The organism is Pectobacterium sp. IFB5596 (genome assembly GCF_021432585.1).
GTDB lineage: Bacteria > Pseudomonadota > Gammaproteobacteria > Enterobacterales > Enterobacteriaceae > Pectobacterium > Pectobacterium punjabense.
In genome coordinates, this window is the sequence record NZ_LXFY01000013.1 from 1 (window position 1) to 43761 (window position 43761).

General features: G+C 51.7%; 36 protein-coding genes and 1 riboswitch. Of the genes, 16 read left to right on the forward strand and 20 right to left on the reverse strand.

All coding sequences use genetic code 11. The features are described 5' to 3' along the window. Positions 1-17: 17 nt before the first annotated feature. Positions 18-671 carry a 3,4-dihydroxy-2-butanone-4-phosphate synthase gene (gene ribB, locus A6301_RS12370; protein ID WP_010284392.1) on the reverse strand — a complete coding sequence of 218 codons (654 nt, stop codon included), beginning with the start codon at positions 669-671 and terminating at the stop codon, positions 18-20. A gap of 127 nt (positions 672-798) precedes the next feature. Next, positions 799-975, reverse strand: a riboswitch (FMN riboswitch). A gap of 186 nt (positions 976-1161) precedes the next feature. Between ribB and ubiK the strand changes: the two genes are divergently transcribed. After that, positions 1162-1443, forward strand: coding sequence for a ubiquinone biosynthesis accessory factor UbiK (ubiK, locus tag A6301_RS12375; protein ID WP_107171061.1), 282 nt, complete (start codon positions 1162-1164; stop codon positions 1441-1443). Positions 1444-1507: 64 nt separating this feature from the next. On the opposite strand, the gene yjeH is transcribed toward ubiK, so the two are convergent. Both yjeH and zipA read right to left on the reverse strand, forming a co-directional pair. Next, positions 1508-2761: an L-methionine/branched-chain amino acid transporter gene (gene yjeH, locus A6301_RS12380; RefSeq protein WP_234257903.1), complete on the reverse strand. Its 1254-nt coding sequence runs from the start codon at positions 2759-2761 to the stop codon at positions 1508-1510. Positions 2762-2906: 145 nt separating this feature from the next. Further along, on the reverse strand, positions 2907-3926 hold the full coding sequence (gene zipA / locus A6301_RS12385; RefSeq protein WP_234257904.1) for a cell division protein ZipA: 1020 nt from the start codon (positions 3924-3926) through the stop codon (positions 2907-2909). 224 nt (positions 3927-4150) lie between these two features. Here zipA and cysZ point away from each other — a divergent pair, with 224 nt between their 5' ends. The 5 genes from cysZ (at position 4151) to crr (ending at position 9217) form a co-directional block, all read left to right on the forward strand. Then, positions 4151-4942 carry a sulfate transporter CysZ gene (cysZ, locus tag A6301_RS12390; protein ID WP_107171063.1) on the forward strand — a complete coding sequence of 264 codons (792 nt, stop codon included), beginning with the start codon at positions 4151-4153 and terminating at the stop codon, positions 4940-4942. A 162-nt stretch (positions 4943-5104) separates the two neighbouring features. After that, positions 5105-6073, forward strand: coding sequence for a cysteine synthase A (gene cysK, locus A6301_RS12395; protein ID WP_039348726.1), 969 nt, complete (start codon positions 5105-5107; stop codon positions 6071-6073). Positions 6074-6526: 453 nt separating this feature from the next. Continuing rightward, positions 6527-6784 (forward strand): phosphocarrier protein Hpr, encoded by a 258-nt coding sequence (gene ptsH, locus A6301_RS12400; protein ID WP_107171065.1) that lies wholly within the window; start codon positions 6527-6529, stop codon positions 6782-6784. A gap of 45 nt (positions 6785-6829) precedes the next feature. Further along, positions 6830-8557 (forward strand): phosphoenolpyruvate-protein phosphotransferase PtsI, encoded by a 1728-nt coding sequence (ptsI, locus tag A6301_RS12405; protein WP_107171066.1) that lies wholly within the window; start codon positions 6830-6832, stop codon positions 8555-8557. A 150-nt stretch (positions 8558-8707) separates the two neighbouring features. Continuing rightward, entirely contained in the window at positions 8708-9217 is a 510-nt protein-coding gene (gene crr / locus A6301_RS12410) for a PTS glucose transporter subunit IIA (RefSeq protein ID WP_010284368.1), read from the forward strand. Positions 9218-9283: 66 nt separating this feature from the next. On the opposite strand, the gene A6301_RS12415 is transcribed toward crr, so the two are convergent. Together A6301_RS12415 and A6301_RS12420 are read right to left on the reverse strand one after the other, a co-directional pair. Next, complete coding sequence (locus A6301_RS12415; protein WP_234257905.1) at positions 9284-10651, reverse strand: ATP-binding protein; 1368 nt, start codon at positions 10649-10651, stop codon at positions 9284-9286. Next, on the reverse strand, positions 10651-11331 hold the full coding sequence (locus A6301_RS12420; protein ID WP_107171068.1) for a response regulator transcription factor: 681 nt from the start codon (positions 11329-11331) through the stop codon (positions 10651-10653). Before A6301_RS12420 ends, A6301_RS12415 begins: the two co-directional genes overlap by 1 nt. A 375-nt stretch (positions 11332-11706) precedes the next feature. Here A6301_RS12420 and A6301_RS12425 point away from each other — a divergent pair, with 375 nt between their 5' ends. Both A6301_RS12425 and A6301_RS12430 read left to right on the forward strand, forming a co-directional pair. Further along, the gene (locus A6301_RS12425; RefSeq protein ID WP_107170326.1) at positions 11707-12903 is read left to right on the forward strand and encodes an efflux RND transporter periplasmic adaptor subunit; all 1197 of its coding nucleotides are present in this window, start codon (positions 11707-11709) and stop codon (positions 12901-12903) included. A gap of 3 nt (positions 12904-12906) precedes the next feature. Next, the gene (locus A6301_RS12430) at positions 12907-14856 is read left to right on the forward strand and encodes a MacB family efflux pump subunit (RefSeq protein ID WP_107170327.1); all 1950 of its coding nucleotides are present in this window, start codon (positions 12907-12909) and stop codon (positions 14854-14856) included. A gap of 3 nt (positions 14857-14859) precedes the next feature. Here A6301_RS12430 and cysM read toward each other — a convergent pair whose 3' ends face one another. The 11 genes from cysM to A6301_RS12485 form a co-directional block, all read right to left on the reverse strand. Continuing rightward, on the reverse strand, positions 14860-15741 hold the full coding sequence (gene cysM / locus A6301_RS12435) for a cysteine synthase CysM (protein WP_205541232.1): 882 nt from the start codon (positions 15739-15741) through the stop codon (positions 14860-14862). A 48-nt stretch (positions 15742-15789) separates the two neighbouring features. Further along, positions 15790-16656: a sulfate/thiosulfate ABC transporter permease CysW gene (gene cysW, locus A6301_RS12440; RefSeq protein ID WP_234257906.1), complete on the reverse strand. Its 867-nt coding sequence runs from the start codon at positions 16654-16656 to the stop codon at positions 15790-15792. Further along, complete coding sequence (gene cysT, locus A6301_RS12445; protein ID WP_205541230.1) at positions 16656-17489, reverse strand: sulfate/thiosulfate ABC transporter permease CysT; 834 nt, start codon at positions 17487-17489, stop codon at positions 16656-16658. Before cysT ends, cysW begins: the two co-directional genes overlap by 1 nt. Then, positions 17489-18517 carry a sulfate ABC transporter substrate-binding protein gene (locus tag A6301_RS12450; RefSeq protein WP_234257907.1) on the reverse strand — a complete coding sequence of 343 codons (1029 nt, stop codon included), beginning with the start codon at positions 18515-18517 and terminating at the stop codon, positions 17489-17491. Before A6301_RS12450 ends, cysT begins: the two co-directional genes overlap by 1 nt. Positions 18518-18989: 472 nt before the next feature. After that, the gene (locus tag A6301_RS12455) at positions 18990-19889 is read right to left on the reverse strand and encodes a Dyp-type peroxidase (RefSeq protein WP_107170332.1); all 900 of its coding nucleotides are present in this window, start codon (positions 19887-19889) and stop codon (positions 18990-18992) included. Positions 19890-20058: 169 nt separating this feature from the next. After that, on the reverse strand, positions 20059-20676 hold the full coding sequence (locus tag A6301_RS12460) for an RpoE-regulated lipoprotein (RefSeq protein ID WP_205541223.1): 618 nt from the start codon (positions 20674-20676) through the stop codon (positions 20059-20061). 188 nt (positions 20677-20864) lie between these two features. Beyond that, a complete protein-coding gene (locus tag A6301_RS12465) occupies positions 20865-22538 on the reverse strand; it encodes an ABC transporter ATP-binding protein/permease (RefSeq protein WP_234257909.1) in 1674 nt (557 codons plus the stop codon). Beyond that, on the reverse strand, positions 22535-25309 hold the full coding sequence (locus A6301_RS12470; protein WP_234257910.1) for a pitrilysin family protein: 2775 nt from the start codon (positions 25307-25309) through the stop codon (positions 22535-22537). Before A6301_RS12470 ends, A6301_RS12465 begins: the two co-directional genes overlap by 4 nt. A 122-nt stretch (positions 25310-25431) precedes the next feature. After that, positions 25432-28032 (reverse strand): TonB-dependent siderophore receptor, encoded by a 2601-nt coding sequence (locus tag A6301_RS12475; protein WP_234257912.1) that lies wholly within the window; start codon positions 28030-28032, stop codon positions 25432-25434. 76 nt (positions 28033-28108) lie between these two features. Continuing rightward, a complete protein-coding gene (locus A6301_RS12480) occupies positions 28109-29059 on the reverse strand; it encodes a TonB family protein (RefSeq protein WP_234257913.1) in 951 nt (316 codons plus the stop codon). Positions 29060-29386: 327 nt separating this feature from the next. Continuing rightward, complete coding sequence (locus A6301_RS12485; RefSeq protein ID WP_107170338.1) at positions 29387-29812, reverse strand: GNAT family acetyltransferase; 426 nt, start codon at positions 29810-29812, stop codon at positions 29387-29389. A 181-nt stretch (positions 29813-29993) separates the two neighbouring features. Here A6301_RS12485 and hemF point away from each other — a divergent pair, with 181 nt between their 5' ends. Then, positions 29994-30926 (forward strand): oxygen-dependent coproporphyrinogen oxidase, encoded by a 933-nt coding sequence (gene hemF / locus A6301_RS12490; protein WP_234257914.1) that lies wholly within the window; start codon positions 29994-29996, stop codon positions 30924-30926. A gap of 3 nt (positions 30927-30929) precedes the next feature. Continuing rightward, the gene (locus tag A6301_RS12495; protein WP_234257915.1) at positions 30930-31382 is read left to right on the forward strand and encodes a YaiI/YqxD family protein; all 453 of its coding nucleotides are present in this window, start codon (positions 30930-30932) and stop codon (positions 31380-31382) included. A 65-nt stretch (positions 31383-31447) separates the two neighbouring features. On the opposite strand, the gene mtr is transcribed toward A6301_RS12495, so the two are convergent. From mtr to A6301_RS12515, 4 genes are all read right to left on the reverse strand, one after another. Continuing rightward, positions 31448-32722, reverse strand: a complete 1275-nt coding sequence (gene mtr / locus A6301_RS12500) for a tryptophan permease (RefSeq protein ID WP_205541204.1) — start codon at positions 32720-32722, stop codon at positions 31448-31450. 434 nt (positions 32723-33156) lie between these two features. Next, positions 33157-35436, reverse strand: a complete 2280-nt coding sequence (gene maeB, locus A6301_RS12505) for an NADP-dependent oxaloacetate-decarboxylating malate dehydrogenase (RefSeq protein WP_234257916.1) — start codon at positions 35434-35436, stop codon at positions 33157-33159. Between the two features lie 343 nt (positions 35437-35779). After that, entirely contained in the window at positions 35780-36745 is a 966-nt protein-coding gene (locus tag A6301_RS12510; protein ID WP_014698819.1) for a sugar-binding transcriptional regulator, read from the reverse strand. 3 nt (positions 36746-36748) lie between these two features. Continuing rightward, the gene (locus A6301_RS12515) at positions 36749-37573 is read right to left on the reverse strand and encodes a triose-phosphate isomerase (protein ID WP_205541200.1); all 825 of its coding nucleotides are present in this window, start codon (positions 37571-37573) and stop codon (positions 36749-36751) included. Positions 37574-37818: 245 nt separating this feature from the next. Between A6301_RS12515 and pdxA the strand changes: the two genes are divergently transcribed. The 6 genes from pdxA to tal all read left to right on the forward strand — a co-directional run bounded on the left by pdxA (position 37819) and on the right by tal (position 43756). Continuing rightward, the gene (gene pdxA / locus A6301_RS12520; RefSeq protein ID WP_205541198.1) at positions 37819-38823 is read left to right on the forward strand and encodes a 4-hydroxythreonine-4-phosphate dehydrogenase PdxA; all 1005 of its coding nucleotides are present in this window, start codon (positions 37819-37821) and stop codon (positions 38821-38823) included. A gap of 33 nt (positions 38824-38856) precedes the next feature. Further along, positions 38857-40575 carry a four-carbon acid sugar kinase family protein gene (locus A6301_RS12525; protein WP_234257917.1) on the forward strand — a complete coding sequence of 573 codons (1719 nt, stop codon included), beginning with the start codon at positions 38857-38859 and terminating at the stop codon, positions 40573-40575. A 103-nt stretch (positions 40576-40678) separates the two neighbouring features. Further along, complete coding sequence (locus A6301_RS12530; RefSeq protein WP_234257918.1) at positions 40679-41704, forward strand: 2-keto-3-deoxygluconate permease; 1026 nt, start codon at positions 40679-40681, stop codon at positions 41702-41704. A gap of 10 nt (positions 41705-41714) precedes the next feature. Next, positions 41715-42083, forward strand: a complete 369-nt coding sequence (locus A6301_RS12535; RefSeq protein ID WP_234257919.1) for a PTS glucitol/sorbitol transporter subunit IIA — start codon at positions 41715-41717, stop codon at positions 42081-42083. A gap of 79 nt (positions 42084-42162) precedes the next feature. Next, positions 42163-42621, forward strand: coding sequence for an RpiB/LacA/LacB family sugar-phosphate isomerase (locus tag A6301_RS12540; protein WP_137742293.1), 459 nt, complete (start codon positions 42163-42165; stop codon positions 42619-42621). A 184-nt stretch (positions 42622-42805) separates the two neighbouring features. Beyond that, positions 42806-43756: a transaldolase gene (gene tal / locus A6301_RS12545; RefSeq protein WP_234257920.1), complete on the forward strand. Its 951-nt coding sequence runs from the start codon at positions 42806-42808 to the stop codon at positions 43754-43756. Positions 43757-43761: the final 5 nt, after the last annotated feature.

The following is a 43761-nucleotide window of genomic DNA, read 5'->3' on the forward strand; positions in this document are numbered from 1 at the left end:
TCTATGCGCTGCGTGAATCAGCTGGCTTTGCGCTCTGCCGCAATACGGTAAGCGACCAGATCTTCGATCGTCAGCACCGGCATGTCGTGCTGTTTGGCAAACGTGATCACTTCCGGCGCGTGCGCCATTGAACCATCATCGTTCGTCAGTTCGCACAGTACACCAGACGGCTTCAGGCCCGCCAACGTCATTAGATCAACCGTTGCTTCAGTGTGACCACCGCGTGTTAATACGCCACCCGGTTGGGCGCGTAGCGGAAATACGTGACCAGGACGATTCAGATCGCTCGGCTTGGCGTTATCCGCAATCGCGGCACGAATGGTGGTCAGGCGATCGGCAGCCGAAACCCCCGTCGTCACGCCTTCAGCAGCTTCGATCGTCACCGTGAACGCCGTTTGGTAATGGCTGGAGTTCTTCTCCACCATCATCGGCAATTCCAACTGCTGGCGACGCTCTTCCGTCAGGCACAGGCACACAATGCCACTGCCGTGACGAATCGTCAGCGCCATTTGTTCAACAGTCATATTTTCAGCGGAAAAGATCATGTCACCTTCGTTTTCACGATCTTCATCATCCAGCACCAGCACGCCGCGGCCATGACGCAATGCATCAAGGGCACGTTCTACGCGTTCGGTAGGATTGCCAAATTCAGAAAGTAATGTCTGATTCATGGTAAAAAACCTCAATGTTATTATGAATTACCAGAATCAGGGCGAGCTTGAGGAGTAACCACTACCACTGGTTGCATAGTAATGGCTAACAAAAATAACGCGAGCGGGCATATAGCCCGACAGATACCGTTACTCTCTCCCATCCGGACTCTAACCGTCGGCTCCGGAATTACACCGGATCTGCTGACCCCACGCTGCAAAATCGATAATTAAATCGGAGAAAACAGCGAGAGCGCTCGCGGGCTTCCAGTATGTGTACTGGTTTACCGCCGGTGGGGAATTACACCCCGCCCTGAGAATAAGCGGATTTACTATAACGCTAATACCTCGATAGGGCAATTGATCCGCCGCAGGAAATAGGGCAAAACGTATGCTGGATTACAGTAAAATTATGCTGAATATGTGCAAAGCAGATGTCAGATTTCGTTTATAGGCATTACACTTGCTCTTGCTATAGTACCTACTTACACAACCTAATCAGGAAAGCGACATGATTGACCCAAAGAAGATTGAGCAAATCGCCCGTCAAGTGCATGAATCCATGCCAAAAGGTATCCGGGAATTGGGTGATGATGTAGAGAAAAAGATTCGTCAGGTCTTGCAAGCACAGCTGACCCGGCTGGATTTGGTGAACCGTGAAGAGTTTGATATTCAGACCCAGGTTCTGCTCCGCACGCGCGAGAAGATTGCCCGCCTGGAACAGCGTCTGAGCGAGCTGGAAGCGAAATTGTCCGCGGAAGAAAAACCTGCCGCTGCACCGGAAAACGATTAATCGTCATCCCAACGCAGCGCCCTGTTCTTCAGGGTGCTGCTCAATTCCCAATACGGCAAACGGGTCAATGGGAAACGAGCTCGACCTGCCTGCGCGGTAAAAACAGCCACAGCACGGCCAGCATGATTAGCGCGTACAGCGATTTCCAGCCAATCATCAACAACAGTGCACAGCAGAGCATGCCTCCTATTGCCGCCATCACGCGCGCACGCCCTTTCAGCAAACGCCATCCTGCCAGCATACACAGCAGATAAATCAGCACGAAGATGCCATTCGCGTACACAATCAGCATATCCAGCGGCAACCTGAGCCAATAAATCACCAGGCAGCATACCAGACAGCAAGCAACAACAATCGACAACGCATTCACCGGTGCCTGTCCTGCGGACAGCTTCGCTAATGCACTCCCTTTCGGTGCCTGTGACCAAACTAACCGGGCAAACCCCTGCGTGTAGATATTCACGCTGGCAAAACAGGCCAGATAACCGACGAAGCAGGCAATCCACAGCGCGTGCTGACCAAACAACTGCACAACGATCCCCGGCAGCGACGCCGTTGCGGCAATCCCCTCTCCGTACGCCTTAAAATGCAGGACGGCTACCGTACATCCCCAATAAACTGCCCCCGCAACCAGCATACCGATAAGTAAAGCCCGGGGAAAATCCCGTTCCGGCACCCGAAATTCCGTCGCCATATGAGCAAAAGCCTCAAGGCCAACAAAGCACCAAAACATGACGGCTAATGCGCCGAAGGTGTTAGACCATGACAGCTCGTTCACCGACGGCCAAGGGATATGTGCAGGCGTGATGTCTCCCTGCCACCAGATCGCGGCAACCAGCCCTACCACGAGCAGCGCGATGACGATCTGAATGTTGGCACTCGAACCCGCACTACGCAGGCCAAGTAGCCAGATACCGCCCAACGTCAGCAACTGTACGCAGAGCAGCCCCAGATCGCTCCAGCCAAATGCTGCCTGCCAGAATCCGGCAGCAATCTGCAAGGCTGCTGGTAGGCCCAGCGGAATGACGGACAGAAATAGCCAGCCAGTTACGCGCGCCATACGCGGCCCAAAGGCTAAATTAACAAAGTGCGCGGCACCGCCCGCATTAGGAAAATGTTGCCCCAGCGCAGCAAAGCCAATGGCGATAGGAAAGACAAACAGGATCAAAATCGGCCATGCCCACAGGCTGTCTTGCTGCGCCAACTGTGCGACCAGAGCAGGAACTGCAAACACCCCAGTCCCCAATAGCGAGGTAGAAAGCAGTCCAACGCCTTGAATCAGGCCAAGCTCTTGTTTTAATCCTTTTGCTTCACTCACAACCTTTCCCCTTTTCTTACCTTTTTACATCACAGCCAGATCGAAGGATAAAAAAAAGCCTCCACTAACGGAGGCTTCTTTCTCACCCACTGCATTCGCACACGTTATGTTTTCACAGGCGCTTTTGATGCTTCCACGTATGCTATCAGGCGTTGGCTTTCAGCACATCGCGAATGCGGGCTTTGTAGGATTCGACCTTCTGCGGCGTCATCATACGACGTTCATCGTCCTGCACCACGCCGCCAACATCGTCAGCAATACGCTGTGCAGACTGTAACATCAGTTTAAAGTTTTGGCTGGCGTCACCATAAGACGGCACCATCATGAAAATAGATACGCCGGGCGTCGAGAATTCTGCCATTGCATCCACATTAAACGAGCCAGGTTTAACCATATTCGCCAGGCTGAACAGCACTGGTCCTGCGCCAGCAGGATTCACATGGCGATGGAAAATGTTCATTTCACCAAACTGGAAACCAGCCTGAAGCAGGCTTTGTAACAGCAGTTCACCGCCAATGACACCGCCTTGATGCGCCACTACGTGCAGCACCAGAACAGCTTCTTTCGCCGCTGCGGGTTCAACCGGTTCTGCGGGTTGCGGAGGCTGCGCGGGCGCGGGCTGAACTTTCTCATGCAGTGAATGCGTAACAGGCTGCTGTGGCGCTGCATCATACGCAAAGGGTTCACGCCGAGCACCACTGCTGGGCTCAGAAACAGAGGATTCTGTGGGAGAAACGATCTGCGGTGCCGTCTCACTACGCACCTGCGCACGCGGAGAATCCACTGGCGTCGCTTCATCCAGTAAAGGGTCATAAGATGAAGCGGGAGACAGATGTTCAAACGGCGATTTCGCCTCTGAGCGAACGTCTTCACGTGTATCGTAGTGATGAGACGACGCGTTGTCAGACACGTCGCGATCAAACGATGCGTTGCCAAATGAAGGCTCATTTTGCTGCGGGCGAGCGCCCTTTACGCGAACTTCGCCAACGCCTTCATCCAGATCGTCAAGCGGCGCTTCATCTCGCGCTTTTTTTGCTCGTTTAACCGGGCGGTCACGAAAAAGGGACGAGCGCTCTTTACGGCTAGTCCACAAGCCGTGAAGTAACAGCGCTATTATAGCGATCGCGCCAACAACGATTAATATCAGACGCAAGTCCTGCATCATTGCTATCCCAATTGTTCTAACAATACATTGCCACCACGGCAAATACTTATACTACTAACTCTATTTGCCTGAGTACACAAGTGCAAGCCTGCACGGTACTTTATGACAATAAAGATAGATACAACGCACTTTTTTGCTGTTTTTTCATCCAAATACGGGCTAGCCAGCATAAGATCATCCCGATATGATGCCTCAACAAACAAATGACTGAGTATATTGTCACAATGTCTTCCGAAAAACCGCCTTATGGCAATACAGCAGACCAAACTCGCAGCGGTATACACTATTTTCTTGCTGGATGGCGCTTAATCTCACTGCCAGGTATCCGACGTTTCGTCATTCTTCCTTTGCTCATGAACATTGTGCTAATGGGGGGGGCTTTTTGGTGGCTTTTCACCCGGCTTAATGACTGGATTCCCCATATAATGAGCTACATTCCGAGCTGGCTGCAATGGCTCAGCTACCTCATTTGGCCACTCGCCGTCCTCTCCATATTGCTGGTATTCAGCTACCTATTCAGCACGATCGCCAATTTTATTGCCGCCCCGTTTAACGGCTTATTGGCCGAGCAGTTGGAGGCAAAATTAACCGGCCAAACGCTGCCGGACAGCGGCATACTCAGTATTGCCAAAGACGTCCCGCGCATCATGACGCGTGAGGTTCAAAAGCTGGCGTATTACCTGCCCCGTGCGATTGTGCTGCTACTTCTCTATTTCATCCCAGGTATTGGGCAGACTGTCGCTCCGCTTCTGTGGTTCTTGTTCAGCGCGTGGATGCTGGCAATTCAGTACTGTGATTACCCTTTTGATAACCACAAAGTGGGGTTTTCCACGATGCGGCAGGCATTACGCCGCCACAAAGTCGCCAATATGCAGTTTGGTGCCTTGGTCAGCCTGTTTACGCTAGTGCCTTTTTTGAATCTGGTCATCATGCCCGTCGCGGTATGCGGCGCAACGCAACTGTGGGTGGATCGCTATCGGGCTCTGTCCGCGACGCTGCCGAAAAACGCGTCATAAAAAGACTGTGCGCACTGGCTCAGAACGGCCAGTGCTTTCTATTGTAATGAAAAGATATTTCTTAAGAACATAACGATATAGCAATTCTTTACTTCACTGAAAAGTGTGAACGAGTATTCTCTCTACGTTCGCAAAAATTTCATACAGTTATAAGGACAGGCTATGAGCAAGATCTACGAAGACAATTCTTTCACAATCGGCCATACGCCGCTGGTTCGTCTGAACCGTATCGGCAACGGACGCATTCTGGCTAAAGTGGAATCCCGCAACCCTAGCTTTAGCGTAAAGTGCCGTATCGGCTCCAACCTGATTTGGGATGCAGAAAAGCGTGGCGTTCTCAAACCGGGTATTGAACTGGTTGAACCTACCAGCGGAAACACAGGGATTGCCCTGGCTTACGTCGCAGCCGCTCGCGGTTACAAACTCACGCTCACCATGCCGGAAACCATGAGTATTGAGCGCCGTAAACTGCTGAAAGCGCTGGGTGCTAATCTGGTGCTGACCGAAGGCGCAAAAGGCATGAAAGGCGCTATCGCCAAAGCAGAAGAGATTGTCGCCAGCGATCCGAGCCGTTATCTGCTATTGCAACAGTTCAGCAACCCGGCTAACCCTGAGATCCACGAAAAAACCACCGGCCCTGAAATCTGGGAAGATACCGACGGTCAAGTTGATGTTTTCATTTCTGGTGTCGGCACAGGCGGTACGCTGACTGGTGTAAGCCGCTACATCAAGAACACCAAAGGCAAAGCTATCATCAGTGTGGCGGTTGAGCCTACCGACTCACCGGTAATCACTCAGGCGCTGGCTGGCGAAGAGCTGAAGCCAGGTCCGCACAAGATTCAGGGCATCGGTGCAGGCTTTATTCCTGGTAACCTCGACCTGAAACTGATTGATCGCGTCGAGAAAGTGACGAACGAAGAAGCAATCAGCACCGCACGCCGCTTGATGGAAGAAGAAGGCATTCTGGCTGGCATTTCTTCCGGTGCAGCCGTTGCCGCCGCGCTGAATTTGCTCAAAGAGAAAGAGTTTGAAGGAAAAACTATCGTCGTTATTCTGCCTTCTTCTGGTGAACGCTACCTCAGTACCGCACTCTTTGCCGACCTGTTCACCGAGCAGGAACTGCAACAATAGCCACCTTGGTCACCTCGTACAACAAGTGACCGATATGTTAAAAAAGCACCTATTTAGGTGCTTTTTTGTGGCACACTTCAAACTTTCCACTACATACAGATTGCTTTTCTGCATCAGGTTTAGTATTTAACCGAACAATTATTTTGATGCGTGAAATTAATATCCGGCAAAGACCACACCTTACCGCATTGTTTTTGTCCTGCGTACGATTGTTTTGTCCTGCGCACGATAGCCCACATCGCCGTTTTGCGACAGGGGTTAAGATAATGGGTGACGGAACCTGCGGTGTTTGATGGTATTTTATTCAGGAAATACGTTTGACGGTTTTCTTGTCGCATCGTGGCCCGCCCCTGTAACATAAATCAGGCGCTAACCAAACAGGCTAAAGTTCAGTGAATCAGCTAAACTTTAGTTCCACAACATTAATCTAATCCATAAGTTGGGGAAAAAAGCATGTTCCAGCAAGAAGTGACTATCACCGCACCGAATGGCCTGCACACTCGTCCCGCTGCTCAGTTTGTCAAAGAAGCCAAAGGCTTCGCTTCAGACATCACCGTGACGTCCAACGGCAAGAGCGCCAGCGCCAAGAGCCTATTCAAATTACAAACACTCGGCTTAACCCAAGGAACTGTGGTTACTATCGCTGCGGAAGGCGAAGACGAACAAAAAGCGGTTGAACACCTGGTCAAACTGATGGCTGAGCTCGAGTAATCGACGAGTTTTTTAGTGAACACCAGAATCGAGTAAGGTAGGGTTATGATTTCAGGCATATTAGTATCACCGGGTATTGCTTTTGGTAAGGCACTGCTACTGAAAGAAGATGAAATTCTCATCAACCGGAAAAAAATCTCTGCGGATCAGGTGGAACAGGAAACTGAACGTTTTCTGACTGGTCGTTCCAAAGCATCCGCACAGTTGGAAGCTATCAAGAAGAAAGCGGGCGAGACGCTGGGCGCAGAGAAAGAAGCCATCTTCGAAGGCCACATCATGTTGCTGGAAGATGAAGAGTTCGAGCAGGAAATCATAGCCCTGATTAAAGATGAGCATGCTTCCGCCGATGCCGCTGCGTTTTCCGTTATCGAAAACCAGGCCAAAGCGCTGGAAGAGCTTGATGATGAATATCTGAAAGAACGCGCTGCGGACATGCGTGATATCGGGAAGCGTTTGCTACGCAACATTCTCAATATGACCATCGTCGATCTGGGCGATATTCAGGATGAAGTCATTCTGGTTGCAACGGACCTGACACCGTCAGAAACCGCACAGTTGAATCTGGACAAAGTGTTGGGCTTCATTACCGATCTCGGTGGCCGCACGTCTCACACTTCCATTATGGCGCGTTCTTTGGAACTGCCTGCGATCGTCGGCACGACCAACGTGACCCAGCAGGTCAAAAACGGCGACTATCTGATTCTGGATGCGGTAAACAACCAGATCTATCAGAATCCGACTGCGGATAAAATTGAAGAATTAAAAGCCGTTCAGCAGCAATACCACGCTGAAAAGTATGAGCTGGCCAAGCTGAAAGATCTGCCAGCCATCACGCTGGACGGTCATCAGGTTGAAGTCTGTGCCAACATCGGCACCGTGCGTGATGTCGCGGGTGCAGAACGTAACGGCGCAGAAGGTGTCGGCCTGTATCGTACCGAATTCCTGTTCATGGATCGTGATTCACTGCCGACCGAAGAAGAACAATTCCAGGCGTATAAAGCCGTTGCTGAAGCCGTTGGCGCACAGGCGGTTATCGTCCGTACCATGGATATCGGTGGCGACAAAGATCTGCCTTACATGAACCTGCCGAAGGAAGAGAACCCGTTCCTTGGCTGGCGTGCTATCCGTATCTGTCTGGATCGCAAAGAAATTCTGCATGCTCAGTTGCGCGCCATTCTGCGTGCATCCAACTTTGGCAAACTACGTATCATGTTCCCGATGATTATCTCCGTGGAAGAAGTGCGTGAGTTGAAAGCTGAACTGGAAATGTTGAAGGCACAGCTGAGAGAAGAAGGTAAAGCCTTCGATGAAAGCATTGAAGTCGGCGTGATGGTTGAGACACCTGCTGCCGCGGCTATTGCTCCTCATTTAGCCAAAGAAGTCGACTTCTTTAGTATTGGGACAAATGACTTAACCCAGTATACTCTGGCAGTTGATCGCGGTAATGAGCTGATTTCTCATCTCTATAACCCGATGTCTCCCGCCGTCCTTACCCTGATTAAGCAGGTCATCGACGCGTCTCACGCCGAAGGCAAGTGGACAGGGATGTGCGGTGAGCTCGCCGGTGACGAACGTGCTACACTACTGTTATTGGGAATGGGTCTGGACGAATTCAGTATGAGTGCGATCTCTATCCCGAGCATCAAGAAAATCATCCGTAATGCGAATTACGAAGATGCGAAGGCGCTGGCGGAACAAGCATTAGCTCAACCGACAGCACAAGAGTTAAGCAATCTGGTGAGCCGCTTTATTAAAGAAAAAACGCTCTGCTGATTCTGCTTTACCTAATAGGTTTCAAGGTGGCAATCAGCACCCCCGACAGGCGATACTGCCGCAGTCGGGGTAGCGAAAAAACACCAATGCCACAACAACTTGAAAGATTAGGGTATACGCTGGCCCAATATTAATGCTTAGGAGAGAATCATGGGTTTGTTCGATAAATTGAAATCTCTGGTTTCTGACGATAAAAAAGACACTGGCAGCATCGAAATCATTGCCCCGCTGTCCGGTGAAATCGTCAATATTGAAGATGTTCCTGATGTCGTATTTGCAGAGAAAATCGTCGGCGACGGTATTGCCATCAAGCCAACTGGCAACAAGATTGTCGCACCGGTAGACGGCACCATCGGCAAAATTTTTGAAACCAACCATGCGTTTTCCATCGAGTCTGACAGCGGTATTGAGCTGTTTGTGCACTTTGGTATTGATACCGTTGAATTGAAAGGCGAAGGCTTCAAGCGCATCGCCGAAGAAGGCCAGCGCGTGAAGAAAGGCGATCTCGTTATCGAGTTCGACCTGGCTCTGCTGGAAGAAAAAGCGAAGTCTACTCTGACACCAGTGGTTATTTCCAACATGGATGAAATCAAGGAATTGACCAAACTGAGTGGTACGGTTGTTGTCGGTGAAACACCGGTTATCCGTATCAAAAAGTAAGCCTTTCCTCTACGGATGGTTTACTACGTTTGCACGAAACGGCACCCGGATGGTGCCGTTTTCGTTTCAGGCTTTCCAACGCGGCACGCACAGGCGAATCACTAACCCGCACTGCTCACCATTATCCGCCTCAATATGCCCGCCGTGCGCCAGCACAACCTTTCGGGCTATCGCCAGCCCCAATCCATAGCCCTTACCAGACAGTGGCGAATCAACACGAATGAAAGGATCGAAAATGCTGGAGAGCTTACTTTGCTCCACGCCAGGCCCCTGATCGACAACCTGAATCATCCACTCATGCTCATTACCAATAAGCGACACGACAACCTGCTGTGCGGGAGCAGAAAAACGTAACGCGTTACGCATGACATTATCGACCGCCCTGCGCATCAACTCCGCGTTGCCTTTGACCGTGTAGTCTTCGTCTTCATTCGCCGCAAGCAGGATTTCGACGCCGGTGACCTGCGCTTCATAGCGCGCATCATTGACCACGGCCGTCACCAGACCCAGTAAATCGAAATAGGCCTCCTCAATACCGGAATGCTCCGTGCGCGATAGCGTCAACAGTTCGCCAATCATCTTATCCATCAGCAACGCCTCACGTTCGATACGCTGCAAGGAGTTCTCCAGGTTATCTGGGTTCTGCCTCACCAGCCCGATGGCAAGCTGCAAACGCGCCAGTGGAGAACGCAGCTCATGCGAGACATCATGAAGCAGTTGTTCGCGCGCGCTGGCCAGGCTGTCCAGCCGCTCAACCATAGAATCGAAATCGCGTGCCACGTCGCTGATTTCATCATGACGTTTACGCATTACCGGCAGCAGGCGCACAGTCAGATCGCCCTGCGCCACCTGATCAAAACCGGCACGGATCTGGTTCAATGGGCGTGCCAGACTCCACGCCAGCACCGAGCTAAATAGCAACCCGCCAAGCCCTGCAATGATGACAAATGGCATCGGCACATTGAGAAATTCAACGGGACGAGGAGGTCGAAATTCGCTGCGCAGCAGCTCAGCATCATAACGTATCTGATACCACTTTCCCGCCGGGCCGCTGACCTGCTTGATAACGTAGGTGGCACGCTGCGCACCACGTTTATCCGGCGTAAACGCGTCATCGAGCAACGCGTTCTGCGGGGAAGAAACTAATTCCTGTTCCGACAGCGGCAGAGGCGATTCCGTGATGGAAATGTATTGCTGCTCTTTCTGCGGTAACAGCGACATCACAGCGTTGAGTTCGCCCAGACCACCATGTTGCAGCGCCGCGGCCACTATCTCGGTTTGCATCGTCGCAATGCGCGACACCACGATTTCTTCCAACGGCTTATGGCGATCTCCACTCAAGGAAAAAGCCAACCATAACAGTTGAGACATGACGAGAAACGTCAGCCAGAATCCCAGTAGTATCTTCCAGAAAAGCCTTCCACGAATCATCATCAGCGAACCCGATATCCGACGCTGCGCACCGTTTCAATCGTCATCGTGTTGCCCGATAATGCTCCAAGCTTCTGACGAATATTGCTGATGTGTACATCTACGCTGCGATCATAGGCCTCACGACGACGCCCCAGACATTTTTCAGACAACTCGTCTTTCGATACCACCCGCTCGGGGAAGCGCAATAGCAGCTCCAGCAAGTTAAACTCAGATGCCGTCAGATCAAACGGCTTCCCGCGCCATTCGCTAATGCGTGTTGCGGGGTTCAATACCAGATCGCCACTGGCCGCCACGCTGTCGTCACGCTTTGTACTCGGCTGTTCGTCATAGCGACGTAACACCGCACGCAGCCTTGCCACCAGTTCACGCGGGTAACAAGGTTTAGGCATATAGTCATCCGCCCCCATTTCCAGACCAATGACCCTGTCAATGTTGTCCCCTCTCGCCGTCAGCATAATAATGGGTAACTGCTGGGTTTTTCTGATTTGGCGCAGTACATCAATCCCACTCATATCCGGTAGCATGACATCCAGAATCATTGCGGTGTAATCCCCCGACATCGCGCCATCAACGCCCTCTTTGCCCGTCAGCACTCGCGAGGTTGAAAACCCTTCCGCATTCAGATACTCACAGAGCATATCGCCCAGCTCTACATCATCATCGACCAGTAAAATATTCATATCCTGTCCTCTTTAATCGGGTATACCCTACGTATTCGAGTTGCGGGAAGGAAACGCACATGCAGCTTGAAGTATGATGGGTATAGATGATGTATTCTCAGGCTTGGCGTGAATATTCGCAGCCAGATTTACTTAATCCTTACCATTTCTTTCAGCAAAGATTACCGCTACCTTTACGGACTCGGAGTAAATTACTCACCTGCGTTATTTATTCCCGTTGATACCCTAAATAATTCGAGTTTCAGGCAGGCGGCAAGAGAAGGCATCCCGATGAGCTTACTCAGGTAAGTGATTCGGGTTACTAAGCGCAGCCAACGCACATGCAACTTGAAGTATGACGGATACAGATGCATTCATTAAGGACGACTCCCCCTGATGCAATCACGATTTTTTACACGACGCCGTATCACGATCGCGCTTGGTATTATCGCCGCAGCCGTGCTTATTCATTTGTTTTTCAACAAACCAGCGCCAACGCCAAACGCGATCACTACCGCCGCAGAGATTGCCGATCTCGAACAGACGGTACTCGCCGATGGAAACATTGAGGCGCAGAAGCAAGTTAGCGTCGGCGCTCAAGCCTCAGGGCAAATCAAAGCACTGCACGTCGAACTCGGCGATAAGGTGAAAAAAGGGCAATTGATCGCCGAGATCGATGACCTCACGCAGCAGGACACATTAAAGAATAGCGAAGCGGCGCTGAAAAATGTTCAGGCTCAGCGGGCTGCCAAAGTGGCAGAATTGCGTAATAACGAATTGAGCTGGCAACGTCAGCAGATGCTAATGAAGCGCGGTGTGGGCGCACAGGCGGATTACGATAGTGCAAAGGCAACGCTTGATGCCACCAGAGCCAATATCGACGCGTTAGACGCCCAAATCGTTCAGGCGCAGATAACCGTTAACACCGCCAAAGTGAATCTGGGATATACCCAAATTCGCTCGCCGATGGATGGCACGGTGGTGGCGATTCCCGTAGAAGCAGGCCAAACGGTGAATGCGATCCAGACTACGCCAACCATTGCCAAAGTCGCCAATTTAGACACCATGACCATCAAGGTAAAAATCTCAGAAGCCGACGTCGTTAAGGTGAAAACCGGCATGCCGGTCTGGTTCAGTATTCTGGGTGAACCGAATAAGCGTTATGAAGCAACGCTGAGTTCGATCGAGCCCGCGCCGGACTCCATCAACACTGACTCGACAACGACGTCATCCAGTACAAGCAGTTCCAGTTCCTCATCCAGTACCGCAATTTATTACAACGGTCAGTTCGATGTGCAAAATCCTGATGGCGTATTGCGTATCTCAATGACGGCACAGGTCAATATTTTGCTGTCTTCGGTGAAAAATGCCATTGTCGTTCCGGCGACGGCGTTAACCTTGCGCAATGGCATGTGGTATGTGCAGGTCGTCAATGCGAACAAGAAAGTTGAATCGCGTCTGGTCACGCTTGGCCTCAATGATAACGTGCGCACCCAGATTCGTTCGGGGCTCAGCGTCGGGGAACAGATCGTGGTCAGTCCCTCTCCCGGCGATGTAACCTCCACGCATCCCGGCCCGCCGATGGGGATGTAACGCATGTCGACATCTTTGCTTAAGCTGACTGGTATCACCCGCCGTTTTTCCAACGGCGAACAGGACGTTACCGTTCTTAAAGACATTAATCTGACCATCAATCAGGGAGAAATGGTGGCGATTGTCGGCGCATCAGGTTCGGGAAAATCCACGCTGATGAATATTCTCGGCTGCCTTGATAAGCCGTCTGCCGGTGACTATCAGGTGGCAGGACGCGCCGTGGGTGAATTGGATAACGACCAGTTGGCCGAACTGCGCCGCGAACACTTTGGCTTTATTTTTCAACGCTACCACCTGCTTGGTGACCTGACTGCACTCGGGAATGTCGAAGTCCCTGCGATTTATGCAGGGAAGAGCAGACTGACGCGCCGTCAGCGGGCGGCAGAGCTGCTGACCAAACTCGGGCTGGAACATCGCCTTCACTATCGGCCTAGCCAGCTTTCCGGCGGCCAACAGCAGCGCGTGAGTATCGCGCGGGCACTGATGAACAGCGGCGGCATTATTCTGGCGGATGAGCCGACCGGAGCACTGGACACCCACAGCGGCAACGAAGTCCTGAGCATACTCCGCGACCTGCACAAACAGGGCAACACGGTCGTGATCGTCACGCACGATATGACGATCGCCGAACACGCACAGCGCATCATCGAGTTGCGCGATGGCGAAGTGATTGCCGATCGACAAACGCGCCCCCAAGAAGTCACCGCGCCATTACCTGACACCGTGTCTCCTACCACCTCTGCCCTGAATCAGTTCAAAGATCGCTTTATTGATGCCTTCAAAATGGCGTTGCTGGCGATGAATGCGCAGCGGATGCGCACCTTTCTGACCATGCTCGGCATTATCATTGGGATTGCGTCGGTCGTTTCGGTGGTCGCGCTGGGAAAAGGTTCGCAGCAGCAGGTACTGGCCGATATCAATTCGATGGGCACGAGCACGCTGGAAATTTTTCCCGGCAAAGACTTCGGCGACATGGATGCCAGCGCTATCCAGACGCTGCGCGCCAGCGATATTCAGCCACTGGCACAACAGCCCTACGTACACAGCGTCACGCCCTCAATCTCCACCAGCGTTACCATGCGCTACGGCAATATCGCCGTTTCCGCCAGCGTTTCTGGGGTTGGAGAACAGTTCTTCACCGTGCGTGGCTACACAGTAGATCGCGGCGTGCTTTTCCCACGCAGCAGCGTCGATCAACTGACTCAGGATGCAGTGATTGACAAAAATACGCGCGATAAACTCTTTCCCCACGGCGAGGACCCCATTGGGCAAGTGATTTTGCTGGGCTCGCTACCCGTGCGGATTATCGGTGTCGTCAGTAAGAATCAAGGCGGTTTCGGCAGCGATGAAAATCTGAATGTCTGGGTGCCGTACACCACGGTGATGAAACGCATGGTCGGGCAGTCCTACCTGAGAAGCATTACGGTGCGGGTAAAAGACAATATTGATATGAACATCGCCGAGAAGAACATCACCACGCTGCTGACGCAGCGGCACGGTACGAAAGACTTCTTTATCATGAACACCGATAATATCCGCCAGATGATCGAGAAAACCACCACCACACTCGCACTGCTGGTGTCGATGATCGCCCTGATTTCGCTGCTGGTCGGCGGTATCGGCGTGATGAACATCATGTTGGTATCCGTCACAGAACGAACCCGAGAGATCGGCGTTCGCATGGCGGTTGGCGCGCGCACCAGCGACATCATGCAGCAGTTTCTCATCGAGGCCGTGCTAGTTTGCCTGTTCGGCGGCATCGTGGGTGTAGCGCTGTCGTTGGGAATCGGCGTGCTATTCGCACAGTTCAGCAGCAATTTTTCGATGATCTATTCCAGCGCCTCGATTATTGCCGCGTTCCTGTGCTCCAGCCTGATCGGCATTATCTTCGGCTTCTTCCCTGCTCGCCGCGCTGCACGGATGGAACCGATTCACGCGCTGGAGCGGGAATAGTCATCAGTCAAAGACCCCGGTGGACAGATATCGATCGCCGCGATCGCAGGCTATCGCCACAATCACGCTACCGGGGTTTTCCTCCGCAAGCCGCAGTGCACCCGCAACCGCGCCACCAGAGCTAACGCCGCAGAAAATACCTTCCTGACGCGCCAGCTGCCGCAGCGTATTCTCTGCGTCCACCTGTGTCATATCCAGAATGCGATCGACCAGATCGGCACGGAAGATGCCCGGCATATAATCCGGCGTCCAGCGGCGAATGCCGGGAATGTGGCTCCCTTCCGCAGGCTGTAGCCCAACGGTACACACTGCCGGATTCTGCTGCTTCAGATAGCGGCTGACGCCAGAGATCGTGCCGGTTGTCCCCATGCTGGAAATAAAATGAGTCAGCTTGCCTGCCGTCTGTTGCCAGATTTCTGGACCCGTCGTGAGAAAATGCGCCAGCGAGTTGTCCGGGTTATTGAACTGATCGAGCGTTTTCCCCTCTCCCGCCAACACCATCTGTTTCGCGCGATCCCGCGCCCCTTCCATCCCCAGCTTGCGGTTAACCAACACCAGCTCCGCCCCGTAGGCACGCATCGCGGTCTGGCGTTCATAGCTCATATTGTCCGGCATCAGCAGGCGTAGTCGGTAGCCTTTCACCGCCGCGATCATCGCCAATGCAATGCCGGTGTTCCCGCTGGTTGCTTCGATCAGCCTGTCACCGGGGGAGATATCTCCGCGATTCTCCGCCTGCTGGATCATAGAAAGTGCAGCACGATCTTTTACCGATCCAGCGGGATTATTCCCTTCCAACTTCAGCCAGATTTCGCTGTTTAACCCCTGCGTCACACGCTGCAATTTCACCAGTGGGGTATTACCAATACACTGCTCAAGCGTCGTCACAAATTGAGTCCTAAAAAACTCACGCGCGCGGCGTGAGTGAGATAAAAGTTAGTGTTTATTCATTTGCCGTTTTACGCGCCACTGCAAGGCGCTCTTGATGAACAGCGTCAGTATCGCCATCACGGTTAGCAACGCCGCCGCGGTAAACGCTCCCACGCTGTTATAATCCTGATGCAGTAATTCAACCTGTAGCGGCAACGTGTAAGTTTCACCACGAATTGAGCCCGACACGACGGATACCGCGCCAAACTCGCCAATCGCCCGGGCATTGGTCAGCACGACACCATAGAGCAGTGCCCAGCGAATATTCGGTAGCGTCACCTGATAGAACACCTGCCAGCCTGACGCACCGAGCAGCACGGCAGCCTCTTCCTCCTGGCTGCCCTGACTCATCATCACCGGAACCAGTTCCCTGACCATAAACGGACAGGTCACAAATATTGTCACCAGCGCAATACCCGGCCAGGCAAACATCAACTGGAGTCCCTGTTCATCCAGCCAGCCGCCGACCGGACCGTTGGTGCTATAAAAAAGCAGATACAGTAAACCGGCGACCACTGGCGAGACGGCAAAAGGAATGTCGATCAACGTAAGTAAGAGTTGTCGCCCTAGAAACTGAAAGCGTGTGACCAACCACGCTAGCAGCGTGCCAAAAACCAGATTCACCGGTACGACAATTGCGACCACCAGCAGCGTAAGGCCAATCGCATGCAGCATGTCAGGATCGCTCAGATTACGCCAAACGCCCCCTAGTCCGTGCGATAGCGCAGCGGCAAAAATTGACACTAAAGGGATGACTAGCATGATGAGCGATAATATCACGCCCAACGCAATCAGTGCGGCTCTCGCCCAGTTACGTGCCTGCCGAACAGGGTGAGATTGACGTCGCGGCGTCACGGTAGGGCTCTCTGCCATTACACGCTCCGGGTCCGTTGTCCAAAACGGCTTTGCAGCACGTTGACGGCAAACAGTATCAATAAGGATGCGGCTAACACGACGGAGGCAATCGCACTGGCGGCAGGGAAATCAAATTCCTGCAAACGGATAAAAATCATCAGCGAAACGACCTCTGTCTGCCAGGCAATATTCCCCGCAATAAAGATAACCGCGCCAAATTCACCCAGACTGCGGGCAAACGACAGCGCGGTGCCGGTTAATAGCGCTGGCGTTAACTCTGGTAAAATGACGTAACGAAAACACTGCCAGCGATTCGCCCCCAGCGTTTGTGCCGCCTCTTCGTATTCCGGCCCCAGATCTTCCAACACTGGTTGCACGGTACGCACCACAAAAGGAATGCTGGTGAACGCCATCGCAACCGTAATACCCAACCAGGTATAGGACACCTTAATGCCATATTCTGCCAGCCATGCGCCGTACCAGCCGGTTGTTGAAAACAGCGCAGCCAGCGTCAGCCCCGCCACGGCAGTGGGTAGAGCGAAGGGTAAATCCATCAATCCATCCAGCAAGGCACGACCGGGAAAACGATAGCGCGTAAGAATCCACGCCATTAACAGGCCAAACCCTGCGTTGAATACCGTCGCCAGCCCCGCCGCCAAGAGCGTGACCTTGTAAGCCGCCACCACCTGCGGGTTGGAGATCACCGCCCAGTACTGCGCCACACTCATCGCTGAGAGTTGCATCACCAGCGCACTTAAGGGCAGCAGGAGAATCAGACAGACGAACAGCAGGCTACTGCCCAGACTCAGCGCGAATCCCGGCAGCACCCGCTTACCTGAACCAAAAGACATTACTGACGACCCGCCGCCAGCAGTTTATCCAATTCCCCCCCCGTGTCGAAGTGGGTCTTCATCACCTGCGGCCACGAACCAAACTGATCTTCCACGCGAAATAAGGTGGTCTCTGGGAAGCGAGATTTTAGCGTTTTCGCCAGTTCAGGGTTATTCACACGGTAGTAAAAATCGGTGATCACTTTCTGCGCGTCTGGGCTATAGAGATAATTCAGATAGGCTTTTGCCGCCTGTTCGGTGCCATTCTTCTCGACATTCTTATCAATCCACGCGACCGGGAATTCTGCCAGCACATTGACCTTCGGAACGATGACTTCGTAGTTTTCAGCACCGTACTGGTTACGAATGTTATTCACCTCGGATTCAAAACTGATCAACACATCCCCCAGTTGGCGCTCCACAAATGTCGTGGTTGCGCCACGGCCGCCGGTATCAAATACCGCGACATTCGCCAGAAAACGCGTTATCCATGCACGCGTTTTGGCGTCATCGCCACCGTTAGCTTTACTGGTCGCGCCCCAGGCGGCAAGGTAGGTATAACGGGCATTGCCAGAGGTTTTCGGGTTCGGGAAAATCAGTTTTACATCATCACGAACCAGATCGTTCCAGTCGTGAATCCCTTTTGGATTACCTTTGCGAACCAGAAAGGCCATGGTGGAGTAGAGCGGAGAGCTGTTATTCGGTAAACGCGCCTGCCAGTCAGCGGGAATCAGTTGCCCACGATCGTGTAGGATCTGGACGTCCGTCACCTGATTGTAGGTCACCACATCGGCTTTCAACCCTTGCAGGATAGCCAGCGCCTGTTTAGATGAACCCGCATGCGATTGTTTGATCGTGATTGGATCGTTAGGGTGTTGCGACAACCACTGCTTTTCAAAGCCGGGATTGAGCGCCACAAAGAGCTCACGAGACACATCATAAGAGCTGTTCAGCAGCTCGGTAGCGGAGACAGCGCTCTGCCCGCCCAGCAGCAATGACAGCGCCAGAGAACCTTTCACCAGCCAGCCTTTCACCTGTACTTGATTCATCTTATGTCCTGCCAGAGTTCGCGCCTATTCGATAGGCTTTGTTATCGGGGCCGTTTCATAGCCGTTTTTGTATATACCCTAAATAATTCGAGTTGCGTGACAAAACGTTAACGTTTTGAACAACGCTCTGCGTTGACCCTTAGGGCAAGGCTCATTTATGGCCTTGTAACGCGGCAACCGAGCGAATCCCCAGGAGCTTACTCAGGTAAGTGACTGGGGTGAGTAAGGGCGGCCAACGCACAAGCAGCTTGAAGTATGACGGGTATAGCGCAAATCAGTGTAGGGGAAGTGCTGGTTAACATATAACCTTTATATATAATATTTCGGAGTTTTTAAGCGCGAAAGGGCATAACACCACAACGAGAGATAACGGCAAAAAAGAAGAAAAAGAAAAGAGAAAAACACAGCAAGATAGCCAATGCAGAGCATTGATGCCTGCACGAATGCAGGCATCAGGAAAACGCGTCAAACCTTACAGTGACAAAAGCTTCGCCAAAGACGGCGCGAAGAAATAGCTGCCGCTGACAGCGCGCGTAAAGCGCAGCATCTCATCACGTTTGCCGTCACGATCGCCGAACATACTCAGCAGCTGCTGTTCAATGTTATGCAGACGCGCACAGTAGGCGACGAAATAAAGCCCATTTTTCCCGCTCGCGGTGCCATAAGGCAGACTCTGACGCAGGATTTTCAGCCCTTTGCCGTCTTCCTTTAAATCCACGCGGCTGAGGTGCGACGTTACAGGGCGCTGATCCGAAGACAGCTCTTCGTTATCCTGCTTCGTGCGCCCGATCATCTGTTCCTGTTGTTCCACGCTAAAACGCTGCAACTGCTTCAGATTGTGTTCCCAGCGTTGGGTAAACACGTAACTGCCACCGGCATCCGGCTGGTCTTCAGGGATAATTGCCACGGCGTGCCGTGCCTCACCCTGTGGGTTTTCTGTACCGTCGATAAAACCGCTTAAATCGCGATCTTCTACCCAGCGAAAACCGTGCGTCTCTTCTTCAATACGAATTGCGCTACCAAACGCGGCCAGCGCAGCCTGTGCCAGCGTGAAGTTAACGTCATGGCGGAGCGATTGGATATGAATCAGTAAATCGCGCTGCGTTGCCGGGGCAAGCCCTTTACCCAACGGCGTAAACGATTTCAGCTCCGCCGCGCTGTGGTTACAGTCCAGATCGCGCCAAACATCGTTACCAAACGCCAGTACCGCGCCTAATCCGGCATCGGGATACTGCTGCTGTAAATCTTGTAATGTCTGACAGAATTTTTTGCATCCCTGCCGGATAGCATCAAACTCTCCCTGAATCATCGCTTCCATAAAGATGGCAAAACGGCGGTGTTCCAATAAAATACCGCTTTGAATTGGTGTCATTTCTGCTTCCTCAAACGTCAGTTTTTTCTTTTGTTGTTATGGTTTACTACCATGGTTACAGCAAATACGGGTACCGAAAAAAAATCAGGCGGCACGGGTATCATACCGGAAGCCGCCTGGATTTTACCTTGCGTGAAGACAAATTAGTCCGTTAACGTCAAGACGCCCTTTATAAAACGGATGTGTTACGCGCCTGTGCGTGCCACACGATTTTGCTCACTTTCCAGTTTTTCAGGATATCGTCGGGCGGCATCAAGCCTTCTGGCCCACTCCACTCGCCGGAATAGACGTAGCTGATATGCGTGCTCTGGGGCGCGGCACATTCAACGCCCCGCGCATCATCACCTTGCCCCAACTGACAAGACTCAAAGGCTTTGCTGTAGGTATTGCTAAAGGCATCACCGATTTTCACGCCACCTGCGCTGCCAATCGCCGGGTCCATGACTTCAACTTTGCGCACGCTACCCTTCGGCTGGCCGCTGATGACCATTTTCACCTCTTTGCCATCAAGCGCCTGATAAAACGCGACCAGTTGACCGTTGGATGTCCCCATTCCACTACGAAGTTGATAACTGCCATCCAGCGCGTTCTGTAACGCGCCTTCAGATAACGGCGTACCCGCATTGATGCCACCGACGCCCGCATCCGTGATTTGCAGCGAACTACCGAACCAATTAAACGGCGATAGGCTGGACCAGGAAAAATTGGACAGCGTGCTGCATCCGGTCAGCAGTAATGGTAAACCCAACACTAGCGGTAACCCCAAAGATAGCGGACGAGAATTCATGGTGTGTACTCCTCAAAATTGAACGGCTTCCTTCATCAGCCACCCTAGCAAGATGGGAGTTGGAGTCTGCAAGCGACGAAAAGTGCCGTAAAAGACGGGATAATCTTGTGAGGGATTATAGGGGGCATGGGACAAGAAACCTACCAGAACCGCAGGCCCTCCGATAACCGGAAGGCCTGCGGGCAACATCAACTGCGCGGTGAGGCGAAATCGGTTAGGTCATAACGATGTGGGAACAGATCGTCCAATTCTGTCTGGTGCGTAATGGCGACCACGGTACACATCGGCAACGCCAGCTTGACCAGCGCCAGAAGCTGTCTGGCAGAGTCATGATCCAGATTACTGGTCGCTTCATCCAGATAGAGGGTATCGGGTTTGGCAATCAGCGCACGGGCAAAGGCAACACGCTGCCGTTCACCGCCGGAAAACACCCGATCCCAGTTCAATTGCTCACTTAAACGATCGCGCCACGCTCCCAGCCCGACGCTATCCAGCGTCTGGCGCAGCATCTCGCTATCAGCCAGCGGTGGGTGTGGATAGCAGAGAATCTCCGCCAGCGTCCCCTGACCTAAATAGCTTTGCTGCGGTAGCAGCAGGCTGCGACCTTCGAGCGACTGCCAGCGACCATCGTAATACGGCCATAAGCCATTTAGCGTACGCAGTAGCGTTGATTTTCCCAGCCCGCTGCGCCCAGAAAATTTACTCCAGCTACCCGCTTCGCAGTTCAGATCCACATTTTGCAGCAGAGGAGAACCTTGTGGCGTAGTAAAGGAAAGTTGCTCAATGCGTAAATCCTGCCCTACTACCGCATCGGTCTGTTCAGACTGATGACGTTTGATTTCTTCCTTGAACTGACTCAAACGCGCCATGCTGGCGGACAGAATCACAAACTCCTTGTACTTATGGATAAACCAGCTCAGCGCACCGTGTACCTGCGCAAACGCCCCACGGATCTGCATCAATCCGCCCAGCGTTACCGTCTTATTCAGGAAAGCAGGCATGGCAGCAAAGATCGGCACAATCAGGCTCACACGCATGTAACCCGTGGTGAAAAAGCCCAGATTACGCTCGGCATTCATAAAACGCCGCCAATTCGACACGATGGACGAAAAATGACGCTGAAGGTGGCTTTTCTCTTGCGCTTCACCGCCGTACAGCGCGATTTGCTCAGCGTTATCATGCTTACGCAGCAACGCGGCGCGGAAATCAGCCTCCGCTTTTTGCTTCTCATAATTAATATCATGCAGGCGTTTCCCGACCACATGCGTGATCAAGGTGCCGAGCAGCGTATACAGAATAACGACCCAGACCAGATAGCCTTTAATCACCCACTCTTCGCCAAACAGCGTAAAGCGCTGAACGCCCGACAATCCCCACAGGATAACGACGAAAGAAAACAAGCGTGCTGTGACGATCAAAAACTCCACCACCAGGCTAACGGCTTTGTCGACGAACAGATTGATATCTTCGGCAATACGCTGATCGGGGTTATCAATCTTACCTTCCACCGACATACGATAAAATGCCCGCTTCGCCAGCCAGCTCTCCACGAGCTCGGCGGTTAACGCACTGCGCCAGCGAATAATCAGCAGTTTGGTAAACCACTCCTGATACACGATCACCCCAATATAGATCAGGATGTAAATACCGTAATCTTTCATCAGCGAAAGCAACAAACTGCTGTCGAATGCCCCTAACGCATCATAGAACGATTTGCTCCACTCGTTTATCAACACGTTGAGATAGACGATCGCACCGCCCATCGAGATGGCAATGAGCAAGAGTAGCCATTCTCGCCAGCTCCGTTTACCGCCCCAAAAGGGACGGCAGAGATCGACAAACTGCGCCACGATCTTTTTCACTTTTTCACCTCTTGCGGCAAGGTGATGTAAAGCACCCGGTTTTCTGGGTTATACAGCTTCGCCGACATTGCGCGTACACCTTCCAGCGTGATGCTGTCCGCCAGTGTAGATACGCGGCTCAAATAGCGCGGATCGTCATAGTGGCGATAGCTCAGCAGCAAGCGGCGCTGTATCGTAGTCAAATCGCTCTGACGTCCTTTTTCCGCACGGATGAATTGTGCTTTTTGCTCGTCCACATCCTGCTGCGTAATCTTTGACGGCAGTTCAGCGAAAGCTTGCTCAGCCAACGTCCACAGCTCCTGCGCTCGCTCAGGCGCGCTGGTAAAGCTCACCTCCGTCTCAATGCGCTGTTTTTTATCTTCCAGCTCGCTATCGACACGCATACGGTAAATACCGAGTGCATCATCACGCAGGCTCGCCTTGAGATATTTACTCGCAATGTTACGAGCAATGCTCACCTGTACCGCAGCCTGCGGCGTCCACGTATGCGGTGTGAAACTCCAGGTCAGGATATCGGCACGCGGTTCAATATTGATGGCAGAAGTTGCTTCACGTTTGCCCGGAAGCGCCAGATGCTGTTTTACCTCGCTGGCAGGCTGACGCGGAATGGTCGCAAGATAGCGTTCAACCTGTGGCAACAGCTGTGCAGCGGGCATATCTGCGATCAGATAGTAAGTCACTGGTGCAGAAGCGGCTTTATGCCACTGTGACAGCAAGGCTGGCGCAGAAATTTTTTTCAGTTCTGCAATTTCAGGCTGTTGCCACGCGGGTCCACCAAAGCGCAGTTTGGTAATTTCACTGGCGCGTATACCTGAAACAGACTGGTCATCATTGGCTTTCTGACGCGCCAGACTCATCATGCTCTCTTTCATCACATCAGGATCGATTCCCGGCGCAACATTCAGCTCACGGTATAACCCAAACAAATTTGCCAGTTGCTCGGTTGGCGCGGTGCCACTGACGGTCAGTTGATCCGCGCCCTGATCGATACTCAGCGACAGCGTTTTTTCCTTTTTCCAGTTACTGAGCGCTTCCCCGCTCCATGTTGCTGGCCCGCTTTGATCGACCAGTTGACTCGCCAGTTGTGCCTGCCACGGATTCAGCGTGGCTGCCATGAAGCCAGCCTGACTCGTCGCGGTGAGATACACTTTCTTACCTGCCTCTGGTGCACGCAGCCATACCACGCGGTCACCGTTACTCAGTTGCCACTGCTCGACTTTTTGGGCAGCAAAGGTTTTCACCGCCGTGCGCTTTCCGCTTTGCGTCACGGAAGGCAGCTCAGGAATGACTTTCTCTTTTTCTACCTGCAACGGTGCCAACGTCGCCACCGCCCACTGTTTCTGCAATTTGAGAATCGCCTCTGGCTTAGGCAGAGTGAAAGGCGTTGCGCCCGGTACGCTAAACTGCACCAGCGTATCTGGCGAAGCTAACCAGCGTTGCAAATGGCGGTTCACATCTTCCACCGTGATAGTCTCCAGCACTTCCAGCGCATCTTTGCCGCGCTGCTGGCTGCCGACATAAGGGCGATCCTGTTGCCAAACGATGGTCAACTGCTGAACCCAATCCGAAAACTCGCGTGTTTCCTGCCTATCTGCCATACGCTGCGCGACTTCACGAATGTCGGATGTGATCTCCGTGATGTCCTGCTCGTTTAGCGGATAGCGTTTTAACCGCTCGATTTCTTTCAATACGGCAGAAAGCGCAGCGTCGTGGCCTCCCGGCATTACATTGGCGAAAAAGCCCAATGCCGCGGTGGTTTTACCGATATCCGATTTACGCACCACCAGACTACTGGCGTCTTGCGGTAATTCTGCTTGTTGTCGACGAATCTGACGCGTGACCGCAGACATCGTGATTTGCGTGAGCAAGCGGTGGCGATACTCAGGTTGACCAAATGTGTCTTTGTCATTGAAACGATAGACGAACGACACTTGGCTGCTGCCGCTTTGGCTATCCTGCAAACGTGCCACGTTGAGGCGTGGTTTCAGTAATGGTTCGTAGTAATCACGGGCTGGCACCGCGACATTCGGCAGTGGTGCAAAATAGCGTTGAATTTCACGTTCCGCATCCGCAGGTGTGATATCACCAATAATCATCAAACGCATATTCGATGGGTGATACCAGCGCTGATAGAAATCCTGTAGCACGCTAGCTGGCGTGTCGTTAATCGACTGCTCAGTGCCAATTACCGGGCGGGAAGGATAACGAGAGTCATGGCGAATTGCCTGTACGCGCTGCTGGTTCATGCGTTCCGATACACCCAACTTGCCACGCCACTCTTCCAGAATGATTTTGCGCTCATCATCCAGATCGCTTTGTAACAGCTTGGCATGGCCTGTCATCTGGCTCAGCGCCTGCAAGGACGTTCCCAGATCGCGATTACCTTTCGGCGGGCTCATCATATACATGGTGCGTTCGTAGTTGGTCACGGCGTTATAGCTTTGCGCTCGAACCCAGCCCTGTTTGTGCAGTTCCGTGCTCACGCCTTGAGGAAAGGCGTCGCTGGCGCGAAACACCATGTGCTCCACCATGTGCGCCACACCGGATTCATTGTCGTTTTCATCGATCGAACCGACATCAACAATCAGGCGAATATCGACCCGCGTCTTCGTCCCATCCAGCGGAACAAGGGTATAACGCAACCCGTTCGTCAGCGTGCCTTCTTTAATAACCGGCAACGGGATTTTTATTTCTTCAGCCTGACTCACAACGCTTCCCGCTAACAGGCCGACAGCCGTTAGCGATAACCAGCAACACTTCTTCCAGTTCATAACAACCTTTTTGTTTTTTATGTTTGCCTGTAAGGCAATGTCTGAATGTAAATATGTAAATATGCAGAATGCAAAAATGCCCCGTCATACGTCGGCATGCGACGTATGACGGGGCATAGGATTTACCAGGTGTAAGCGACGCCAAGCCAGAACTGACGGCCAGGTTTGTAGGTTACTACCGTCGTATTAATATTCGTCCTCTGCTGCGTTTCGACCACGTTATCCAGAACGTTCAGCACATCCAGCGTGATATCCAGCGTCTGAGTTTTGTAGACCGGCTGAGAGTAAGAAAAACGCCAGTCATAGGAGATAAAATCGTCATATGTGGTAGAGATATATTCTTTCGCATCTCCGGTAAAGCCAGGTTCAGCGTTACAGGCAGGGCTACCACCAGGACACACCGTACTCAATGGTAGAGTAATATATCCTTTGTAACCGGAGGTATAGCCTACTCGCTGTCCCCAGTTGAGACGAATCGCTGGGAAATAAGTATCTACATTCAGGAAGGCCGTCCACGGGGTGTTGAAGTCCATCGCATCCATATCGCCTTTATACATCAGCTTATCATCAACAATCACCCGCTGCTCATCTGTGTTGTTATCATCGTAGTAAGCGATCGAATTAGATTTATTTTTCGCAATACCAGCGCCCAGTTTCCAATTCACTTCTGCAAAGCTGAAACGGTGTGGACTGATGGGCTGCACTTCCAGAGACAGCGTATTTCCCTCTGTCCGACCAGCGTTATTCATCACGCGGTACTTTTCACCATCAGCAGCAGTAATTGTCTCACCACCAAACTGCTCTTTCCCCTGACGATTAACCCACTTCGCCGTCCACACGGTATCCATCACGCGCTGCGATAAACCCAGCGTCACTTCATCACTGTAAGGCGTTTTTAAATCAGAAACATCATAATTGCTACCTACTGTTCTTGCAGGGTTAGATACCCATGGCGCAGTAGATGACGTACGCCTTTGCACAACACTTGTACCAATACCCTGACGCATTTTATACGCTAGCATATTCGCGCCATAATAGCGGTTAGCTCCACCGAATACGCGTGTTGAGCGATCGCCGAAGACATCATAAGAGGCGGAAAAACGAGGGGCAACATTCAGATTTTCCAAGAAATCATCGTAGCTAACACGCACACCGGGAGTTACTTCCAGACGACCGTAGTTCATGCTATTTTGCAGATAGGCAGCATAGCTGTTGTAGCTGACTTGCACAGAACGGGCTGGGTAGAGTGTACGGTTGCCAGCAAACTGCTCACCGGAAATACACATTGAATCACCGGGTAAGCATACAACGTTGGGATTAACATAAGTGGCATTCGACCCAACACTGGCCAAGTAGGCATCTTGAGAACGGCGATACTGTGCACTCGCAAAATCAGCCTGCCAACCAAAATCAACCTGATGGGTCATCCCTAGTAAGAATTTAGGGTTAAGTTCGTAATCTTGCTTGAATGTGGTGGTATTTTTGTCTGTGGAAAATGTGCCATAACCACCAATCCGTGATACGGCTGATGCAGAGCGCCAATCCAGCGACGGTGAGATAAAACCTAATCGTGAGTTACTGTAGACCCAATGGATGAATTCATTCGCTTCATGCTCAATCTTATTTTGTTCAGACTGATAGCCCGCCAGACTGGTCATTTTCCCCCAGTTAGCGTTATGTTCCCATTCCATATTGAAGCGGTAGCCGCCGCCAGTATTGGTATACGCCCCGTTCTTTACATCTTTTTTGTAATACTTAGATTCGTGCGGAGAATACATGCCCGTCATACGGACAATATCGCCACTGTCCGTCAGATAGGTGCCTTTCAATAAATACGTTTCACTAATGCGTTCCTGATCTTCCCATTGAGCCAGATAGGGATGGCGATAGGGAATGTCTGACTGCTGACGGTTATAGGCAAAGATAAAACCGGCTTTCTCACTCAATGGCTGATTAAAACTGGCTGAATAGAACTGCTTCTTAAATTTGGGCTGATAGTACAAGTTAGCCGCGGAATAGAAGTCTTCGCTGATGTTAGAATCAACGTGGTAGCGGGTCCAACTGTCACGTGAGGTGCGGTAAGAAACCTTACCTGATGCCTTATCCAGTTTAGGGTCCATCAGTCTGGCATCCACCACGCCGCCGGTGAAATCACCGTACTTAGCGGACACGTTGCTGTCGAACACTTCCAACGATTCAATCAGCTCCGAGTTAATCCAGAACGACTGTGTGCCACCCGCGGGTAAATCTGTTGGGTTGTAGCCATCAGGATCGCCATCTAGCAGACCCTTATTGGCTCCTGGATTGATATTGCTATTATTCGATAACCCATCAATCATAAAGTTATTGTTGTAAAACTTCTCGCCGTGGAACGAGACGTTTTCCGGTGCCAGCTCACCCGGCGTATTGCTACTATTCGCCGTATTCGAGAACTGCACCGCGGGATTATTCTTCAATAACTCGCTTACCGAACCGTTGCCAGTAGGCATCTTTTTAATCTGCTCGGCATTAAGAATCTGTGTTCCCATCGACTGACTGGTCGGGGTTGAGCGAACTAAAATGGTATCTTCACTATTTTCCGAAGAGACATCGCTCTGCTGATCCTCTTCGGTTTCTGCATTTTTCTTTTGCTGATTTTCATCGGCAGAGGTGTCATTTTGCTGTGCAAGTGCAGGCCCTGATAATAATGACAGCAGCATCATTAAATAGACGTTCTTATTCATTTATTCAAAGTCCCCAATAAATCCAATTATTAAGAAATAAAATTATTGTTGTATGTACCGCATGTAATACTCACGACTAATCATCAACCTGAATATGGCCATTCAGTTTGAAAACGATGGAAACCACCTGATTATCAACCGGAGCCTCTGTCCTATAACGCCAACGCGCCATATCTTTCACTACGTCATCACCAAATACGCCATCTGGCGTTTCAGACAGAATCTGTACGTTAGTAACGGTACCGCTACCGGTAATATCGAACTTGACGCGCACTTTTCCTTCCACGCCCAGCGCTTTTGCCCGCGCGGGATAATTTACGCGGCGATGTAGCGCTTTGAAATTTTGGCTATTGCTCTTCCCTGCACCACGTGCCGCCTGACCGCTATCGCTTTCTCCTGCTTTGGCCGTCGCTGCACTGCCTGGCATACCAACAGAAGATGGCATTGGAGAAGGCGCATCACCGGTCTGGCTTGTGGCTATGGGAGACTCGCTCTTTTTCTCTGCCTGCTGATGCGTAGCCTGCTGTTGTTGTTTCGGTTTGTTCTCAGGCCTCTTTTCAGGCTGCGGCTTCTCACGCACTGGCGGCTTTTTTTCCGCAACGGGCGTAACGGGCTTGCGCTCAATGACAGGCTGTTTAATGACTGGGTTGGGGTGTTCTGGTAACGGCGTTAAAATCGGCATCACGACGGGAGTAGGTTGGGCAACGGGAGGGTCGGCTGCGGGTGGCGACGTATCAGCAGCCTGTGACATCGCGGCAGCCATCATCGTCACCTGCATGCTTCCGCCTGCGTTTCCCGCCATCTCTTCAATGCTTTCTTTCGGGGAAGTGTGCAATAAAAAGAAAATCACCAATGCCGCATGTGCCATGCAGGACAAAACAAAAAAGGCCAGAGAACGCCAGTTAGGCACATCAGAAGTTAACGTAGTCGTTGAAAAGGAATGAGCAAGAGAGCGAGGAGACAGCAATGCGCTGCCGCCAGTGCGATTCGCACCTAATAAGGCTCCCGGAAGATTTTCACTACTCACTATCCAACTCCATCTCTTGAACATCAACTTCCTGGTGTCAGTAGGGCAATCACAATCTTCCAGGCAATAAAGTGTAAGCACCAGCAAGACACGGAAAACAATGTCAATACAGATGACACAACATTAATAAATAATAATACAAATGAGAATCGTTTTACAAATGAAAACTGTTACCCACAAAGTCTAACAAATTACCTGCAATATCATTACAGTTCGAAGTAACACATTGAGGATGAATGAAAAAAGTGCGCTTACGGAGGCGCACTTTTTACTTAGAATGAGGATAAAGGAGGGCGAATAGCGATTTAGTATCAGTGAAAGAACGAATCAATATTCCCGATCTTCAATCAGGCGTTTTCCTAACGTGACGCTATCGACGATCTCATAGTCGAGTTTTTCATACATACCGATCACAGCGTCGTTATCTTCACGCACCATCAGGTGGATCTTCGGACAGCCGCGGGCAATGAGCTTTTTCTCCAGGCGGCTAATCAACGCGTTAGCAATGCCGCGCCCACGAAAATCAGGGTGTACGCCCAAATAGTATGCCGATCCACGGTGGCCGTCGTACCCGCCCATCACCGATGCTACGATTTCGCCGTTCACCTCTGCGACCAAAAACAGATCGGGATCGTGATTAAGCTTACGTTCGATGTCCATTTCAGGATCGTTCCACGGGCGCAGCAAATCGCAACGTTCCCAGAGGGTGATCACGGCTTCAAAGTCATCCTGCCTGAATATGCGGATTTCCATCACAGTCGCCATTTTTCAATAAGGTAAATCGTGATTATCGCGTGATTTTTATCAGACGCAATCGCAAATTGCGCGCCGCTATCAGGAATCACACAACAGGTGACCGGGGATCGATTTTATTGATGGTATACTGTCCGCCTTATTAGAGCGCCACCATCGCGATGGAAACGAGATATCCACTATGTCTGACATCAACGCAGTAAAACATTTTTTACTTAGCTTACAGAAAGATATCTGTCAGCAGCTTGCGGCGATCGATGGCGGAGCCGATTTCGCCGAAGACGAATGGCAACGTGCAGAAGGCGGCGGCGGATGTAGCCGCGTGCTGTCGGGCGGACGCCTATTTGAACGCGCTGGCGTAAATTTTTCCCACGTGGCTGGCACGTCGTTGCCGCCGTCGGCCAGCACGCATCGCCCTGAACTGGCGGGGCGTAGCTTTCAGGCGATGGGCGTGTCGCTGGTGATTCATCCGCTAAGCCCTTACATTCCCACCAGCCACGCCAATGTACGCCTGTTCGTCGCCGAGAAACCGGGAGAAGAGCCAGTTTGGTGGTTTGGCGGCGGGTTCGATCTCACGCCCTATTATGGTTTTAAAGAAGATGCCGTGCACTGGCACCAGACCGCTCACGACCTGTGCCAGCCGTTCGGTGATGATGTCTATCCGCGCTACAAAAAGTGGTGCGACGATTATTTCTTCCTCAAGCATCGTAACGAAGCGCGTGGCATCGGCGGGCTATTTTTTGACGATCTGAACGAGCCGGACTTTGCCACCAGCTTTGCTTTCATTCGCGCTGTCGGTAATGGATTTCTCGATGGTTACCTGCCCATCGTCGAGCGGCGTAAAGATCTGGCATGGGGAGAACGCGAGCGTGAATTTCAGCTCTACCGTCGTGGCCGCTATGTGGAATTCAACCTGATTTGGGATCGCGGTACGCTGTTTGGCCTGCAAAGCGGCGGACGCACTGAGTCCATTTTGATGTCTATGCCGCCGCTGGCACGCTGGGAGTACCAGCATCAACCTGAACCCGATAGCCCGGAAGCCCTGCTGTATCAAGATTTCTTGCCCGTCAGAGACTGGCTGGCAGAAAGTAATACACCTAACAAGGAAACATAAGTCATGCAGATTTGGGTCGATGCCGACGCCTGCCCTAACGTCATCAAAGAAGTGCTCTTTCGCGCGGCGGATCGCACACAAATGCAGGTCACGCTGGTCGCCAACCAGACCATAAAAGTGCCGCCATCGCGCTTTATTCGTACGCTGCGTGTTTCCGCAGGCTTTGACGTCGCCGACAATGAAATTGTACGCCGCGTTGAAACGGGCGATCTGGTGATCACCGCCGACATTCCACTGGCATCGGAAGTGATAGAAAAAGGCGGTATCGCATTAAACCCACGTGGCGAGCGCTATACGCCAGATACCATTCGGGAACGCCTGAACATGCGGGATTTTATGGATACCATGCGCGCCAGCGGGATACAGACTGGCGGCCCCAGCACCTTGAACCAGCGCGATCGTCAGCAGTTTGCGAATGAACTGGACAAGTGGTTGCAGCAGGTGCGGAAGCCATAGCCATCTGAGCGCCCACCATCCCGCCTCTTCTGCTTTAGCAGGCAAGGCGGGTAAGCGCATATGACTTAGCGATAAACGGGTAGCAGATCAAGGCTAGAAAGAATATGTATCAGCGCGGTGCCAATACCAAATAGCAGCACCAGCGCGATCATCGCATTACCACCCCGCACGCGGAACAGCGGACTACCGAAGCGGCGGCGCGATGCAAGCGCCAACAACGCGGGTGTAATCACTGCCCATACGGTGGCGGCTAACCCAGCAAACCCAATCGCGTAAATAAAACCGTTCGGATACAGCAGGCCGCCGATAATAGGCGGCAGAAAGGTCACCAACGCCGTTTTGGCTCTTCCCGTTCGGCTATCGTCAAATTTCAGCAAATCGGCCAGATAATCAAACAGCCCCAGCGTCACCCCAAGAAACGAACAGGCAACAGCAAAATTGGAAAAGACGGTGAGCAGCACATCCAGATAAGGGCTGTTCAACACCCCGCCTAGCGTCTGCACCAGAACGTCAATATTCCCACCCTGCTCAGCAATCCCGATAAAATCAGGACGGGCAATGTTTCCCATCGTACCAATCAGCCAGATGGCATACATCACCAGCGCCAGCACGCTGCCAATAAACAGGCAACGCTTGATTACCAGTGGCTTGTGGCCGTAATGTTTCACCAAACTGGGAACGTTGCCGTGAAAACCGAAAGAGGCCAGACAAAATGGTAACGTCATCAGCACATAGGGAAGATAGCTGGGGGCTTCTTCCGCAACATTGAGTAAAACCACAGGCTTGACGTTCCACAGCAGGCTACCGAACGTCATGAAAAAGGTCAGCACCTTCGCCGCCAAAAAAAATGCGGTCATGCGGCTCACCGCCGACGTACTCCACCAAACGGTAAACGCGACAAACAGCGCAAACAGGCAGCCGCCAAGGCGGGCGGAGAAGTCGAACGACATCTCAGCAAGCGTGTGATGGATAATGGAACCACTCGCCGAGATATAGGCGTAGGTCAGGATATAAAGGACAAAGGCAATTGATATGCCGTTAATGACATTCCAGCGCTTACCCAGCAGATCTTTGGTCAGCGTATCAAAGCTGGCACCGCTCTGATAATTCAGGTTCGCTTCCAGTATCATTAACCCCGAGTGATACATGCAAAACCAGGTAAACACCAACACGGCAAATGACCAGAAAAACCAAGCGCCCGACATCACTACTGGCAGGGAAAACATCCCCGCGCCGATAATCGTCCCTGCAATAATCATCGACCCGCCAAATAGCGAAGGAAGACGCTTTTCTGTACCGTTTTTTTCTACTGTATTTTCTTTCACTGCGCCTGTTGCCATAACCGATATTCGCTCGTTGGTTTTTATCGAATCTGAGGAAAATGCTCTCTATAGACGAGGCGGGATCATGGCATAAAACCAAAATTATTCCATTGATTTAACTTATACCTCGGTATGGAAAATCCATGTTTTGCTAAAAATGGCGTGTTATGTTGTAAGAGATTAAGGGAAACGCAATATTAGGATGATGGCATTATGCTGAAGGCAGTGAAATCTGTTTTATTCGATATTCTTTCGATGATACTGACATTTATTCTCTGTGTTTTTTCTACTGTTATCGTCGTCTCTCTATTCCCAGATAGCCTGCTATTCCCCGCCGGCGTTTTTGGCCTCATCGGCTCATATTGGCTAGGCGACCATCTGGTCGATAAACTGCGGTAAATAAAAAACCCAGCCAACAATAGACTGGGTTTGTCTGTATTAATGGTAATAAGTTACAGCGGTTTGGTCTGTGCTTCCACCACCGCCAGCGCCACCATATTCACAATCCGGCGTACCGAAGCAATCGGCGTCAGGATATGTACCGGTTTCGAGATCCCCATCAGTACTGGCCCAACCGTCACACCTTCTGAAGACGACACGCGCAGCAGGTTATAGCTGATACGCGCAGATTCCATGTTCGGCATGATCAGGATGTTAGCAGAACCTTTCAGCGGGCTGTCTGGCATCTGTTCGCGGCGGATCGCTTCCACCAGCGCAGCATCACCGTGCATCTCGCCGTCGATCTCCAACTCCGGCGCCAGCTTGTTGACCAGCGCCAGCGTTGCCCGCATTTTCTGCGCCGTCGGAGAATCCGAGGTGCCGAAGCTGGAGTGTGACAGCAGCGCCACTTTCGGTTCGATACCAAAACGACGTACGCTTTCTGCCGCCATCAGCGTGATTTCAGCTAACTGTTCCGGCGTCGGGTCTGCGTTGACGTAGGTATCGGCGATAAAGGTATTGCCGCTCGGCAGCATCAGCGCGTTCATCGCCCCCGCCGCATGTACACCTTCGCGGTAGCCGAACACCTTCTCGACGACATCAAAGTGCTCTTCATAGGTGCCAATCGTGCCACAAATCAGCGCATCCGCCTCGCCACGGTGAACCATGATCGAACCAATCAGCGTTGGGTTGCCGATCACCGCACGCTGCGCTTTTTCCTGCGACACGCCGCGACGTTTCATGAGTTCAAAATACTCGCTCCAGTAGGCTTTGAAGCGTGGATCGGATTCGTTATTAACCACTTCAAAATCTTTACCGATGGTCAGTTGCAGACCCAGCTTTTGCAAGCGCATTTCAATCACGCTTGGACGACCAATCAGAATCGGGAACGCCAGCCCCAGCGTGACCAGTTCCTGCGTGGCGTGCAGCACACGGGCATCTTCACCTTCGGCGAATACCACGCGCTTCGGCTGCTGACGCGCCTGTGCGAAGATCGGCTTCATAAACAGGTTAGTTTTGTAGACGAACTGGGTCAGTTTTTCGATATAGGCATCAAAATCTGCGATCGGGCGCGTTGCTACGCCGGAATCCATCGCCGCTTTCGCCACTGCTGGTGCGATCTTGATGATCAGACGCGGATCGAACGGTTTAGGAATCAGATAATCCGGGCCAAATGACAGTTCCTGATCGCCGTAGGCGGAGGCCACCACTTCGCTTTGCTCCGCCAGCGCCAGATCGGCAATCGCGTGCACGCAGGCCAGCTTCATCTCCTCGTTAATCGTAGTCGCACCGACATCCAGTGCGCCGCGGAAGATGAACGGGAAGCACAGCACGTTGTTCACCTGATTCGGGTAGTCTGAACGGCCGGTACAGATTATCGCATCCGGGCGCACTTCTTTCGCCAGCGGCGGCAGAATCTCCGGTTCTGGGTTTGCCAGCGCCATGATCAGCGGACGTGGTGCCATGGTTTTCACCATATCTGGCGTCAGTACGCCAGGGCCGGAACAGCCAAGGAAGATATCCGCGTCAGGGATCACATCAGCCAACTTGCGTGCGCCATTATCTTCAATCGCGTAAGCGGCCTTGGTTTCTTCCATATTTTCGTCACGACCGTGGAAAATCACGCCGCGCGAATCACATACCACAATATTGTGCTTCTGAAGACCCAGCACCACCAGCAGGTTCAGACAGGCGATAGACGCCGCGCCCGCACCGGACACCACCAAACGTACATCGGAAATTTTCTTTTCTACTACGCGCAAGCCATTCAGAACGGCGGCGGTACAGATGATTGCCGTGCCGTGCTGATCGTCGTGGAAAACGGGAATCTTCATGCGCTCGCGCAGTTTCTTCTCAATGTAGAAGCATTCCGGTGCTTTGATGTCTTCCAGATTGATACCGCCGAACGTCGGCTCCAGCGCAGCAATCACATCGATCAGCTTGTCTGGGTCTAACTCGTCGACTTCGATATCGAAAACATCAATGCCGGAGAATTTTTTAAACAGAACGCCTTTGCCTTCCATCACCGGTTTACCGGCCAGCGCGCCGATATTGCCGAGGCCCAGCACGGCCGTCCCGTTAGAGATCACCGCGACCAGATTACCGCGTGCGGTATATTTGTAGGCAGCCAGCGGATCTGCCGCAATTTCCAGACAGGGTGCCGCCACACCGGGAGAATATGCCAGTGCCAGATCGCGCTGCGTCGCCAGCGGTTTAGTCGGGGAAACCTGAATTTTGCCGGGGATCGGATACTGGTGGAAATCAAGGGCGCTTTGCTTTAGCTGTTCATCCATTTTATGTACCTTTTCGGTTTTGTTGTGTCTGTAGGGTAAAGAGTACCCAGTATATACCCGTCATACTTCAAGCTGCATGTACATTGGCTTCCCTTACTCACCTCAGTCACTTACCAGTGTAAGCTCCTGAGGATTCGCGCGGTTGCCGCCTTCCTGCAACTCGAATTATTTAGGGTATGTGTTTGCCAATGGCGAAACTACCGAGGATGGCAAAAACTGCGGGGGAATGTTGGTTAATATAGTTATTTTATTTGACGGTTTTTTGTTCAGAAACCAGATGAGCTACAGCGAAAAATCGCGTAGTGCAGGCACACGACGCGATGTAGGAAGGATAAAACGACGACTAGTGTCTGGCGGATATCAGGCTCAGCACCGTGCGAGCATTACTGGCGCTGGTGGCAATAACATCCACAATACCAGAACGCAGCGCAGCCAGAATCGCCGTCGCTTTGGTGTTTTCAGAAGCAATAGCAATCACGTAAGGGATCTTGCGAAGTTGATCGAGACTCAGGCCAATAACTCGGTCGTTCATCACCGTGTCGACAGGCCGCCCTTGAATATCCAGAAAGGCATATCCGGCGATATCACCAACAACGCCCTCATCCTGACGCGCCGTGATGATCTCTTGTGAGGTAAACCAGCCGAGTTGAACCATGAAGCTATTTTCGTTCATATCGCCTAACCCCACCAATGCAATATCCGCCTTGCTGGCACGTTCAAGCGTGTCATTGATCAGACGATTTTGCATAAAGGAAGATTTTAATGCCGGATTTTCGACATAAGCAGGTGCGTACAGCGTTTCGCTCGTGGCATTAAATTTCCGCGCCAGATGACGACTGATATGATCGGCATCAATCAATTCCCCATCACGCTGCGTGCCGCCGATACCGCAGATAAACTTGCAGTGCCGTTCGGGAAAAACGCCCACGTGACTGGCGACCGCCGCCACATTACGCCCCTGCCCAACTGCCACTGACATGCCATTTTTCAGGATGCTGGACAAGTAAGTGGACACCAGCGATGCCACCTGTTGGCGCTGTTCATCTTCATCATGGTGATCGATAGCAATCAGCGCACGCTTGATACCAAAGCTCTTAATAAATTGCTGCTCAAGTTGGGAGCTAAATACCGGATGATAGCGGACATTAATTTCAACAATCCCTTCCGCCCGCGCACGTTTCAACAAACGCCCGACCTTGATACGCGAGATGCCAAAACGGCTGGCGATCTCTTCCTGGGTCTGTTGATTTTCATAATACGCAACGGCTATTTCCGTCAGTAATTCACTGTCTGAATCAAATTCGCTCATGGCTCAACTCATTTTGGCTTCGCTTAGGGTCATACGTTCACCCTGTTCATTCAACAATGCCGAAACACTGCGCACCAGTTGGCAGAAATCATCCGCATTCCAGGCGGCTCTGCCGATAAATAACCCGTCAATATCTGCGCATTGAATAAGTTCACAGGTATTATGCGGATTCACACTTCCGCCGTACAGAAGCGTAATACAGGAAGCAATTTTTTCGCCATAAAGAGCAACCAACGCCTGGCGTAACGCAACGTGAATATCCTGTGCTTCCTGTGCAGAGGCTGGCGTTCCCCCTTCACCAATGGCCCAGATGGGTTCATAGGCGATGATGACGCGTGTCGCCTGTTCCGCATTTAAGCCTGCAAGCGCAATTTTCATTTGCCGAATGACCGTTTCTCTGGAAACACCCCACGCCTTCTCTTGTGCACTGTCACCCACGCAAACTAACGGGCGCAACTGATAGCGTAGCGCGGCCTGCACTTTTTTCTGAATATCCGCATCGTTTTCCGCGAAATATTGCCGCCGCTCGGAATGTCCCAGTTCGACAAGCGTCGCACCGCAATCAGAGACCATCGTCGGAGACACCTCTCCGGTCCACGCGCCGTTGTCAGCGTAATGCATGTTTTGTGCTCCTGTCAGGCAATTCACCTTGTGCGCGGACAGGTAATCGGTCACTTCCCTTATTAAGGTAAAAGGGGGAATCACAAAAGGCTGAATGAGTGCACCAGCAGCAGGGTTAAGCTGTTTGGATAGCACCGTACAGTAGTCGATCGCCTCCTGTCGGGTTTTATTCATTTTCCAACTCGTGCCTATCATCACTTTTTTCATGTCATCTCCTTCTTTCGCATCGTGGCTTTCGCTGTAGCGTAACAAAAGCCCCATCACCAAACTTATATTCACGCAACAAACAAATGTCCGATCACGAAAATGCATCAAAAAGAAAAAAATTGTGCTTAATGTGATCGAATTCAAAGCTATTTCTTCACCAGACCGTAAAATCCCATAAAACAAAAGTTCAATCAATGAACATATGAACAACCAAACCATTCCGGTTTACGATAAAAGGGGAAATTATGTCGACCGTAAAAAAACCCGTTGTAGCTCTGACTATCGGCGATCCAGCAGGGATCGGCCCTGAAATTTCGGTAGCGACCATGATGGATAAAGACGTGTATGAAGAGTGCCGTCCTTTCCTCATCGGTTCGGTCCCCATCATTCGCCGTGCGATGGCCATTAAGCACTGCGATTTTGCGCTCAACATCATCACCTCTCCTGCCGAAGCCAAATTCACCTGGGGTACGTTGGATGTGTTGGAAACGGGCGAATATGATTGCGATAGCATCGAATGGGGTAAGGTCCAACAGCTCGCTGGGAAGATGTCGCTTGATTACGTCATGAAATCCATTGAGTTAGGCATGGCGGGTGAGATTGATGTTGTGTCCACCGCCCCCATCCATAAAGAAGCGATAAAGCTCGCGGGCTGCAAATTACCGGGGCATACCGAAATTTATCAGGTTGAAACCGGTTCGGATTACGGCCTGACGATGTTCCATGTGCAAAAACTGCGGGTGTTTTTTGTCAGCCGCCATATCGCACTGAAAGAAGCCTGCGACTACGCAAACAAAGAGCGCGTTCTTGCTTGTGTACAGCAAATTCACCATGAATTCACCGCGCTGAATATTCAAAACCCGCGTATCGCCGTTGCCGCACTCAACCCACATGCCTCAGATAACGGCCTGTTCGGTCATGAAGAGAAAGACAACCTGATTCCTGCCGTCAAAGCCGCTCAGGAAATGGGTATCAACGCGATAGGTCCGATTCCAGCAGATTCCGTTTTCCATCTTGGAAAACAAGGACATTACGACGCCATTCTGTCGCTCTATCACGATCAGGGACATATCGCCTGCAAAACGCTCGATTTCGAGCGCTCCATCACCATCACTTTCGGCTTGCCGTTTATGCGCAGCTCGGTCGATCACGGCACCGCTTTCGACATTGCAGGCACAGGCAAGGCAGGTACGGTCAGCATGCTGGAATCGACGCTGGTTGCCGCACGTTACTGGAAAATGAAGCACTAATGCGAGTTTCAGGCCACCGATGGAGAACACACCATGACGCGATATTTGGAAATTATCAGAGGCGGTAAAGGCTGGGGCGGACCGCTACTCGTTAATGTCACACCAGGGAAAAAAATTGCCTACATTACCGGAGGAATCCGTCCTACCGTGGTAGACCGGTTAATGGAGCTCACTGGCTGGGAATCTGTGGATGTCTTCAAACACGGGGAACCCGATGAACAAGAGATCGGTTTAGTGGTCATCGACTGCGGCGGCACACTGCGCTGCGGTCTTTATCCCAAACGAGGGATTCCGACGATCAATCTCCACCCGACGGCAAAAACGGGGCCATTGGCAGAATACATTCGAGAGGATATCTATGTCTCGGATGTCACCCCCGCGGGTATTCGGCTACGGGCGGAGGGAAAACAAGGAGACAAACTGGGGATTGTCGCTGACGATCTCACTGGCGCAACGACGATCGGCGTCCTGCTCGCGCGCAGCGGCATGAAAACGGCCGCCTTTTTTAATACTACGTCGTTCGCGGACTGTGAATCAGACTGGCAGGCAATGGTGATCAGCAGCGATAGCCGCCCTCTGCCCAAAGCTGAAGCGAAAAACCGCGTGAGAAATGCGACGCAAGCCCTGTTGGAGCGCGGAGCGGTGTATTTCACTAAACGTGTCGATACCACACTGCGCGGCGGTATCGGCTACGAAATTGACGCCATGCTGGAAGTACTGCCGCAGGAGACAGTCGCGGTGGTCGTTCCCGCCATGCCGCAATCACGCCGCATCGTGGTCGGCGGTTACTCGGTCATTGATTCCGTCGCCCTGTCCTGTACCGATGTCGCCAAAGACGTTCGCACGCCAGTGACAGAAACCTTTGTTCCCGGGCTACTCAGTGAGCAAACGCATCATCAGGTGAAACACATCCCTCTGTCTTGCGTGTTAAAAGGCTATAACGCCATCAGTGATGCACTGGTTCAGCAACAGCGGGAAGGCGCTCGCGTCATTGTCGTGGATGCCATTTCACTGGCCGATGTGGAAAATATTGCTCGCGCGGTTACCAAGCTGAACTGGAATGTACTGGCTGTCGATCCCGGTCCTTTTACCGAGCGCTTGGCCTTTACCAGAGAAATGATCCGTGACGAGGAGCGTAAGGAGAAAGCGCTCATCCCTCAGGAACAACAGCAGGGTTCAATTATCGTCGTCGCAGGCAGCGCAACGCCGGTCACCAAAAAACAGCTTACCGCACTCATTGAAACTGACCCACGTGTTTGCCACATTCCGATTGATGCCGAACTCCTGATTGATAAAGAGCATTCGGCAGATATTGAAGTGGCGAGAGTGGTCAGGCAAGCGCTGGAGTGTGTGAAAACTCACGCGAATGCCATCTTCGTTTTTGAATCCGCATTAACCGGTCGTCTGCTCGATCTCAGCATGGAAGAGCAGCGTTTTGGGCTGGCGCACGGTCAAGCAGCGGAAAATATTAATCAGGGTCTGGGTAATATCGTAAAAACCGTACTGGATGCTGCGGCTTCTGAAATTAAAGGCCTGTATATGACAGGTGGAGATACCATGGTCAACGTACTTAAGCAGCTCGGTGCTAACGGTATCGAGATGGTGGATTACGTTATTCCTCAAACCGATCTGGTCAAAATCATTGGCGGTGATTACGAAGGATTAATTTGTGTCGGGAAAGGCGGTTTAACCGGTCCCGAAGATATTATTCACACCATTATTGATCATATTCACCGGGAAACAATGCAGTAGAAAAATAGAGAAATAAAAATCACGATAAACAATAAAACCGACGTATTGCATAGGTCTGATTCACAGGCCTGGATGTTGCTCTACCCTACACGAGAGAAACACCATGAGAAATATAAACATTCTTGAAAAAATGAATAAAGTCCCAGGAGGGCTGATCATTATCCCACTGCTCGCGGCGATATTGATGAATACCTTCGCTCCATCGCTATTACAAATAGGCGGCCCAACAACCGCATTATTTAAAGCGGGCTCCAGTGCAATGATGGGAATATTTCTTCTCATCTGCGGATCGTCAATTAATATTCGTCAAGCCGGGCTCCCACTCTATAAAGGCACCATGCTACTGATGCTGAAATTCTGTGCGGGTGCACTGGCAGTGTGGTTTATGGGCGCCTTTTTTGGTCCCGCTGGGTTCTTCGGTATTTCTACGCTGGCGTTTATTGCCTGTATCACCAGCTCAAACAGCTCATTGTACATTGCGTTGTGCAGTAACTACGGTGATGCCAGCGATGCGGGTGCCATCTCCGTTTTTTGTATTAAAGACGGCCCCTTCGTAACCATGGTGGTTCTCGGCGTCAGCGGTTTAGCCAACATTCCGTTTGCTGCCCTGCTTTCCATGCTCATCCCGCTAATCATTGGCATGATGTGGGGCAACCTTGATGAGAAATTCAAGCAACTCTGCGCGGCGGCTCAACCGCTGGTCATTATTATCATGTCGTTTGCCATTGGTGCCAATTCCAGTATGCACACCGTCTTTACTGCGGGCTTATCTGGCATTGTTCTGGGCATTATTTCCGCCATCACCGGGTTGGTTTTCTACTTCCTGTACAACTTATTCCTGAAACGAAAAACGGCGCTGGGTGCGGCATTGGGCACCACCGCCGCCAGTTCGGCATTGACGCCGGCCATGGTGGCGCAGGCCGATCCTAGCCTCCAGATTTTTGTCGATTCCGCTACGGCGCAATTAGCAACGGCGAGTATTATCACCATGCTCACCGCCCCCGTACTCGTTGCCTGGTTTGATAGTCGATTGAAGAAAAAAGGCATTATCCCCTCGGGCGAAGAAAATCATGCGCTACCGGCCGGGCAATCTCACTCACTCAATACACAGGCAGATAAGCCCAAATAAGGTAGAGAAAATGAGACGAATTATCTGGCAGGCGACAATAAGCACGGTGGGAGAAAATGCAGCATTATTTCTGGCAGAAAAACGTCTCATTCTTTTCAGCGATAACGCGCCTAAAGACATCAGAGATTATTGTATTACCCATCATGGTGGGGAGTTAATTCAGCCGCTTTCTGTTCAGCAAAAAATGGCGTTATTCGGCATCACTTATTCAATCAGTGCAATAGGTGATGTCGCTAGTCAGAATCTGAAAGAACTGGGACACATCACACTGTTATTTGATGGAGCAGAAAAAGCGGAATTACCCGGTACGGTTCACCTGACTGAGCTAATACCAACAACCTTGCCAGCACAGGGAAACATAACGATTTTCGAAGAGTAATCATTAGCGCTGAAATTAATCGCTCGTGTTTTCTGATAACCGATTTTTTTAAATTAAATAACATGTAAGGACTATCACCATGAAACCAATCGCTATTGGCGCAGATGATGCGGCCTGGAGTTTACGCGATACGCTTACCCGCTATCTGGATTCGCTTAATATTCCCTGGGTCGATTTTAGCAGCGATAAAAATCAGGATAACGCTATCTATCCCGACGTCGCACATACGGTAGCAATATCAATTAAAGAAGGGACGCACGAACGCGGGATTCTGCTGTGCGGCACGGGCATCGGCATGAGTATTGTGGCGAATAAGGTGACCGGGGTACGTGCGGCGCAGTGCCATGACACCTATTCCGCCCAGCGAGCCAGAAAAAGTAACAATGCACAGATCATCACGCTCGGTGCACGCGTTATCGGGCCGGAACTGGCGAAAGAGATCGTCGCAGCCTGGCTGGAATCGGAATTTGAAGGCGGTGGCTCCGCACCGAAGATTGAAAAAATCAGTTATTACGAACATCAGGAAAATACCCGTTAAGCGTGACAGCGGCCGGTAATCCATTCCGGTCCGCACAGGGCGAACGCCCCCTCTTCAGGTGCTTTTCCAATTACAGTAATCAGAAAAAGCGCATGTCATTCTGCTCTCCAGTGGTGCAGTGTGGCATAGCGCTGCGGACACCGTTCCGTCCATTGCTTTTTTTGATATGCCAAGGAGCTCACTCATGAACCAACTCGATGCCCTTAAACAGTTTACCGTGGTGGTCGCCGATAGCGGTGATATCGACTCTATTCGTCAATTTTCACCACAAGATGCCACCACGAACCCGTCCTTAATTCTGAAAGCCGCCACCCTGCCCCAATACCAGCCGCTGTTTGATGACGCGATTGCCTATGCGAACCAGCAAGGCGGCAGCCCGGAAACACGGCTCATCAACGCCAGCGACCGACTGGCGGTGAATATTGGCGCAGAAGTGCTGAAAAGCATTCCCGGCCGCATCTCCACCGAAGTGGATGCCCGCCTCTCGTTCGATCGCGGGATGTGCGTCGCCAAAGCCCGTAAACTGATTGGGATGTATCAGGAAAAAGACATTCCGCGCTCGCGCATTCTGATCAAACTCGCCGCCACCTGGGAAGGCATTCGCGCAGCAGAAGAACTGGAAAAAGAAGGAATTAACTGCAACCTGACGCTGCTGTTCTCATTCGCGCAAGCGCGTGCCTGTGCTGAAGCCGGTGTCTTCCTGATCTCCCCGTTTGTGGGTCGGATTTATGACTGGTATCAGGAAAAACAGCCCACCAGCCACTATCAGGCCGAAAGCGATCCCGGTGTGATCTCCGTACGCACTATCTATGACTATTACAAACGCCACCGCTACCAAACCGTCATCATGGGTGCCAGCTTCCGCAAAGTGGAACAGATTCTCGCCTTAGCGGGATGCGATCGCCTGACGATTTCCCCTGCGCTGCTGGAGCAGTTAAAAAACCGCGATGCCCCTATTGAGCGCCAACTGACGCCGTCAACCGAAGCGTTCCACCATCCTTCGCCGCTGTCTGAAGCCGAGTTCCGTTGGGAACACCATCAGGATGCGATGGCCGTCGATAAACTGGCGGAAGGCATTCGCCTGTTCGCTGCCGATCAACAAAAGCTGGAAGCGCTGCTGGCAGCCAAGCTGTAACTTTT

Bases quoted from the DNA above. Each gene is read 5' to 3' on its own strand.
- A6301_RS12475 (WP_234257912.1), bottom strand. From the start codon at position 28,032: ATGAATAAGAACGTCTATTTAATGATGCTGCTGTCATTATTATCAGGG.
- A6301_RS12470 (WP_234257910.1), bottom strand. From the start codon at position 25,309: ATGAACTGGAAGAAGTGTTGCTGGTTATCGCTAACGGCTGTCGGCCTG.
- ptsH (WP_107171065.1), top strand. From the start codon at position 6,527: ATGTTCCAGCAAGAAGTGACTATCACCGCACCGAATGGCCTGCACACT.
- ptsI (WP_107171066.1), top strand. From the start codon at position 6,830: ATGATTTCAGGCATATTAGTATCACCGGGTATTGCTTTTGGTAAGGCA.
- A6301_RS12430 (WP_107170327.1), top strand. From the start codon at position 12,907: ATGTCGACATCTTTGCTTAAGCTGACTGGTATCACCCGCCGTTTTTCC.
- A6301_RS12415 (WP_234257905.1), bottom strand. From the start codon at position 10,651: ATGATGATTCGTGGAAGGCTTTTCTGGAAGATACTACTGGGATTCTGG.
- A6301_RS12455 (WP_107170332.1), bottom strand. From the start codon at position 19,889: ATGACACCAATTCAAAGCGGTATTTTATTGGAACACCGCCGTTTTGCC.
- A6301_RS12510 (WP_014698819.1), bottom strand. From the start codon at position 36,745: ATGAGCGAATTTGATTCAGACAGTGAATTACTGACGGAAATAGCCGTT.
- A6301_RS12530 (WP_234257918.1), top strand. From the start codon at position 40,679: ATGAGAAATATAAACATTCTTGAAAAAATGAATAAAGTCCCAGGAGGG.
- crr (WP_010284368.1), top strand. From the start codon at position 8,708: ATGGGTTTGTTCGATAAATTGAAATCTCTGGTTTCTGACGATAAAAAA.
- cysZ (WP_107171063.1), top strand. From the start codon at position 4,151: ATGTCTTCCGAAAAACCGCCTTATGGCAATACAGCAGACCAAACTCGC.
- cysK (WP_039348726.1), top strand. From the start codon at position 5,105: ATGAGCAAGATCTACGAAGACAATTCTTTCACAATCGGCCATACGCCG.
- pdxA (WP_205541198.1), top strand. From the start codon at position 37,819: ATGTCGACCGTAAAAAAACCCGTTGTAGCTCTGACTATCGGCGATCCA.
- A6301_RS12495 (WP_234257915.1), top strand. From the start codon at position 30,930: ATGCAGATTTGGGTCGATGCCGACGCCTGCCCTAACGTCATCAAAGAA.
- A6301_RS12460 (WP_205541223.1), bottom strand. From the start codon at position 20,676: ATGAATTCTCGTCCGCTATCTTTGGGGTTACCGCTAGTGTTGGGTTTA.
- A6301_RS12540 (WP_137742293.1), top strand. From the start codon at position 42,163: ATGAAACCAATCGCTATTGGCGCAGATGATGCGGCCTGGAGTTTACGC.
- A6301_RS12515 (WP_205541200.1), bottom strand. From the start codon at position 37,573: ATGAAAAAAGTGATGATAGGCACGAGTTGGAAAATGAATAAAACCCGA.
- A6301_RS12420 (WP_107171068.1), bottom strand. From the start codon at position 11,331: ATGAATATTTTACTGGTCGATGATGATGTAGAGCTGGGCGATATGCTC.
- cysW (WP_234257906.1), bottom strand. From the start codon at position 16,656: ATGGCAGAGAGCCCTACCGTGACGCCGCGACGTCAATCTCACCCTGTT.
- A6301_RS12450 (WP_234257907.1), bottom strand. From the start codon at position 18,517: ATGAATCAAGTACAGGTGAAAGGCTGGCTGGTGAAAGGTTCTCTGGCG.
- A6301_RS12425 (WP_107170326.1), top strand. From the start codon at position 11,707: ATGCAATCACGATTTTTTACACGACGCCGTATCACGATCGCGCTTGGT.
- maeB (WP_234257916.1), bottom strand. From the start codon at position 35,436: ATGGATGAACAGCTAAAGCAAAGCGCCCTTGATTTCCACCAGTATCCG.
- ubiK (WP_107171061.1), top strand. From the start codon at position 1,162: ATGATTGACCCAAAGAAGATTGAGCAAATCGCCCGTCAAGTGCATGAA.
- tal (WP_234257920.1), top strand. From the start codon at position 42,806: ATGAACCAACTCGATGCCCTTAAACAGTTTACCGTGGTGGTCGCCGAT.
- mtr (WP_205541204.1), bottom strand. From the start codon at position 32,722: ATGGCAACAGGCGCAGTGAAAGAAAATACAGTAGAAAAAAACGGTACA.
- cysT (WP_205541230.1), bottom strand. From the start codon at position 17,489: ATGTCTTTTGGTTCAGGTAAGCGGGTGCTGCCGGGATTCGCGCTGAGT.
- A6301_RS12525 (WP_234257917.1), top strand. From the start codon at position 38,857: ATGACGCGATATTTGGAAATTATCAGAGGCGGTAAAGGCTGGGGCGGA.
- A6301_RS12485 (WP_107170338.1), bottom strand. From the start codon at position 29,812: ATGGAAATCCGCATATTCAGGCAGGATGACTTTGAAGCCGTGATCACC.
- hemF (WP_234257914.1), top strand. From the start codon at position 29,994: ATGTCTGACATCAACGCAGTAAAACATTTTTTACTTAGCTTACAGAAA.
- ribB (WP_010284392.1), bottom strand. From the start codon at position 671: ATGAATCAGACATTACTTTCTGAATTTGGCAATCCTACCGAACGCGTA.
- zipA (WP_234257904.1), bottom strand. From the start codon at position 3,926: ATGATGCAGGACTTGCGTCTGATATTAATCGTTGTTGGCGCGATCGCT.
- A6301_RS12535 (WP_234257919.1), top strand. From the start codon at position 41,715: ATGAGACGAATTATCTGGCAGGCGACAATAAGCACGGTGGGAGAAAAT.